Origin of the sequence: Halorubrum sp. LN27, from assembly GCF_016635065.1 — an archaeon.
Lineage (GTDB): Archaea > Halobacteriota > Halobacteria > Halobacteriales > Haloferacaceae > Halorubrum > Halorubrum salipaludis.
Genome location: NZ_JAEPET010000001.1, coordinates 2622056 through 2677685, shown reverse-complemented (window position 1 = coordinate 2677685; position 55630 = coordinate 2622056). Strand labels below are relative to the sequence as shown.

Annotated in this window: 53 protein-coding genes, 2 tRNA genes and 1 pseudogene (2 of these 56 cut by a window edge); 31 read left to right on the top strand and 25 right to left on the bottom strand. The window is 70.4% G+C overall.

The features are described 5' to 3' along the window. A protein-coding gene (gene pyrB, locus JIN95_RS13165; protein WP_095635827.1) for an aspartate carbamoyltransferase crosses the window boundary here: on the bottom strand, positions 1-505 show its 5' portion. 437 nt of this gene lie to the left of the window's left edge; 505 of the gene's 942 nt are visible here — the first part of the coding sequence; it begins with the start codon at positions 503-505; its stop codon lies beyond the left edge, outside the window. Positions 506-693: 188 nt separating this feature from the next. Between pyrB and JIN95_RS13160 the strand changes: the two genes are divergently transcribed. Next, positions 694-1011, top strand: coding sequence for an ASCH domain-containing protein (locus JIN95_RS13160; RefSeq protein ID WP_095635828.1), 318 nt, complete (start codon positions 694-696; stop codon positions 1009-1011). Between the two features lie 22 nt (positions 1012-1033). On the opposite strand, the gene JIN95_RS13155 is transcribed toward JIN95_RS13160, so the two are convergent. Beyond that, a complete protein-coding gene (locus tag JIN95_RS13155) occupies positions 1034-1786 on the bottom strand; it encodes a DUF2797 domain-containing protein (RefSeq protein WP_200531774.1) in 753 nt (250 codons plus the stop codon). Positions 1787-1900: 114 nt separating this feature from the next. Here JIN95_RS13155 and JIN95_RS13150 point away from each other — a divergent pair, with 114 nt between their 5' ends. Both JIN95_RS13150 and JIN95_RS13145 read left to right on the top strand, forming a co-directional pair. Next, entirely contained in the window at positions 1901-2323 is a 423-nt protein-coding gene (locus JIN95_RS13150) for a BsuPI-related putative proteinase inhibitor (RefSeq protein ID WP_095635830.1), read from the top strand. Then, positions 2320-2646, top strand: coding sequence for a hypothetical protein (locus JIN95_RS13145; protein ID WP_198951490.1), 327 nt, complete (start codon positions 2320-2322; stop codon positions 2644-2646). Before JIN95_RS13150 ends, JIN95_RS13145 begins: the two co-directional genes overlap by 4 nt. 22 nt (positions 2647-2668) lie before the next feature. On the opposite strand, the gene menD is transcribed toward JIN95_RS13145, so the two are convergent. The 4 genes from menD to JIN95_RS13125 form a co-directional block, all read right to left on the bottom strand. Further along, positions 2669-4579 (bottom strand): 2-succinyl-5-enolpyruvyl-6-hydroxy-3-cyclohexene-1-carboxylic-acid synthase, encoded by a 1911-nt coding sequence (gene menD / locus JIN95_RS13140; RefSeq protein WP_200531773.1) that lies wholly within the window; start codon positions 4577-4579, stop codon positions 2669-2671. 60 nt (positions 4580-4639) lie between these two features. Further along, complete coding sequence (locus tag JIN95_RS13135) at positions 4640-5596, bottom strand: DUF1028 domain-containing protein (protein WP_200531772.1); 957 nt, start codon at positions 5594-5596, stop codon at positions 4640-4642. A 150-nt stretch (positions 5597-5746) separates the two neighbouring features. Then, positions 5747-6862: a TrmB family transcriptional regulator sugar-binding domain-containing protein gene (locus tag JIN95_RS13130; protein ID WP_200531771.1), complete on the bottom strand. Its 1116-nt coding sequence runs from the start codon at positions 6860-6862 to the stop codon at positions 5747-5749. Between the two features lie 99 nt (positions 6863-6961). Next, entirely contained in the window at positions 6962-8317 is a 1356-nt protein-coding gene (locus tag JIN95_RS13125) for a sulfatase (protein ID WP_200531770.1), read from the bottom strand. A gap of 195 nt (positions 8318-8512) precedes the next feature. Here JIN95_RS13125 and JIN95_RS13120 point away from each other — a divergent pair, with 195 nt between their 5' ends. Together JIN95_RS13120 and JIN95_RS13115 are read left to right on the top strand one after the other, a co-directional pair. Then, positions 8513-9778 carry an ABC transporter substrate-binding protein gene (locus JIN95_RS13120; protein WP_095636240.1) on the top strand — a complete coding sequence of 422 codons (1266 nt, stop codon included), beginning with the start codon at positions 8513-8515 and terminating at the stop codon, positions 9776-9778. A 2-nt stretch (positions 9779-9780) separates the two neighbouring features. Next, positions 9781-10095 (top strand): hypothetical protein, encoded by a 315-nt coding sequence (locus JIN95_RS13115; protein WP_095635835.1) that lies wholly within the window; start codon positions 9781-9783, stop codon positions 10093-10095. Between the two features lie 334 nt (positions 10096-10429). Here JIN95_RS13115 and JIN95_RS13110 read toward each other — a convergent pair whose 3' ends face one another. Both JIN95_RS13110 and JIN95_RS13105 read right to left on the bottom strand, forming a co-directional pair. Further along, positions 10430-11476 carry a hypothetical protein gene (locus JIN95_RS13110; protein WP_200531769.1) on the bottom strand — a complete coding sequence of 349 codons (1047 nt, stop codon included), beginning with the start codon at positions 11474-11476 and terminating at the stop codon, positions 10430-10432. Between the two features lie 58 nt (positions 11477-11534). Next, positions 11535-12245, bottom strand: a complete 711-nt coding sequence (locus tag JIN95_RS13105; RefSeq protein WP_200531768.1) for a DUF1405 domain-containing protein — start codon at positions 12243-12245, stop codon at positions 11535-11537. Between the two features lie 134 nt (positions 12246-12379). On the opposite strand from JIN95_RS13105, the gene JIN95_RS13100 reads away from it, so the two are divergent. Together JIN95_RS13100 and JIN95_RS13095 are read left to right on the top strand one after the other, a co-directional pair. Next, complete coding sequence (locus JIN95_RS13100; RefSeq protein ID WP_200531767.1) at positions 12380-13039, top strand: FxsA family protein; 660 nt, start codon at positions 12380-12382, stop codon at positions 13037-13039. Positions 13040-13170: 131 nt separating this feature from the next. Then, positions 13171-13244 (top strand) — tRNA-Ile (locus JIN95_RS13095). 211 nt (positions 13245-13455) lie between these two features. On the opposite strand, the gene JIN95_RS13090 is transcribed toward JIN95_RS13095, so the two are convergent. Further along, the gene (locus JIN95_RS13090) at positions 13456-13851 is read right to left on the bottom strand and encodes a thioredoxin (protein WP_200531766.1); all 396 of its coding nucleotides are present in this window, start codon (positions 13849-13851) and stop codon (positions 13456-13458) included. Between the two features lie 123 nt (positions 13852-13974). On the opposite strand from JIN95_RS13090, the gene JIN95_RS13085 reads away from it, so the two are divergent. Beyond that, complete coding sequence (locus JIN95_RS13085) at positions 13975-14901, top strand: PLP-dependent cysteine synthase family protein (RefSeq protein ID WP_200531765.1); 927 nt, start codon at positions 13975-13977, stop codon at positions 14899-14901. Between the two features lie 727 nt (positions 14902-15628). Here JIN95_RS13085 and JIN95_RS13080 read toward each other — a convergent pair. Next, positions 15629-15961: a DUF5798 family protein gene (locus JIN95_RS13080; RefSeq protein WP_095635842.1), complete on the bottom strand. Its 333-nt coding sequence runs from the start codon at positions 15959-15961 to the stop codon at positions 15629-15631. A 212-nt stretch (positions 15962-16173) separates the two neighbouring features. Here JIN95_RS13080 and surE point away from each other — a divergent pair, with 212 nt between their 5' ends. Next, positions 16174-16992, top strand: coding sequence for a 5'/3'-nucleotidase SurE (gene surE / locus JIN95_RS13075; RefSeq protein WP_095635843.1), 819 nt, complete (start codon positions 16174-16176; stop codon positions 16990-16992). An 18-nt stretch (positions 16993-17010) separates the two neighbouring features. On the opposite strand, the gene JIN95_RS13070 is transcribed toward surE, so the two are convergent. Together JIN95_RS13070 and JIN95_RS13065 are read right to left on the bottom strand one after the other, a co-directional pair. Continuing rightward, a complete protein-coding gene (locus tag JIN95_RS13070; RefSeq protein ID WP_095635844.1) occupies positions 17011-17673 on the bottom strand; it encodes a nucleotide exchange factor GrpE in 663 nt (220 codons plus the stop codon). Positions 17674-17771: 98 nt separating this feature from the next. Next, complete coding sequence (locus JIN95_RS13065) at positions 17772-19295, bottom strand: trehalase family glycosidase (RefSeq protein ID WP_200531764.1); 1524 nt, start codon at positions 19293-19295, stop codon at positions 17772-17774. A 156-nt stretch (positions 19296-19451) separates the two neighbouring features. On the opposite strand from JIN95_RS13065, the gene JIN95_RS13060 reads away from it, so the two are divergent. From JIN95_RS13060 to JIN95_RS13050, 3 genes are read left to right on the top strand one after another with little or no spacing between them, the layout of a single operon-like run. Continuing rightward, positions 19452-20501, top strand: a complete 1050-nt coding sequence (locus tag JIN95_RS13060) for an ABC transporter ATP-binding protein (protein ID WP_200532156.1) — start codon at positions 19452-19454, stop codon at positions 20499-20501. A gap of 4 nt (positions 20502-20505) precedes the next feature. Continuing rightward, positions 20506-21444, top strand: coding sequence for a sugar ABC transporter permease (locus JIN95_RS13055; protein WP_200531763.1), 939 nt, complete (start codon positions 20506-20508; stop codon positions 21442-21444). A gap of 6 nt (positions 21445-21450) precedes the next feature. Beyond that, positions 21451-22446 (top strand): carbohydrate ABC transporter permease, encoded by a 996-nt coding sequence (locus JIN95_RS13050; RefSeq protein ID WP_095635848.1) that lies wholly within the window; start codon positions 21451-21453, stop codon positions 22444-22446. Between the two features lie 678 nt (positions 22447-23124). Here the strand turns inward: JIN95_RS13050 and JIN95_RS13045 are convergent. The 3 genes from JIN95_RS13045 to JIN95_RS13035 form a co-directional block, all read right to left on the bottom strand. Then, positions 23125-25041: a rhomboid family intramembrane serine protease gene (locus JIN95_RS13045; protein ID WP_200531762.1), complete on the bottom strand. Its 1917-nt coding sequence runs from the start codon at positions 25039-25041 to the stop codon at positions 23125-23127. Positions 25042-25121: 80 nt separating this feature from the next. Further along, positions 25122-25400: a UPF0058 family protein gene (locus JIN95_RS13040; protein WP_008849824.1), complete on the bottom strand. Its 279-nt coding sequence runs from the start codon at positions 25398-25400 to the stop codon at positions 25122-25124. 241 nt (positions 25401-25641) lie between these two features. Further along, on the bottom strand, positions 25642-25857 hold the full coding sequence (locus JIN95_RS13035) for a surface glycoprotein precursor (protein WP_004045951.1): 216 nt from the start codon (positions 25855-25857) through the stop codon (positions 25642-25644). Between the two features lie 234 nt (positions 25858-26091). Here JIN95_RS13035 and JIN95_RS13030 point away from each other — a divergent pair, with 234 nt between their 5' ends. Together JIN95_RS13030 and JIN95_RS13025 are read left to right on the top strand one after the other, a co-directional pair. Beyond that, on the top strand, positions 26092-26730 hold the full coding sequence (locus JIN95_RS13030) for a sulfite oxidase-like oxidoreductase (RefSeq protein WP_200531761.1): 639 nt from the start codon (positions 26092-26094) through the stop codon (positions 26728-26730). 74 nt (positions 26731-26804) lie between these two features. Continuing rightward, positions 26805-28157, top strand: coding sequence for an isochorismate synthase (locus JIN95_RS13025; protein ID WP_200531760.1), 1353 nt, complete (start codon positions 26805-26807; stop codon positions 28155-28157). Between the two features lie 33 nt (positions 28158-28190). On the opposite strand, the gene JIN95_RS13020 is transcribed toward JIN95_RS13025, so the two are convergent. Further along, positions 28191-28931: a PAC2 family protein gene (locus JIN95_RS13020; protein ID WP_200531759.1), complete on the bottom strand. Its 741-nt coding sequence runs from the start codon at positions 28929-28931 to the stop codon at positions 28191-28193. Between the two features lie 107 nt (positions 28932-29038). Between JIN95_RS13020 and JIN95_RS13015 the strand changes: the two genes are divergently transcribed. Then, the gene (locus tag JIN95_RS13015; RefSeq protein WP_200531758.1) at positions 29039-29980 is read left to right on the top strand and encodes an RsmB/NOP family class I SAM-dependent RNA methyltransferase; all 942 of its coding nucleotides are present in this window, start codon (positions 29039-29041) and stop codon (positions 29978-29980) included. Next, positions 29977-30537 (top strand): hypothetical protein, encoded by a 561-nt coding sequence (locus tag JIN95_RS13010; RefSeq protein ID WP_095635854.1) that lies wholly within the window; start codon positions 29977-29979, stop codon positions 30535-30537. The genes JIN95_RS13015 and JIN95_RS13010 overlap by 4 nt, the downstream gene beginning before the upstream one ends. 20 nt (positions 30538-30557) lie before the next feature. Here the strand turns inward: JIN95_RS13010 and JIN95_RS13005 are convergent, their stop codons facing one another. Further along, positions 30558-32075, bottom strand: a complete 1518-nt coding sequence (locus tag JIN95_RS13005) for a DUF790 family protein (protein ID WP_200531757.1) — start codon at positions 32073-32075, stop codon at positions 30558-30560. Positions 32076-32160: 85 nt separating this feature from the next. Further along, positions 32161-33603: a phosphomethylpyrimidine synthase ThiC gene (gene thiC, locus JIN95_RS13000; RefSeq protein WP_200531756.1), complete on the bottom strand. Its 1443-nt coding sequence runs from the start codon at positions 33601-33603 to the stop codon at positions 32161-32163. 117 nt (positions 33604-33720) lie between these two features. Here thiC and JIN95_RS12995 point away from each other — a divergent pair, with 117 nt between their 5' ends. From JIN95_RS12995 to JIN95_RS12960, 8 genes and pseudogenes are all read left to right on the top strand, one after another. Next, positions 33721-35460: a tRNA uridine(34) 5-carboxymethylaminomethyl modification radical SAM/GNAT enzyme Elp3 gene (locus JIN95_RS12995; protein WP_200531755.1), complete on the top strand. Its 1740-nt coding sequence runs from the start codon at positions 33721-33723 to the stop codon at positions 35458-35460. Positions 35461-35680: 220 nt separating this feature from the next. Then, positions 35681-37114 carry a S8 family serine peptidase gene (locus JIN95_RS12990; RefSeq protein ID WP_233138730.1) on the top strand — a complete coding sequence of 478 codons (1434 nt, stop codon included), beginning with the start codon at positions 35681-35683 and terminating at the stop codon, positions 37112-37114. A 95-nt stretch (positions 37115-37209) separates the two neighbouring features. After that, positions 37210-39396, top strand: a complete 2187-nt coding sequence (gene rqcH, locus JIN95_RS12985; RefSeq protein ID WP_200531754.1) for a ribosome rescue protein RqcH — start codon at positions 37210-37212, stop codon at positions 39394-39396. Between the two features lie 96 nt (positions 39397-39492). Then, positions 39493-39864 (top strand): helix-turn-helix domain-containing protein, encoded by a 372-nt coding sequence (locus tag JIN95_RS12980; protein WP_095635859.1) that lies wholly within the window; start codon positions 39493-39495, stop codon positions 39862-39864. Continuing rightward, positions 39861-40211: pseudogene (locus JIN95_RS12975) on the top strand (type II toxin-antitoxin system PemK/MazF family toxin); the annotation flags it as partial. The gene JIN95_RS12980 and the pseudogene JIN95_RS12975, both read left to right, overlap by 4 nt. A 56-nt stretch (positions 40212-40267) precedes the next feature. Then, positions 40268-40651: a DUF5820 family protein gene (locus JIN95_RS12970; RefSeq protein WP_200531752.1), complete on the top strand. Its 384-nt coding sequence runs from the start codon at positions 40268-40270 to the stop codon at positions 40649-40651. 181 nt (positions 40652-40832) lie between these two features. After that, entirely contained in the window at positions 40833-42332 is a 1500-nt protein-coding gene (gene purF, locus JIN95_RS12965; protein WP_095635862.1) for an amidophosphoribosyltransferase, read from the top strand. Between the two features lie 153 nt (positions 42333-42485). Next, a complete protein-coding gene (locus JIN95_RS12960; protein WP_200531751.1) occupies positions 42486-43559 on the top strand; it encodes a halocyanin domain-containing protein in 1074 nt (357 codons plus the stop codon). Positions 43560-43691: 132 nt separating this feature from the next. On the opposite strand, the gene JIN95_RS12955 is transcribed toward JIN95_RS12960, so the two are convergent. Further along, the gene (locus JIN95_RS12955; RefSeq protein WP_095635864.1) at positions 43692-44252 is read right to left on the bottom strand and encodes a DUF420 domain-containing protein; all 561 of its coding nucleotides are present in this window, start codon (positions 44250-44252) and stop codon (positions 43692-43694) included. A 174-nt stretch (positions 44253-44426) separates the two neighbouring features. Here JIN95_RS12955 and JIN95_RS12950 point away from each other — a divergent pair. Further along, positions 44427-44511: transfer RNA gene (locus JIN95_RS12950), tRNA-Leu, on the top strand. A gap of 472 nt (positions 44512-44983) precedes the next feature. Further along, positions 44984-46867: a Glu-tRNA(Gln) amidotransferase subunit GatE gene (gatE, locus tag JIN95_RS12945; RefSeq protein ID WP_200531750.1), complete on the top strand. Its 1884-nt coding sequence runs from the start codon at positions 44984-44986 to the stop codon at positions 46865-46867. A gap of 43 nt (positions 46868-46910) precedes the next feature. Here gatE and JIN95_RS12940 read toward each other — a convergent pair whose 3' ends face one another. Next, the gene (locus JIN95_RS12940) at positions 46911-47393 is read right to left on the bottom strand and encodes an Lrp/AsnC family transcriptional regulator (protein ID WP_200531749.1); all 483 of its coding nucleotides are present in this window, start codon (positions 47391-47393) and stop codon (positions 46911-46913) included. Between the two features lie 182 nt (positions 47394-47575). Here JIN95_RS12940 and JIN95_RS12935 point away from each other — a divergent pair, with 182 nt between their 5' ends. Continuing rightward, positions 47576-48523, top strand: a complete 948-nt coding sequence (locus JIN95_RS12935) for an EamA family transporter (RefSeq protein ID WP_095635868.1) — start codon at positions 47576-47578, stop codon at positions 48521-48523. Between the two features lie 28 nt (positions 48524-48551). On the opposite strand, the gene JIN95_RS12930 is transcribed toward JIN95_RS12935, so the two are convergent. Together JIN95_RS12930 and JIN95_RS12925 are read right to left on the bottom strand one after the other, a co-directional pair. Then, on the bottom strand, positions 48552-49136 hold the full coding sequence (locus JIN95_RS12930) for a hypothetical protein (protein ID WP_200531748.1): 585 nt from the start codon (positions 49134-49136) through the stop codon (positions 48552-48554). A 213-nt stretch (positions 49137-49349) separates the two neighbouring features. Next, positions 49350-49700, bottom strand: a complete 351-nt coding sequence (locus JIN95_RS12925; RefSeq protein WP_200531747.1) for a 2Fe-2S iron-sulfur cluster-binding protein — start codon at positions 49698-49700, stop codon at positions 49350-49352. 107 nt (positions 49701-49807) lie between these two features. Between JIN95_RS12925 and JIN95_RS12920 the strand changes: the two genes are divergently transcribed. Then, on the top strand, positions 49808-50824 hold the full coding sequence (locus JIN95_RS12920; protein WP_200531746.1) for a biotin--[acetyl-CoA-carboxylase] ligase: 1017 nt from the start codon (positions 49808-49810) through the stop codon (positions 50822-50824). A 72-nt stretch (positions 50825-50896) separates the two neighbouring features. Here JIN95_RS12920 and JIN95_RS12915 read toward each other — a convergent pair whose 3' ends face one another. Then, entirely contained in the window at positions 50897-51445 is a 549-nt protein-coding gene (locus tag JIN95_RS12915; protein WP_095635872.1) for a universal stress protein, read from the bottom strand. A 127-nt stretch (positions 51446-51572) separates the two neighbouring features. Here JIN95_RS12915 and JIN95_RS12910 point away from each other — a divergent pair, with 127 nt between their 5' ends. From JIN95_RS12910 to yqeC, 3 genes are all read left to right on the top strand, one after another. Next, positions 51573-51830 (top strand): hypothetical protein, encoded by a 258-nt coding sequence (locus tag JIN95_RS12910; RefSeq protein ID WP_095635873.1) that lies wholly within the window; start codon positions 51573-51575, stop codon positions 51828-51830. Positions 51831-51953: 123 nt separating this feature from the next. Beyond that, positions 51954-53156 carry a redox-regulated ATPase YchF gene (locus JIN95_RS12905; protein WP_200531745.1) on the top strand — a complete coding sequence of 401 codons (1203 nt, stop codon included), beginning with the start codon at positions 51954-51956 and terminating at the stop codon, positions 53154-53156. 93 nt (positions 53157-53249) lie between these two features. Next, positions 53250-54014, top strand: a complete 765-nt coding sequence (yqeC, locus tag JIN95_RS12900; protein ID WP_200531744.1) for a selenium cofactor biosynthesis protein YqeC — start codon at positions 53250-53252, stop codon at positions 54012-54014. A gap of 45 nt (positions 54015-54059) precedes the next feature. On the opposite strand, the gene JIN95_RS12895 is transcribed toward yqeC, so the two are convergent. After that, entirely contained in the window at positions 54060-54704 is a 645-nt protein-coding gene (locus JIN95_RS12895; protein WP_095635876.1) for a hypothetical protein, read from the bottom strand. A gap of 2 nt (positions 54705-54706) precedes the next feature. Then, positions 54707-55630, bottom strand: partial view of a glycosyl transferase family 2 gene (locus JIN95_RS12890; RefSeq protein WP_200531743.1) — the 3' portion only. The gene runs 270 nt beyond the window's last position; 924 of the gene's 1194 nt are visible here — the last part of the coding sequence; its start codon lies beyond the right edge, outside the window; its stop codon occupies positions 54707-54709.

The following is a 55630-nucleotide window of genomic DNA, read 5'->3' as shown; positions in this document are numbered from 1 at the left end:
CCAGCGAGTGGACGGTTCGACCGTACTTCAGATCGCCCATGATCCCGATTGTGAGGTCGTCGAGCCCGTGATTCTCGCGGATCGTGTGGAGGTCGAGGAGGGTCTGAGAGGGGTGCTGGCCGGCGCCGTCGCCCGCGTTGACGACGGGGACCGAGACGTGCTCCGCGGCCAGCGTCGCGGCGCCCTCGCTCGGGTGGCGGAGCACCAGCGCGTCCGCGTACCCCTCGATGACGCGGACGGTGTCGGTGAGCGACTCCCCCTTCGAGACCGACGAGGAGTCCACGTCCCCCATGTCGATGGTGTCGATCCCGAGGCGTTTGGCCGCGCTGTCGAAGCTCATCCGGGTGCGCGTGCTCGGCTCGAAAAAGCAGAGCGCGAGCACGCGTCCGGCGTGCCGGTCCGCGTAGGCGTCGGGGTCGTCGGCGACCTCGCGGGCCCGGTCGAGCACCGCCTCGATGTCATCCCGCGAGAGCTGGGTCGCGGTGATGAGGTGGTCCTGACGCATCGTCGGAGAAGGGGACCGGCAGTATCTTGAATCCCTCGCCTCGGCCGCCGACGAGGGTGTTCACGTCCGTGGTGATCGCCGCGCTCGGCCGTTTCGAGATTCGCAGAACGCGGGGCGCGTCATCACGGGTCGCGTCCCCTCGACCCACCGCCAGCGCTTATAAACCGATCCGCGCCCAACGATCGGACATGTCCGACACCGACCCGGCCGACTTGCTTCCGAACGACCGCGTGAAACAGAGCGCGCTCGACGGCGACGTGACCCAGCTCCACCGCGGGAACCGCTACGGCGAGGAAGGCGACACCTTCGAGATCGACGGCGTGACGTTCGAACTCACCGAGGTGACGGAGCGCACCCTCGGCGACATGACCGACGAGGACGCGAAACGGGAGGGGTCGCCGTCGCTTTCGGCGTACAAAGAGCGGATGGTCCGCGCGCACGGCGGGAGCTTCGACTGGGACGACGACGCCGACGTGGTGCGACACCGGTTCCGGCGGGTGGAGTGAGCCGTCCCGAAAGTTCCGGCTTTTACCCGCCGAACGCGCCCAGACTCGACTGCAGCTCGCGGTGGGGGACCTCCTCGGTGAGCTCGTAGCCGACCAGATCCCGGGCGTCGACCGCGTACGTCGACCCGTCGCGGTCGAGCACGAGCACGCGCCCCTTCCAGCCGCGCACCGTCCCCGCCGCCATCGTCTCCGCGACGGGCCGGTCGTCGAGGTCGAGGCCGTGATCGAACGCGAACCGCTCGATGGGGTCGAACCCCGCGAGGAGCGACTCCCACACCGCATCGTCCACGTCCCGGCCGAACCCGGCGAGCTTCGTCGGGACGCGCACGCGGTCGACGAGGTCGTCGCGCTCGGCCAGCTCGGCCTCGATCTCTCTCGCGATCCGCCCGTCCGGGTACGTCCGGATGTGCGCCCCCCGGTCGGCGCCCTGCTCGCGCAGCCGGGTCTCCAGCCGCCACAGCCGCGTGACGCCCACCTTCAACACGTCCGGCGCGAACGCGGCGAGGTACACCGCGTGCGCCTCGTGGCAGTCCATCTCGTCTTTCAGACAGGTGCCCGTACAGCGGGCGCAGACCCAGACGTGACGGTGGGCGTCGCAGTACGGGGCGTCGTCGGCGTCGCAGGCGACGTGCTCGCCGTCGTGGACCGTCCCGGCGCAGCGGCGGTCGCCGAGCCCGAAGGCGAGCTCCGTGCCGGGCGTCGCCTCGACGAACTCGACGGCGCCGCCGCTGGCGACCGAGAGCCCCTCGCCCGACTCGTAGCCGACGACCTGCACGCGCTCCCGTAGGGGGAGCCGCGACTTAGGCGCGTCGTCGCCGGAAGAGAGGGGTCAGAGACCCCCCGACGCCCGCCACGTGTATTTAAGCCGATCCCCGCGAGACACACCGGCATGCTCGACGCCGCGCTCGCGATCGACACCGGCGACGACGGCGACGCCAGTGACGACGGCAACGTCAGCGACGCCGGCGGGATCGACCTCGTCCTGACGGTCCGAAACGGAGGCGACGCGCCCGAGACCCTGCGGTTCCGGACCGGCCAGCGCGCCGACTTCGCGGCCTATCGGATCGAGGGGGCGGAAGGGGAAGACGGGGACCGCGAAGAGTCCTCCCTCGACGACGACCCGGTCTGGCGGTACGGCACCGGCCGGATGTTCACGCAGGTGCTCGGAAGCGAGACGCTCGAACCGGGCGAGACGGCCACCTACGAGGCGACGTGGGGAGATCCGCCGCCGGGCCGCTACCGGATCGTCGGCGAGGTGACCGCGGAGGAGTGCGATCTGAGCGCGAGCACCGTCGCTCGGGTGAGTCCGTGAGCGCGTCCCAGTCCGCGGACGCCGAGGGCTCGGTCCGCGTACTGCCCCTGCTGGCGATGCTCGTCGGCGCCGCGCTCGGCGCGCTGGGGCTCCTGCTGCTTCCGGGGTCGCTACTGGGCGGCGTTCACGTCGCCGCGATCGGCGCCTCGCTGTTCCTCTCCGGCGCGGTCTCGACCCGACGGGTCGCGGCCCGGTTCGGTCTGTCGCCGGCGGACCAGCGCCGGTGGTCGCTGGCGTTCGCGACGCTCGCGGGGCTCCTCGCGCTCCTGTTCGTCGTGCTCAACTGGGCCACGTTCGAGGCCGGCGAGCCGATCGCGGAGTGAGTGGGATCGAAACGGGGTGACCTTAGGCGCCGCCGTCGCCGACGGATCCTCCGTGAACCGCGCGCTCGACCGCCGCTTCGAGGCGTTCGCGGGTGCGGTGGCTGGACTCGGCGTCGGTCCGGACCTCGATCAGGTGCGAGCCGTCCGCGTCGCGAGCCCGGGCGTACGCGTCGGCGAGGTCGCCGAGGGCGTCCGCGGCGGACTCGGCGGCGTCCGGTCGCGCGTCTATCCGCGCGTATTCGAGCCCGTGGAGGTCGGCGAGCGGCTCGAACGCGAGGCCGTGCGGCGTCTTGAACGACTCCGTGAACTCCGGCTCGAACGACTCGATCGGGAGCGCGTGGAAGATCCCGCCGCCGTCGTTGTTGATCAGCACGACCGTCACGTCGGCGTCGCAGCGGTCGATAGCGAGCAGGCCGTTGCTGTCGTGGTACAGCGCCAGGTCGCCGACGACGAGGGTGAGGTCGTCGGTCGTCGCCGAGCCGGCGCCGAGCGCGCTGGAGACGATCCCGTCGATGCCGGAGACGCCGCGGTTGCCGAGCGCGGTGACGCTCGTCGTCGTCGGGCCGACGAAGCGGTCGAGGTCGCGGACGGGCATCGAGTTGGAGACGAACAGCGTCGCGGGGTCGGGGAGCGCGTCGGCCACCGCGCGGAGCGCGTCGCCCTCGTGGAAGGGGGCGGGCCCGTCGCCGTCGGAGGCGGTGAGAGCGTCGTCGCTCTCCCGACCGTGGATCTCCCTCGCCGCTCGGTCGGCGTCCTCCCACTGCGCGCGCCAGTCGGGGTCGCTCCCGCCCCCGGGAACGAGCCGGGAGAGGCGGGCGCAGAGGCGGCTCGGCTCGGCGACCACGAGGTCGGTCGCCGCGAACTCGGCCTCGCGCCAGCGCCCGGCGGGGTCGACCTGGTACTGCTCGGCGCCCGTCTCGGCCAGGTACTTGCGGAGGCGCTTGGAGGTGGGCGACGCCCCGAGCCGGACGACGAGTTCGGGGTCGGCCCAGTCGCCGCCGGGGTCCGCGTCGCCGTCGTCTGCCTCCCCGGCGGATCCCTCCCCGACGGATCCCTCGCCGGCGACGGCGGCCGAGAGGTACGCGTCGTAGGCGCCGATCACGGGCGCGACCCGCGTGTGGCCGCCGAACCGCACGCCCGAGAGCGGGTCGGCGAGGACCGGGAACCCCGTCGCGTGCGACAGCGCCGTGACCGCCTCGGCGTCGAGCCCCGGCGGGTCTGCAGGGCCGGCGACGATCAGCCCGCGGTCGGTCGTCGCGAGCTCGTTGGCGAGCCGCTGGAGCTCCTCGTCGCCCGGCTCGGGGGATCCGGGCGTCACGTCCACGTAGGGGCCGTCGCGGCCGCTCTCGGCGACCGGGTCGAGGTCGGCGGGCACGTCACCCGAGACCGGCGTCGGCTCCAGCGGCTTCTTGAAGGGGACGTTGAGGTGGACCGGTCCCGGGTCGGCGCCCTCGGCGGTCCCGACGGCGCGGGCGACGGTGGTCCGGAGCGACCGGAGCGCGCGGTCATTCGGGGCGGGCTCGGGGAGGTCCTTGTAGAACCGGACGGCGTCGCCGTACAGCTTCTCCTGGTCGGCGGTCTGGTTCGCGCCCGAGTCGCGCAGCTCCGGCGGGCGGTCGGCCGTGAGCGCGAGCAGGGGGACGCGGGCCTCGCTCGCCTCCATCACGGCGGGGTGGTAGTTGGCGGCGGCGGTGCCGGAGGTGCAGATCAGCGGCGTCACCGTCCCGGTCCGGCGCGCCCGGCCCAGCGCGAAGTAGGCGGCCGAGCGCTCGTCGAGCTGGGAGAAGACGCGCAGGTCGTCGTTTCGCGCGGCGGCCATCGTCAGCGGCGTCGAGCGACTTCCGGGCGAGGCCACGACGGCGTCGACGCCCGCGGCGACGAGCTCGTCGACGAGGGCGCGCGCCCACAGCGTGTTCCGGTTCGGCGCGGTCATTGCGATCGTTTGGAGGTCGCGATTTAAATACTCCCGCGGGTCGGCCGCGGCGGATTCCGGCTACACCCGATCGAGCCGCGAGAGGCCGTGCCACACCGCGTCGACGAGGCGGTCCTCCCCTTCGCCCTCGGCGTCGGCCCAGCCGCGAGCGAGGGCGTCCTCGAGCACGGGGACCGGGTGGTTCTCGAAGTTGTTCATCCCGCGGAACGTCTCCAAGGCCTCGCGCTCGGCCTCGCCGAACGACTCGGGGTCGTCGCGTGCGGCGGCCTCGCCGCCGGTCTCCGCCTCGTCGAGGAACCCGAGGTCCGCGAGCGCGGCCGCCACCGCCGCGGCGGTCTCGCCGGTCAGCTCCCGGGTGTCGTCGGGCGCCTCGCGCTCCAGGAGGGTCACGTCGTACAGCTTGAACACCCGCTCTAACTCGTCGATCGGGGCGTCGTGGTCGTCGACGCGCACGTCGACCCACCGGTCGTTGCGCCCGTCGTACCCGCCCTCGGGCTTGGCGACGTACAGGGCCGCCGACTGCTCGCCGCGCTTGTCGCCGCCGGCCTCGTTGCCGGCATGGAGCGCCGCGATCAGCCGTTCCGGGAGCCCGCCGGCCGTCTCCTCGAACGCCTCGGCCATCGCGGTCAGCGTCTCGGCGTTCTCCAGGATGTTCCCCTGGACGGTGTAGTTCTCGCCCTGCAGGTCGCCCGCGTGGTCGTGACACTCGTCGCCGGTGAACGCGGCCACCGAGCCGTCGGCGCCGACGACGCCCACCTGTCGCGAGGGCGCCTCGTCGTCGGCGTCGGTGAGCTCGTCGACGACCGCGGCGGCGTCGCGACCCTCCCGCAGGAGGCCGAGCCCGTCGGGGCCGTAGGCGACGTTCGCGTAGCTCTGCGTCGCGATCGCGCCCGCGTCGGCGCTGACGAACGGCACGACGGCGCCGACGCCGACGAACTTCGACTGGACGGCGACGCCGACGGCGTCGGTCTCCGGGTCGCGCGCGGCGATCGAGAAGGTCGAGGGACGCGGATGCATACGAGTCTCGCCTCGGTCGCGGCGAGGATAAATCCGCCCGTAGCGGCGCGTCGCGCCGATTCCCGGTCGGGGTCGGCGGTGCCGGCCGTCACTTCCCGGTCGGGGTCGGCGGCCCCGGCCGTCACTTCCCGGTCGTTGGTTCGCCGGCCGTCACTCCGCCGGTTCGGGGCCGTCCGCGGGCGCCGCGTCCAGCACGCCGATCCGGTGCGCCTCCACGTCCTCGTAGGTCGCGCCCCACCCGCCGACGGACCGTCGGGTGTCCCCGTCGTCGACGACGATGGAGGCGGTCCCGGTCAGCGACATCACGCTCGGCTCGCGGTCGGCGTCGGCGCGACCGTCGTCGACGCCGGTCTCGCCCTCGGCGTGCTCGGCGTCGACGACGGTGCCGGAGAAGGTCACGGTCCGGTTGCTGTCGGTCTCGCGGCCTTCGATCTCGACGGCGAGGGGGTCGTCCCCGCGGAGTCGGTCGCGGTTCTCCAAGAGGAACTGACGGATGTCGGCGTACTGCTTCGGCGACCCCGCGTCGCTCTCGTAGACGACGGGCGAGGAGAGCCACGTGAAAAGCAGGAAGTGCCAGAAGAAGACGTACGTGAACGACCGGTTGCGTAAGATTAGCCCGTAATCCTCGATCGCGGCGGGGTTCGGAGCGAACGCGGTGCGTCGCAAGTCGGAGGTGAGCACGAACGGCGCGGGCCGCGAGAGGCTGTGCGCGACGCTCACGGCGCCCCGGTAGTCGTCCTCGTCGAGGGGGTCGTCGCCGTCGCGACGGAGGACCGTGACGTTGACCGTGACGCCGCGGTCGCGGGCGTCGGCGAGGTCGCTCCGCAGGGCCTCGAACTGGTCGCGGGTGAGCGTCGCGTGGACCTGGATGTCGGCGTCGCGGACGAAGGTGCGGGCCGCCTCGAGCACCGTGTCGAAGCGCTTGACGATGCTGACCGTCTGGGTGTCCAGCGTCGGGCGCTCGTAGCGCTCCTCGATCTCCGCGGCCGCCGACTCGAACGCGCTCGCGCGCTCGGTGAGCCCGGTGACGATCGTCTCCGGGTCGGTCGCGCGCGCCTGGAACGTCTCCTGTTCGTACAGCTCCACGTAGCCGAGGTCGTCGAGGTCGCGCAACACGTCGTAGATCCGGGCGTCCGGCACGTCGCTGGCCTGCGCGACCTCCGTCGCGGACGCGGTCCCCAGTTCCAGCAGCGTGACGTACGCGTTCGCCTGATAGTAAGAGAGATCCGCCGCCTGGAGCGTCTCCAGGAGTTCCTCGGTGTCCATGTCGATCTTTTGACTACCCGCGTGTATAAAAGACACCGAGACGGACCGGTCCGGGTCGGGCGGGCGTGACCGGAGCCGCCGACCGGCTCCGAAACGGGCTCACTCCACGTCAGGGTACGGGACCGGCCCTTCCAACAGCGGGTCGTCGGTCGCCGCCATCCACGACTCCAGCTCCTCGCGGAGCCGGTCGAGGGCGTCGGCGTGGGCGGGGTCGGGGTCGCTCGCCGCCGCCGCCGGCTCGAACGGCTTCTTGTCGGAGGCGAGGTTCTCCGACTCGTCGGGATCGGCCTCGAGGTCGTACAGCTCCTCGGTCGGGCGCTGCGGGACGTGGAACCGCTCGTGGACCTCGCGGCCGGAGGCGGTCGGCGCGACGTCCATCGGGACGAACACCTTCGGGAGCACCGAGAAGTTCCGGACGTACTTGTACCGCTCCGTCCGGATCGCGCGGATCGGGTTGTACCGGTCGTGCCAGGTCATCTCGGCGAAGATCCGGTCGCGCCCCTCGTGCGGCTCGCCCCGGAGCAGCGGCGCGAACGACTCCCCCGACGCCTCCGCCGGCGGGTCGACGCCGAGGAGATCGAGCATCGTCGGCGTGAAGTCGACGTTGGTGACCAGAGCGTCGTGGATGTCGCCGCCCTCGACCGAGCCCGGTTGGTGAACCAGGAGCGCGGTCTCGATCCCGGCGTCGTAGCAGGTGCCCTTCGCGCGCGGCATCGCGAGCCCGTGGTCGGTCGTGAACACGAACACCGTCTCCTCCGCCAGCCCGGCGTCGGCGAGTGACTCGCGGTACCGGCCCACCGACGGGTCGAGGACCTCCGAGATGACCGCGTTCAGGTCGGCGGCGTCCTCGCGGACCCCGGGTTCGTCCGGGAGGTACGGGAAGTCGCCGAGGTCGACCGCGTCGGGGTCGGCGCCGTCGTACGTCTTGTCCGGCAGGTACTCGCGCCGGAACGGGCGGTGCGGCTCCTCGATGCCGATCGAGACGAAGAACGGCTCGTCGGCGTCGGCGCGCTCGGCGAAGAAGTCGTCCACCACGTCCACGAGGTCGAGCGCGCGCTTCGTCCCGCTGTCGACGTAGTCGTAGCCGAGCCGCTCGGGCTCGTCGGGGACCTCGTGCTGGAACCCCAGGAGGGCCGTCTCGTACCCCGCCTTCCGGAGGTGTTTCGGGAGGGTCTCCCAGTCGTCGCCGAGCGACCATCCCATGTGCGCGAGCCCCATGACGCCGTTCTCGTGGGGGTAGTACCCGGTCATCATGCTGGACCGGCTCGGCGAGCACTGCGGGGCCGTACAGAAGCTGTTCGCCATCCGGGCGCCGTCGGCGGCGATCCGGTCGATGTTGGGCGTGTCGACGTCGGCGCCGTAACAGCCGAGGTGCTGGCCGAGGTCGTGACAGTGAACCAAGACGAGGTTCAGGCGGTGCGACGGGTCGGAGGCGGAGTCGGCTCCGGCTGCCATGTCCTCGATACTCCGGGATGAGCCAATAAAAAACCGTGATCGCGTTTCGGGACGGGGTCGGTTGTAGTTAGTAACTATAGCAGTAATTAATAAGCAAATTTGAAGTGAGTGGGCCGACAGGGTAGGAACGACATGTCCGATGATCGATCCTGTACTACGCGGCGGGACGTACTGAAGACGACCGGCACCGCGTCGGTGCTCGGGAGCGTTGCGCTCGCCGGCTGTTCCGGCGACGGCGGCGACGGCAGTGACGGTTCGGACGGTTCGGACGGGTCCGACGGCAGCGACGGCTCGGACGGGTCCGACGGAGGCAGCGGCGGGAGCCTCGAGATCACCGGCGTCTGGTCCGGCGGCGAACAGGAGTCGTTCAGCAAGGTGATGGACCACGTGGAGGAGTCGACCGGCACGAGCCTCGAGTACTTCCCGCGCGACACCGACAGCCTGCTCACCGGCACGCTGATGGACTACGAGTCCGGCGTCGCCTCCGCCGACATCGTCGTGATGCCCTCGCCCGCGCGGATCATTTCGGACGCGCAGAACGGGCACCTCGCGCCGGTCGGCGACGCCTGGGACGCGGAGAACTTCGCGGTCGACCCGTCGCGGGTGACCGTCGACGGCGAGGTGTACGCCGCGCCGTTCAAGATGGACCTCAAGCCCGGCTTCTGGTACCGGAAGTCGTTCTTCGACGAGCACGGCCTCTCCGAGCCGGAGAGCTGGGACGAGTTCATGACGCTGCTCGACGAGCTCGCGGCGATCGAGGGGGTCGACGCCCCGATCGCCTCCGGGAACGGGACCGGGTGGCCGCTCAGCGACCTCACCGAGGGCTTCTTCATGCGGCAGGACGACGGCGCCGCACTCCAGCAGGGCCTCATCGACGGCGACGCCTCCTTCACCGACGACCGGATCGCGACCGCCTTCGACGAGATCAAGACCCTCCACGAGGAGGGGTACTTCAGCCAGACGCGCGACTTCGGCGTCCAGTACGAGTACTTCTGGGACAACAGCCTCCCGCTGTACTTCATGGGCTCGTTCACGCCGGCCCAGGACGCGGTCCAGGACCCGTCCGACCTCGGCGTGTTCCGGCTCCCGGGCGTCGACGGCATCTCCTCGTCGGTCAACTGGTTCACCGTGCCGGCGTACTCGGACAACGTCGACGCGGCCCGCGAGGCGCTGAGCTCGTTCGTCTCCGCAGAGGGCCAGCAGGTGTGGGTCGAGGACGGCGGGTTCATCGCCTCCAACACCGAGGTGCCGGACGAGGCCTACGAGATCGAGGTCATGGCGAACCTGCCGGACCTCGCCGCCGAGGTGACGGTCGTGCCCGACCTCGACGACGCGCTCGGGAACCCGTTCCAAGAGGAGTTCTGGTCGGTGCTCAAAGGGCTGTGGGCCTCCCCGGACACGGCGACCGAGGACATCGTCAGCCCGCTCGACACCGCCCACCAGGAGACGCTGGATAACTGACGATGGAGTCGACGTCGACCGCGGACGACCGGGGCGACCGGGGCGACCGCCGCGGGGAACTCGCCCGGATGTTCGACCCGGAGGAGATCCGGCGCCGGAACCTCGTCTCGCTCGGGATGGACGTGCTCATCCTCGCGACGACCGGCCTCCTCGTAATCCTGTTCACCAAGGGCCTGTGGCCGGCCGTCATCGGAGCGATCCCGATCGCGGCGCTCCTGTACTTCGGGTGGGCCTCCTCGAAGGCGTTCTTCGTCGCGCAGGTGCTCGCGATCGGCGTGACGCTGCTCGCCACCGCGACCGGCGTGCTGCCGTACTGACACGAGGGGATTCGGGAGGTCACGTTTTCGTCCCGCCGATCGGACTCGCGTTTTGCTTGAGTCAGGCGCAACGGGTTTGCTTGGGTCAGGCACAGCCGTGCGTGATCGCGCGAGTGAGTCTCACACGGTGGTAGAGTGGTTGCTTATAAGTCGGATCGTCGCGGAGCCGGCGGGTGTTTATGAGCGGTCGTCGCCGTCGCTCACCTCTCTTTTAAATACCCTCACGTGTCCACAGATCTGCACTACCGGCTCCCGCCATCACTCACCGCCGTTTCATGCACTGGGTGACGGGGCGTGGGACGCGATCTGTCGTGGAGATCGCCAAGGCCTCCGGCTAGAATTCGAGGCCGACGGCGTCGCGGTCGGGTCGGATCGGGCTCGTCGGGTACGGCGGCGACGCCTCGGGGTCGTTGAACGGCCGGGGGGCCACGTCGTTGGGCGCGCCGGGGTAGAAGAGCGCGGCGAGCGTCTGGATCGCGGTCCGACCGCTGGCGAGCTCGAACTGGCCGCCGCCGTACAGCTCGATCCCCCGTTCCTCGCAGTACGCGATCGTCTCGAACAGCGATTCGAGGGTGCCGAATCGGGAGGGCTTGATGTTGCACCACCCCGGCTCGACCGGGAGCGACTCGAGGCTCTCGACGCCGTCGATCGGGTAGTCGAAGGAGAGCCGGTCCGCCTGCGGCTCGACGAGCGGGCGCGTCTCGGGCGTGAACGCGGCGTCCTCGACGATCGCGGCCGGGAACGCGGCGAACACGTCGCGGTACAGCTCGGGGTCGGCCTCGACGTCGACGTCGGTGTCCTCGTACCAGCCCTTGAGGTCCAAAATGCGGACGGCGTCGGTCTCCCTGAGCGTCACGAACGCCTCCTCGGGCCAGTCGGGCGTCGGGTCGAGCTTGAACTCCAGGTCGTCGTCGAGCGCGAGCAGCTCCTCGACGCGGTCGGTCGTCGGCGGCTCTCCCAGCCGCGTCGAGACGACGAACCGGACCGGATCGGGGTCGATCCCGAGGTATTCGCCGAGCGACTCCCCGCGTTGCCGGAGCGCCAGGTCGAGCGCGGCGCTCTCGACTGCCCACCGGCGGTAGTTGCGGAAGTACTCTTGCTCTGGCGGCTTGTGCGCGAAGAGATCGATCTCGTCTAAACGGGCCGACAGCCCGTCGATCGTCCACTCCCCCTCGATGTCGATCGGGTCGGTCCCGACGAGCGCGGCGTGGTCCTCGGTCTCGTACGTCACGTCCTCGCCGCGGCCGATGACCCCGTCGCCGGTGAGACGGAACTCGGTGGTCGTCCGCTCGAACCCGCTGGTCGTTTTCCCGGTGTACCGGCGCCGGTCCACCGATTCGATCGTCACCGAGAGGTCCGCGATCCGCTCGTACGCGCTCATGGCGTCCCCGACGGTCCGCGGGGACTTAAACGGAGGACGCCGTCGACGGCGTCAGTGGTCAGGTCCGCTCCCCGGTTCGGAGCTGACACCGGAGCGTCGCGACCCGCGTCGCGAGCGCCCAGAACAGCGGGATCACGGTGAGCGCGACGGCGCCGGCGGCCGCGACCTGCAGCACGGTCGTCGTGAACCACGGCTCGGCGTCGGGGTAGGGGATCGACGTGTGGGTCACCCCGCCGATCACGGGCACGAAGTAGTCCATCAGCAGGTCGACCGTGTACCACGCGGTCGCGACTCCCACCGCCTTCAGCGGGAAGTCCGTGATCCGGTGGAGCACGAACGCCTGCACGACCATCCCGAGGTGGCTCACGAAGAGGAACGCGTACATCGCGGGCCCCGAGTTCGCGAGGAACGCGGGGTAGAAGACGACGAGCACGTACGGGGTCCAGAGCCCGAGCTTGACGTTCCCGAAGAAGGCGAGCGCCGCGAGCGTGTCGCTCGACCGCCCGAGCGCCCACGCCGCGAGCGCGACCGCGATGAGGAGCGTCGCGCCCGGGCTGTCGGGGATGAAGGGCCACATCTCGACCGGGAGCTCGCGGAACTGGAACCGGTAGTACCAGAAGCCGAACGCGGTGCCGAGGAGGTTGACGGCGACGATCACCCAGACGAGCCGGAAGGCGACGTCTTCCAGCGCCTTCGGAAGCGGGGCGAGCCACCGCGGCAGCGACTCGCGGTCCGGGGGATCGCGGCCGAGCGCGCCGACGATGTCCATACGGTCGGCTCGGACCGCCCGGTCAAAGCCGTGGCGGTCGCGGATCGGTAACGGCGGGGGACGGTGGGGCGAAGGAGAAACGGCGGGAGTCCGGGACGAAAAGGGCTATGGGTCCCCGGCGGGAAGGCGACGGTATGCGCCCGCGAACGCTGCTCGCGCTGCTCCTCGTCGTCCCCCTCGTGGACGCGCTGTTCCTGATCGTCGTCGCGACGCGTCTCGGGTGGGCGGTCACCGTCGCGCTCGTCGTGTTGACGGCCGTCCTCGGGATGCTCCTCCTCCGCGCCGAGGGGCGCGCGACGCTCGCGCGGGTCCAGCGCAAGCTGGCCCGCGGCGAGCCCCCGACCGACGAACTGCTCGACGGCGGCCTGTTGATCGCCGCCGGCGCGTTCCTGCTCACGCCGGGGCTCGTCACCGACGCGGTCGGGTTCCTGCTCGCGCTCCCGCTCTCGCGGGTCCCGATCCGCATGGCCCTCAAGAAGTACGTGGTGATCCCGTACCTCGACAGCGAGACCGGCGGGTTCACCACCGGAAACGTCTACATCGGCGGGTTCCCCGGCGGCGACGGTGACGGCGCCGGCGGCGGATTCACGATGGGCGGCGGCGCCGGGTTCGGCGGCGGGAACGGAAACTTCGGCGGCGGCGACTTCGATCAGGGCGATTTCGACGACGAGTTCGACGGTCGGAACGCCGGCGGTGACGCCGACGGCGACCGCTTCGACGACCCGGACCACGCGGACGACGTCGTCGACGTGGACTTCACGGTCGAGGACGACGAGTCGGAGCGGACCGACTGAGGCGCGTCTTCTGCGGGCGTTCTCCTCCCCGTGAGCCGTTTCCGGCGCGATCTGAAACCGACCGCCTGCGGGCGATTCGCGAAAGGAAACCCTTAAAATCCTACCAGCGCAACGAACGAATGCGCTCACCTGGGCCAATAGCTCAGTCAGGTTGAGCGCTCGGCTGATAACCGGGAGGTCCACGGTTCAAATCCGTGTTGGCCCACCTACTGCGCGTCCGGTCTTCGACCGGGCGGGATTGGTGGGCTGGGACTCCCCAGCCACCCAATTTCGGTATTCTACTCATCGAGAGCGACTGCGCTCGTGCTTATTCAGGAATCCTACGAGTCCGTGTTCGCGTTACCCAAGATTGACGAGCAGCACCACTCGCTCCGAAGTCGTCTCCACCAAAACCCTCTCCGCCGCCCAGTTCGCCTCTAGACGCTCACGCCCGCCAGCTCCCGCGCGAGGTACTCCGCGATCGACACGTCTTCCTCCTCGACGAACCGGGCGACCTCCTCGCCGTCGGGGGTCTCGACGACGACCGTGGGGATCAGCTCGATCCCGTACTCGTCGACGCCCTCGCCCTCTTTGCCGGTTGGGCCCTTCGTCACCGGGAAGTGTTCGATGCGGTCGTCGGGGACGCCGGCCGCGGCGAGCGCCGCGCCGAAGGTCGGGAGCTGTCGCTGACAGTCGCCACACCAGTCGCCGCCCCACACGTTGAACCGGTAGTCGTCGGCCGCGAGCGCGTCGAGGACGGCCTGGTCGAAGTCGTCGGCGTCGGGGGCGTTCGGGGCGCCCTCGAAGTCGGGATCGAGCGTTTCGAGCGTCATACCCGGTCATACGCCGGCGACGCTTGTAAACGCCGCGTCGGTGGCAACGGGTCGGTGGGGTCCTTCGGACGCGTTTTGCCGGTGTCCGCCGGGCCTTTGGGCGGCGCCCTCCTCGGGTTGCACATGGACGACGACGCGTTGGACACGCTCGGCTCGCCGCTCGTGCGGGTCGACTCACCGCCGGAGACGACGGTGGCGGCGAAGGTCGAGTCGCGCAATCCCGGCGGCTCCGCGAAGGACCGCCCGGCGCTGTACATGGTCGAGGCGGCCGAAGAGTCGGGCGAGCTGACGCCCGGCGACGGGATCGTCGAGCCCACCTCCGGCAACACGGGTATCGGGCTGGCGATGGTCGGCGCGGTGAAGGGGTACGACGTGACGCTCGTGATGCCGGAGGGCAAGTCGATCGAGCGCCGGCGGCTCATGCGCGCGTACGGCGCCGACGTGGAGCTCGTCGACGGCGACATCTCCGACGCCAAGGCGCGCGCCGACGAGCTCGAACGCGACGCGGGCATGGTCCAGCTCCGCCAGTTCGAGAACCCCGCGAACCCCCGGGCCCACTACGAGACGACCGGCCCGGAGGTCCTCGATCAGGTCGGCGACCGCACCGTCGACGCCCTCGTCGCGGGGGTCGGCACGGGCGGGACCATCACCGGGATCGGGCGGCGCCTTCGCGAGGCGTTCCCCGATGTGCGGATCGACGCGGTCGAGCCGAGCGACAACGCCGTGCTCTCGGGCGGCGAGCCCGGAAACGACGCGTTCCAGGGAATGGGGCCGGGGTTCGTCGCGCCGAACCTCGACACGAGCCTGATCGACGAGGTGCACACGGTCGACATCGACAGCGCCGAGGCCGAGTGCCGCCGGCTCGCGCGCGAGGAGGGGCTGCTCGTCGGGCAGTCCTCCGGCGCGTCCAACCTCGCGGCCAAGGATGTCGCCGAGGAGCTCCGTGAGTCGGGCGATTTCGCGGGCGACGAACCCCTCGTCGTCACCGTGTTCTGGGACAGCGGCGAGCGCTACCTCACCGCCGGCACCTTCGGTGCCTTCGACGCCTGAGGGTCCGCCGGCGTCACAGCGACTGGAGGGCGCGGTCGTGTGCGAAACCCGTCTTCTAGTGGCGGGTCAGTCCGACACGGCCGATCGGTACCGACTGATCTGATCGATAGCGGGAGCGTGTCCGTCGAGACGGCGATGTGGTTGTTTATAAACCGGATCGGGGTGTCGCTGTCGGTTGTTTATGAGTGATCGAGGTGCCCGTGCATGGGCGGTGAAGACCTCCAAGGACTCAGCCGCGAGGCTGTACGACGACGCGATCGCTTATAAACCGCTGAGCGACGCGGACGAGACCTCCAAAGCCCCAGCCGTGAAGCGGGCGCACGCTCGCTGCGCTCCTCGGTCGCTCACTTCGTTCGCTCCCTGCGGTGCTTGCGTTGCCTGCGCCCGCTTCACGGCTGCCCCTTTGAGTCCCACCCACCCGCAACCGCACAGCACCTCACGCCTCCCCAGCCTCGCCGCTCGCGCTTAAAAGCGCTCGCGGCGTCCCTCGCGCGTGCTCCTCGGCCGCGAAGCGGCCTCGGAGGCACGCGCCGGCTGCATTGTTCTTATAAGCGGTCGGCGGCGCCGCTCACGGGTGTTTACATCCTGTGTATCCACCACCGATCTGCAACACTCCCGCTATCGCTCATCGCTGTGAGCTTCCACCTCGGTTCGCTGTGACCTACCGGAACCGGACTCGGCCCGTCACACCGTCAGTTCGAGTTCGTCGAGGTCGGTCGTCTCGGAGTTACGTTTCGTCGCCGGACTCGTCGGCGGCGGTCGCGTCGTCGTCGGATTCCGCGTCGCCCGCGTCGTCGGCCGCAGCCGCCTCCTCGGCGTCGGTGATGTGCGCCTCGGTGCTCACGCTCTCCAGATCGACGCCGACCTCCTCGGCGACCGCGTCGAGGACGGCCCGCTGTTCGGCCATCTCGTTTTCGAGCCGCTGAACCCGTTCGGAAGTGTCGAGCACCGTCGACTGCGTCGTCTCGACCTCCTCGCGGAGCTCGTTGATCTTCTGGTACGTGCGCTCCGCCTTGTCGGCGAGCGTCTGGATCTTCTTCGCCGTGTCCCCGAATCCCATACCGGTCGATCGAATCCGAGGTACGTGGGCCTTTCCGTTCGCCGCGGCGGCACACCGCTCCGGCTCGCTTCCGCCGCGTCCGTGGTCACGCTCCGGCCTCGCCTCCGACGAGTCCGTGGCCACGCTCCGGCCTCGCCTCCGACGAGTCCGTGGCCACGCTCCGGCCTCGCCTCCGACGGTGGACTTTTGCCCGAACCGCCCGAAGTAACGGTATGAGCGTCGAACGCGTCCTGTTGACGAACGACGACGGGATCGACGCCGTCGGCCTCAGAGCGCTCTACGACGCGCTCGCGGCCGACTATGACGTGGTGGCGGTCGCGCCGACCGAGGATCAATCGTCTACCGGGCGCACCCTCTCCGACGGGGTCGACATCGCGGACCACGAGCTCGGCTACGCCGTCGACGGCACCCCGGTCGACTGCGTCGTCGCGGGGCTCGACGCGCTGGTCCCGGACGCGGACCTCGTGGTCGCGGGCTGTAACGAGGGGGCGAACCTCGGGGCGTACACCCTCGGGCGGTCGGGGACCGTCTCCGCCGCGGTCGAGGCCGCCTTCTTCGGCGTGCCCGCGGTGGCGACCTCGATGTACGTCCCGGGCGGCGACGACTGGTGGAAGCGGGAGCTGGAGCCGGCGGAGTTCGAGCACGCGACCACCGCGACCCGCTACCTCGTCGCCGAGGCGACCGCGACCGGGGCGTTCGACCGCGTCGACTACCTCAACGTCAACGCCCCGATCGCGGGCGCGGACGACGGGTCCGACCCCCCGGCGCCGATGCGCGTCACCGCGCCCTCGCCGTGGTACGGGATGGAGGCGGCCCACGACGGCAACGGCCGCGTCACCTTCTCCGACCCGATTTGGGGGAAGATGAACGCGGGCGACGTGCCCGACCCGGTCGGCACCGACCGCCGGGCCGTCATCGACGGGGAGGTCTCGGTCTCGCCGCTGTCGGTCCCCCACGCCGCGGAGCCGGACGCGGGGATCGACGAGCTGGCGGCCGCGTACGGGCGCGCGACCGAGAACGCTCAGAAATAGCTCCGCAGACCGCCGCGACTACTCCTCGTCGGCGCTGACGGTGACCTTCGCCTCGCTGACCACGCGGTCGCCCATCTCGTAGCCGGGCTCGTACACCTCGTGGACGGTCCCCTCCGGCTGGTCGCTCTCGACCCGCAACATCACCTGATGGCGGGCGGGGTCGACCGCCTCTCCGGGGTCGGGGTCGATGGGTTCGACGCCCTCGTCGGCGAGCACCTCGTCGAACTTCTCCAGCGTCGACTCGACGCCGGGGCGGAGGTCGCTCCCCTCCTCCTGGTCGAGCGCGCGCAGGAGGTCGTTGCGGACCGGGGTGATGCGCTCGACGAGCGCCTCCGAGGCGCGCTCGCGGATCTCGTCCTGCTTCCGCTTGGCGCGCTGCTTGTAGTTGCTGAAGTCGGCCTTCACGCGGGCGAGCTTGCTCGTCAGCTCCTCTACCTCCTCCTCGGCGTCGAGGAGGTCCTCGCGCGTCTCGGCGAGGTCCGCCTCCAGCGCGGCGACCTCCCGGGCGAGCGCCTCGTCGTGCTCGGCGACCGCGGCGGCCAGCGCCTCGCGGTCGCCGGGGGCGTCGGCGTCGCTCCCTTCCCCGGCGGTCGCCTCCGCCGTGCCGTTCGCGCTCGCCGCGTCGGCCGCGGCGTCGTCGGGGGACTCGACCTCGACGTCGACGGCGTCGTCGTCGCTCATGTCCGATCGAAGTCGGTCGGCGTGCATAAGCGTTGCAGAACGGAGCGGGGCGATGCGGGTCGAGCCGGGACGGCTCTGGGGGCGCGCGCTCGCGACGACTACCGCCCGGCCGACAGCGCCGTAACGACGCCGTTCGTCCAGCCGAAGCCGTACTGGAGGTCGTACTCGCCCGGATCGGCCGCCTCGCCGACCGAGCGAACGTCGTACTTCTCCGCCATGCGCCCGGTCTCCTCGAAGGAGCTTCGCACGAGGTCGAGCCACCGGCCCGCGATCTCGTCGGCCAGGGCGTCGTGGCCGTACCGCCGGAGCCCGGCGACGGCCATCCACTGGAGGGGCGCCCAGCCGTTCGGCGCGTCCCACTGTTCGCCCGTGTCCTTGAGGGTCGTCACCAGCCCGCCGGGCCGCAGGAAGTCGTCGCGGAGCCGGTCGGCGACCGCCGCCGCGCGGTCCGGCGTCGCGGCCCCGGTGAACAGGGGTACGACGCCGGCGAGGGTGAGCCGCTCTGAGGGGCGCCCGTCGACCCAGGCGTAGTCGACGTAGAACCCCGCGTCCGGGTCCCAGCAGTACCGGTTTATCGCCGTCCGGCGCCGCGCGGCCAGGTCGGCGTACCGCTCGCCGGCCTCGGGCGACCCGACGCGGGGGAGCCACTCGGCCAGCGCCGACTCCATCCCGAACAGCACCGCGTTGAGGTCGACCGGCACCAGCTCCGTCGTCCGGATCGAGGTGAGGTCGTCGCCCGCCAGCCACCGCGAGCTGAAGTCCCACCCGGACTCGCAGGCGGCCCGGAGGTTCCGGAACAGCGCCGGTCGGTCGTCGACCGGGACCCGATCGGCGACCCGCCGGTCCTCGAGGTGCGACTCCGGACGCGGGCGGGCGCGGTCGTCCCAGTAGCGGTTGAGGACCGCGCCCGCCGGGAGCCCGACGGTCCGCCGGTGGGCCGCGGCCCCCTCGGCGTCGGCGACGCGGTCGCGCCCGTCCATCCAGAAGCCGTGCTCCGTCCGGAGCGCGCCGACGTGGGGCTCGACGGCCTCGAACCCCTCCTCCCGCTCTAACACCCGGAGCATGCGGTAGAACAGCGGGACCTGCGACCGGCTGTCGTAGTACGCCCGGTTCCCGAGCGGGACGAACCCGAACCGGTCGACCAGCGACGCGATGTTCCCGGCCATCCCCGCAACGAGGTCGGTCCGGTCGGCCGCGGCCAGCCCCTCCGCCGTGAAGTAGCTGTCCCAGTAGTACATCTCTCGGAAGCGCCCGCCGGGGACGACGTGGGGGTTGGGGAGGCCGACGAGCGTCGACCCCGCCCCGCCGGCGTCCTCGAACGTCCGGGTCAGCGCCCCCCACAGCGACGAGACGTGTTCCGCCATCGACCGCGAGGCCGCGAGGTCCGGCGACGCTCCGACCGGCTCCGGCAGCTTGAACTGGTCGTCGACGAACGACGCCAGGTCGAAGTCGGGGTCGTCGCGGCGCGCCAGGTACCGCTCGAACACGAGGTCCGGCGACGCGCGGGGCTCGGCGTCGACGATCCGCTTGTCGTCGTCGAAGAGGTCTCGACGCTGTACGGCGCGGAAGAGCTCGCCGGAGATCTGCGGGAAATTGCTGTAGTCGAAGAGACCGGAACTCATCCTCGACACGTAGTGAAAGGATTGATAAGTAATTATTGAATCGACCGGAAACCGAGCGATCCGAACCCGTTGTCGGCCGTCTCTTCATCAATGGACGATGATTAATTATAAGTGCAGTAAATGAGTATCGGCGGGTAGTTGATGACTCGCATTAGCATGCGGTCCGTGAGCAAGTACTTCGACGGGGGTGACACGGTCGCGAACTACAAGCTGGACATGGAGATAGACGACGGGGAGTTCGTCGTGTTCCTCGGTCCGTCCGGCTGCGGGAAGACGACCGCGCTCCGGATGATCGCCGGGTTAGAGGACCCGTCCGACGGGGAGATCTACTTCGACGACGACCGCGTCGACGGCACGCCGCCGGCCGACCGGAACGTCGCGATGGTGTTCCAGAACTACGCGCTGTATCCCCACATGACCGTCCGGGAGAACATCGAGTACCCGCTGAAGGTCAGGGGCGTCCCGCCGGAGGAGCGCGACGAGCGCGTCGCGCAGGTCGCCGAGCTGTTGCACATCGAGGACCAGCTGTCGAGCGACCCCGGCGAGATCTCCGGCGGGCAGCGCCAGCGGACCTCGCTGGCGCGGGCGATCGTGCGAGAGCCCTCGGTGTTCCTGCTCGACGAGCCGCTCAGCAACCTCGACGCCAAGCTCCGTCTGGAGATGCGCTCCGAGCTCAAGCGGATCCAGAACGAGCTCGGGATCACGACCGTCTACGTCACGCACAACCAGGAGGAGGCGATGAGCATGGGCGACAAGATCGTCGTGTTGAACGACGGGACGATCCGCCAAGTCGCCGAGCCCCAGGAGCTGTACCGGCGGCCCCGGACCACCTGGGTCGCGAAGTTCATCGGCTCCCCGCCGATGAACCTCTTCGAGGGAGCGAACAATGACGGCACCGTCCAGCTCGACGGGGGGAACTCCCTGCCGACGACCGCGGAGACGTCGTCGCCGACCGTGTCGCTCGGGGTCCGCCCCGAGGACATCGCGCTCTCGACCGAGCCGCCGGACACGGACTGGACCGTGCCCGGCACGGTCAAGACGGTCGAACCGCTCGGGGAGTACGTCCTGGTCAACGTCGAGGTCGGCGGCTCCGTGGTGAACGTCAAGGTGCCCCACACCGACGCGGGGCGGGGTGACCCGGTCCACCTCACGTTCGACCCGGAGGACGCGTACCTCTACGACGAGAACGGGGAGCTGGTGGCCTGAGACGATGTCGGTCGAATCGTACCTCGAGGACAGGCTCGACCGCGACGTGGACGGGGAGAAGCTCACCGCGATCCTCGTGTTCATGCTCCCCGGGCTCACCCTGTTCGCCATCTTCTCCGTCGGGCCGATGGTGTACTCGGCGGTCGGGAGCTTCTTCACCTGGAACGGGTTCGACATCGGGCAGTTCGCCGGCTTCGAGACGTGGATCGCGACCTTCCAGGACGACGCGATCATCAACTGGAGCAACCTCCGGTCGCTGGAGTACCCGATGGGCGCGCTCCCGCAGAACCTCATCTGGATGCTGGTTCACGTCCCGCTGAGCACCCTGCTCGGGCTCGGTCTCGCGCTGCTCTTCGCCGACCTGCGCGGGCGGAGCATCCTCCGATCGATGGTGTTTCTGGCCTTCACGACGCCCACCGTCGTGATCGGGCTCGTGCTGCTGTTCGTCTACGACCCCCAGGCCGGCATCTTCAACGGGCTGCTCCGGGCGCTCGGCCTCGAAGGGCAGGTCCGCAACTGGGTCCAGGAGCCGCAGATCGCGATCTACGCGCTGATCGCCGGCGGCGTCTGGGTCCAGACCGGGTTCAGCATGCTGTTGTACAGCTCCGCGCTCGCCGGGATCGATCCGGCGCTCTTAGAGTCGGCCCGGGTCGACGGCGCCGGCCGGTTCCGGCGGTTCAAAGACATCATCTGGCCGCTCGTCAAGCCCGTGACGGCGGTCGTCGTGATCATGAGCATGATCTGGGTGATCCGGATCTTCGCCATCGTCTACGCGGCCGGCGGTCCGTCCGGGGGGCCGGGCGGCGTGTTCTCGGTGCTCGGCCTGGAGGTGTATCAGGCCGCGTTCTCGACGCCAATCGAGTACAGCAAGGCGATGGTCGTCGCGCTCATCGAACTCGCGATCGCGCTCCCGATGGCGTGGTACATCGCGTCAATGGACTGATCAGCAATGACCGACACACATCACTCAGACGATTCGACCGACGCCGAGCCCGATACCGACCGCGACAGCGACGCCGACACCGATCTCAGCACCGACGGCGGACGCGTCTACCACGAGCCGCCGGAGACCGCGCCGACCGCGGACCGGTCCCCGGTCGAGCGGGTCCGCGCCGCGGTCCCGAGCGGGCCGCGTGCCCTGCGCTACGCGGTCGCCATCGGCGTCGCGCTGCTGTGGCTCGTCCCGCTCATCGGGCTGTTCATGGCCTCCGTCCGCCCCCTCGATCAGGTGATCCAGGGCTGGTGGAGCTTCGAGGGGATGACGATCACCTTCGAGAACTACGCCCGCGCGTGGGAGTTCCAGTCCGGCCCGATGCGGCAGGCGATGTGGAACACCGCGATCGTCACGATCCCGTCCGTCCTCGCCGTGACGCTGCTCGGGACGATGGTCGCGTACCCGTTCGCCCGGTTCGACTTCCCGCTGAAGACCGCGCTGTTCTTCCTGCTCATCGTGGTCATGGCGGCGCCGCCGGAGCTGGTCGCGATGGGCAACTACAACACGCTGCGGACGACCGGGCTGTTCGACACGTACATGGGGCTCATCCTGGTCCACATCGGGTGGGGGATGGGGTGGGTCGTCATGTTCCTCCGGAACTTCCTGCTCGGGCTCCCCGAGGAGCTCGAGGAGGCCGCGCGGATCGACGGCGCGTCCCGGTACCAGATCTTCAAGTCGATCGTGCTGCCGTACTCGGCGCCGGCGCTGGTCTCCGTGGCCGTCATCCAGTTCACGTGGGTGTGGAACTCCTTCTTCTTCCCCCTCGTGTTCATGCGCTCGCGCGAGAACCAGCTCGCGCCGCAGGTGCTCCCGCTGATGAAGGGCCGCCTCCAGATCGACTGGGGGCTCGTCGCCGCCGGATCGGTCCTGACGATGATCGTCCCCATCGTCCTGTTCGTCACGCTCCAGCGGTACTACAAGCAGGGGATGGTGGCCGCGGTCGCGGACTGAGTCGGCCGCCGCGTTCGCCTTTTTAAGTCCGTCGACGCCCCGGGTTCAGAACGTGTGAACCAGTCGTCGCCGAGGTGGGCGCCTCGATCGACAGCGGGAGTGAGTCTCGCACGGTGGTGGAGGTGTTGTTTATAAGTCGGATTGTGGTGGTGCTGGCGGATGTTTATAAGTGATCGATGTGTCTGCGGTGAAGACCTCCAAAGCCCCAGTCGCTGCGGGCGGCTCACGCTCGCTGTCGTTCGAGACGCCTTCGGCGTCTCGTGATGTCGTCAGAACGCAAAGCGTTCTGACTGCTAGCCAGAAATCTGCGATTTCTGGCGATGACGAAACGGCTCCGCCGTTTCGAACCACGCGCCTCACTCGGTCGCTACCCCTCCCTCGTTGCGGTGCTTGTGTCGCCTGCGCCGCCCGCAGCGACTGCCCCTTTGAGTCCCACCCACACCGCAACCGCGCCTCACGCCTCCCCAGCCTCGTCGGCCGGCGGCGAAGCCGCCGGCGACGCCACCGCGCGGTTCTTTATAAGTTCCCATCGCCGTTGCTCACAGCCGTTTAAATACTGTCTCGCCGCTATCGATCTGCAAGACCCATTCCCGCTGTCGATCGAGAGGTGGTCTTCGGCCGCCAACGGTTTCCGAAGTACACATCCGCCGAACGGGAGGTCGACAGGGCGGTCTCGACCTATCGCCGGCCCTCGTACTCCTCCCGCGCCGCGATCCGCACCCGGGTCTCCCCGCGCTCCGCGAACACCGCGTCGTCCTCGCGGACGAACGTGACGCCCCGCAGGGTCACCGACTCGTTCGCCGCCGGGAGCGCGGCGCTCTCGGTCTCGCCCTCACCGTCGACGCGCAGCTCGAACCCGCCCTCGACGGCGGCCACGGTGACGTTCCGTCCGTCGATCCGCGGTTCGGCCCGGGCCGGCTCGCTCGTGAACAGCGTCGAGCGCGTCTCGTTTCGCACCGCGTCGACCCGGTAGGTCGCCCCGCCGTTCGCCGCCACCCAGCCGGTGCGCTGGACCCAGACGGTCTCGCGCCACCCCGTCCCGCCCACGTCGACCGCGCGGTACCCCCAGAAGGCGAGATTCCCCTTCGAGACCGCCGTGGTCCAGATCTCCCGGTCGGCGTTCGCCACGATCACCCCGGAGGTGTTGACGCTCGTCGACCGGCCGAACGCCTCCACGTCGACGACGCTCACCACCCGGTCCTCGACGTTCTCGGCGTACGTCACCTGATACCCCTCGACCTCGATCGGGTCGCCCGGGAGCTCGTCGTCGTCGACGGCGACGAGGTTCGGGCCGATCCCCGGTCCGGCCACGACCGCGAGCGCCGAGACGAGCAGCAGCAGGCCGACGGCCGCGGGCGTCGCGGACCGGATCGCCCCCCGGACGGTCTCCGGGTCCGGCACGGCCAGATCCGGACGGAGCGGCTCGTCGCGGCCGGCGACCGCGAGCGCGACGATCGCCGCGAGGACCGCCAGCAAGCCGACCCCGACGGCGCGGTACATCTCGTACCGCTCGTTCCCGAGGTACCAGTAGACGGCCCAGAGCCGGCGGGACGCCCCGAACAGCATTACCGCGCCGAACGCGACCAGCGCGGTCGTCCTCGCCCGCGGGTCGAGCCCCGCGGTCCGCGAATCCTCCGTGGTCCGCGTGCCCGCTGCTGACCGCGCACCCTCCGCGGTCCGCGAACCCTCCGCCCGCCGGCGTCGCCGTCGGACGAGCCACACCGCGGCGAGGATCCCGCCGATCAGCCCAATCGCGTGCCCCTGTATCGCGATGTTCGCCCAGCTCGGGGGGCCGTACGACCCACTCGCCTCGGAGACGACGACCGGATTCCGGAGCGCCTCGTACGCCACGTTCACTAGCGTCGCCCCCGTGAGCGCGGCGATCGTCGTGATCGGGTAGAACACGAGCGCGAACCCCCACAGCGCGAACACCACCCCCGAGAAGCCGATCACCGGCCCGAGCGCGAACAACGACGAGAGGACGGCGAACGACAGCATCGCACCCGGAACGACGACGAACGCGCGGACGAGGGGGTTCGAAGCGAGGGATTCGAATGTGAGTGACTTCCGGATCGACCGCCGGGACGGAAGCAATCGCCGGGGTGACACGGACGAGAGGACGGCGGGAAGCGACCCCACCGGCGGCAACGAGCGAATCGACGGCAGCGCCGACCGCAGCGTTCCGGCCCGGTCGTCGACCTCCCGACCGCCGGGGAAGTGGCCGTACGCGTACTCGGCGAGGGCGCCGGCGACGAGCGTCGACAGGAGGTTCCCGGTGATGTGTCCCCGGCCGGAGTGGGCGAGCCCGGACCAGAGCATCCCCTCCGGGTAGAAGTACGACCACGAGCGGAACGGGATCACCACGGGGCGGCCCGGGTTCTCCAGCCCGCTCTGCACGAACAGGTACACCGCGACGACCGCGGCGACCGCGACGAGCGTCCCCCACGGGACGCCGAGGAGGAACCGGGACCGCAGCGCTCGGGTCCACGCGCCGCTCGGCCTGTCGGTCCGATATACGACCGCGAGCGCGACGGCGACGAGGAGCCCGCCGGCGGCGAGGTGGGCGGTGTCCGACGAGAGCGCCTCCGCGACCATGTGGGTGAGGGGGCGGCCGGGCGCTTAAGGGTTCTCGCGGGGACGGCCCCCTCGCGGGGCGGCTTCGTCGGGGCGGCGGCTCAGATCTTGCTTTCGGCGTCGTCCGCGAGCTCCTCCATCCGCTTGCCGACGCGACCGGCGGGGGAGAACTCGTCTTCGCTCATCGCGTTCGCGAGGGCGTTGCCGAGCACGAACACGGCGTGTTTGTGCTCGCTCTTCGATTTGTGGACGTGGGAGGGGTCGACGTCGAGCTCGTCGTACGGGTCGAAAAGCGAACCGTCGACGGTCTCGTGGCTGCGGAAGTGCTCCATGATCGTCACCATCTGCTCGTGGAGTTCGAGGAGCTCGTCTTTGTGCATGTCCCTTGATACGGGCCGTACGCCCTTTAAGCGTTGTTGAGGGGTATACGCACGGTTCTGGAGCGTTTCGACTCGCGGCCCGCGCCGATCCGGGACGAACCGGGGACGGCGCGGGGTCGAACCTGGAACTGGGAGGGAAGGGAACCGAGACCCGCCCGAAGCGAGCCGGAACACGGGGAGAGAATCGGTGCCGGTCGAAGCGCTCGGACCCGGTCGAGGCGAAGCCGAGCGGATCGCGCTCTCAGAAGACGTACTCGTCCTCGTGGCCCATCATGCCCTCGTCTTCGAACCCGCTGGAGTCCTCGTCGTCTCGCGGACCGCTCGTCTTGAACGCCTTTATCCCCGTCGACAGGAGCTCTTCGACCGCCTCCTCGCGGTTGAGGAACTCCCCCTGCTCGACCATCTGAGCGATCTGCATCTCCAGATGCTCCGGCACGGTTATCTCTACTTGTGGCATTTCCTGCCCGGGAGTAATGGGAATGGGTATATAAATGTGGCGTCGATGCTACGGCTATTAGAAACCGATTTCGGGCGTTATCATAACTCTATTTTCTCCTTTCGAATCTACCTTTCCAAAATCGAAATTCGTGATTTATTTCCAATACTTATTCGGGGCGATCTCTCGACTGTCCTCGTCGCCCGCCGTCGCGAGAGCGACATTCATAGGTGACGCCGGCACCTACGGTCGATCATGACCGAAGCCGGCGCATCCGACGCCGACGCCGCGAACGCCGACGCGATCGAGGACCTCACCGACCTCTACCGCCAGTACGGGGACGAGCGGCTCCCGCCGGGACAGCGCGAGACCGACCGCTTCCCGGTACTCTCGAAGAGCGGGACGCCCTCGTGGGACCCCGAGACGTTCGAGTTCGAGGTCTGGGGCGCCGTCGAGGAGCCGCTCGCCTACTCGCTCGCCGAGTTCCGCGACCTCCCCGCGGTGACCCAGCGACAGGACTTCCACTGCGTCACCGGCTGGAGCAAATTCGACTGCGCGTTCACCGGCGTCGAGTTCGGCGAGATCGTCGACCGCGCGGGCGTGCGCGACGACGCCGACCACGTCATGTTCCACGCGCTCGACGGCTACACGACGAACCTCTCGCTGGCGGAGTGCACCCGCGAGGGCGTGCTGTTCGCGTACGGGTTCGACGGCGGCGACCTCCCCGCCGACCACGGCGGCCCGATCCGTGTTGTCACGCCGCACAAGTACGCGTACAAGGGGTCGAAATGGGTCACCGGCGTCGAGTTCCTCACGGAGAAGGAGCTCGGCTACTGGGAGAAGCGCGGGTACAGCGACACCGCGAACCCGTGGAACGAGGAGCGGTACAGCTGAGCCTCGCGGGAGCGTTCCGCTGCCGGTCCCCGGGATAGTCAGGATAAAGGGTCCGCGGACCCGATCCAACGTCAATGGAACGGGTGCGATCGTCCCCGGCGCCGCCCCTCGTTAGCCGCACGACCGGGATCGACGCGCCCGCCTTCGCGGCCGCGTTCGACGCCCTCCCGGCGCCGCGGATGACGTGGAACGCTCCCGACGACGCGCTCGTGCTCGCCAGCGGCGCGGCCGCGACGCTGACCGCGGAGGGGCCGGACCGCTTCGCCGAGATCCGGGCCGGCGCCGACGAGCTGTTCGACTCCGGCGACGTCCACGCCGGGACCGAGGCCGCCCGCCCGCGCCTGTTCGGCGGGTTCGCCTTCCACGAGGGGGGCTGCGACGGCGACCCGTGGGAGCCGTTCCCCGAGGCGCGGTTCGTGCTCCCGCGCGTGCAGGTCACGTTCGCGGACAACGGCGCGTGGCTCACGGTGAACGCGGTCGGCGCCGAGGCCGACCCCGACGCGGTCGAAGCCCGACTCGCCGCGGAGCGCGACCGGCTCGCGGGACTCGGGGAGGCGTCGGATGTCTCGGCGGCGGACCGCCCGCCGCGCCCCGGGATCGCGGCGACCCGCCGGACGACGAGCCGCGAGGCGTGGCGCGAGAGCGTCGAGGCCGCGGTCGACCGGATCCGGGGCGGCGACCTCCGGAAGGTGGTGCTCGCGCAGGCGCTGGAGGCCGACCTCGCCGCGGCGTTCCCGCGGGCGGCGACGCTCGACCGGCTCGCGGAGAAGTACCCGGACTGCCACCGCTACTACTTCGAGCCCGACGCCGGCGGGAGCGCCTTCTTCGGCGCGACGCCGGAGCGGCTGGTCGCGCTGCGCGGCCGGACCGTCGAGACCGACGCGCTCGCGGGGACGACCGGTCGGGGGGAGACGCCGGCCGAGGACGAGTGGCTCGCGCAAGAGCTGCTCGACGACGATAAGAACGTCCACGAACACGAGCTCGTCGCCGACACCGTCCGCGAGCAGCTGGAGCCGTTCGCGGCCTCTATCTCTCCGGGCGAACGTCGCGTCCGGCGGCTCGCCACGGTCCAGCACCTCCACACGCCGATTACGGCCGAGCTGAGCGCGGACCGCCACGTCCTCGAGCTCGTCGAGGCGCTCCACCCGACCCCCGCGGTCGGGGGGCTTCCGCCCGACCGCGCGCTCGAGACGATCCACGACACGGAGCCGTTCGACCGCGGCTGGTACGCCGCGCCGGTCGGCTGGATCGACGCCGCCGGCAACGGCGCGTTCGCGGTCGCGATCCGCTCCGCGGTGGCGACCCCTCGCCGCGCGACCCTCTTCGCCGGCGTGGGGCTCGTCGCCGACTCGGACCCCGATCTCGAGTGGGACGAGGTCCAGCTCAAGTACCGCCCGATCCTCGACGAGCTGGAAGACGAGGGCTGACGGGTCGCCTCCGGTCGAAGTCCGGGCCGGCCCTCACTGGAACATCTTCAGCGGTTCCGCCTGCGAGCTCTCTTCGGTCGCCTCCTGCATCCGCTTCGCGAACGCCCGCTTCGCGTCCCGGATCTCGGTCGCCTGATCGACGAGCCCCTCGGTGGGCGTCTCCGTCCCGGCGATCGGGTCGATGCCGTCGAGGATGAGGACCCGCGCCGCTTCCGGGTCGGGGAACTGCGGATCGGACTCGACGACGAGCCCCACCGCGTCGCGGCCGCGCTCCAGCGACTCCGCGAGCATGGCGCCGGTCGGCCCGGAGACGAGCCCCGACTCCGGCGGCTCGTCGACCTCGGCGCGGGAGAGCGCGTCGCCGCCGTTCCCGGTCGCGACGCCGTACAGGTCGGGCGGCGACTCGTCCTTCTCGCGGCCGAGCCCGGAGAGGAACACGGGGAACGCGTCGGTCTCCGCGAACCACGTGTCGAGACAGCCGGCGACCTCGGTCGCGGCGCCGGGGTTCACCGGCACGTCGCTCCGGAGCGCGACGAGGTCTCGTTCGGGGTCGGCGTACAGCCGCACCGGCGTCGTCAGCGAGGTCTCCGACTCCTGGTAGACGGCCACCCGCGGGAGCCCGTCGCAGTGGACGTTCGCGTAGTGGACCATGTCGTGGGCCTCGATCAGGTGGTCCGTCGCGATCTTGCCGACGAGCCCGATGCCCGGGAACCCCTCGACCAGGGTCGGCTCGTCCAGCGACACCTCGTCGTCGAGCACGGATATGCGCGCCATGCGCTCGCGTACTCCCGCCGCCGACCTAAAGGTGAGCCGCGAGGGCGGGAGTCTGGCGGCCGACCCCGTCCCGAAACCGACTAACCGTCCGGCGCGCAAGGGGTGCCATGAATCCGTTAGAGCGGTACGAGCCGCTCGTCGACGACGCGGCGGCGTTCCGCGCGGCCTGCGACCGGCCGCTGCCGTCGGTCGTCCGCGTGAACGAGATGGCGGCCTCGCCGGCCCGCGTCCGCGAGGCCTTCGACGACGAAGGCGTGTCCTACGAGCCCGTCGACTGGCACGACGGCCTCTTTCGACTCCCGGACGGGAACCCCGGCGGGAACTGGCCGTACGTCCACGGCTGGACGCACGGGCAGGAGGAGGTCTCCGTCTTGCCGGGGCTCGCGCTCGACCCGCAGCCCGGCGAGCGGGTGTGGGACGCCTGCGCTGCCCCCGGCAGCAAGACCACCCAGATCGCCGACGCGATGGACGACGAGGGGACCGTCGTCGCCAACGACAACAACCTCGGGCGGCTCTCCGCGCTCCGGCACAACGCCGAGCGGCTCGGGATCACGAACGCGATCGTCACGAACCAGGACGCGCGCAACTTCTCGACGAAGCCGCTCGCGTTCGACGAGTTCGACCGCGCCCTCGTCGACGCCCCCTGCTCGTGTGAGGGCACCTGCCGCAAGAACCCGGACGTGGTCGACCAGTGGACGCTCGACCACGTCCACGCGGTCGCCGGGATCCAGAAGGGGATCCTGGCGCGAGCCGTGCAGGCGACCCGCCCCGGCGGGACCGTCGTCTACTCCACCTGCACGTTCGCACCCGAGGAGAACGAGGCGGTGCTCGACCACGTCTTGGCGGCCGAGGACTGCGAGGTCGTCGAGTTCGAGCTCCCGCTCGACACGGTCCCCGGCGTCACGGAGTGGGAGGGCGAGACCTACGACGAGTCGGTGACGCGCGCGCACCGCGTCTACCCGCATCACAACGACACGGGCGGGTTCTTCTGCGCGAAGCTCCGCGTGGGGGGAGACGAGGCGGTCGACGCCGAGGGGGTGGCCGCGTGACCGACGGCGCCGACACCGCCGGCGACGCGGACGACCCGTCCGCGACCAACGACGGCCAGCGCTTCGACCGGCTCCCGGAGACGCCCGCCGACCGCGAGGTCGACGGGCGCGCGAGCCGGCGGGAGGTGCTCGACTGGTGGGAGGAGCGGTTCGGGGTCGAACCGAGCGTCTTCGAGGGGTACAGCTTCTGGGAGAAGGGCGCGGGGAAGGTCTGGATCTTCAACGGCGAGGCGACGGACCCGAGCCGGGTCGAGGCGATCGGGATGACGTTCCTCCGCACGCGACAGGAGCACTGGAAGCCGACGAGCCGGGCTGTCACCCGGTTCGGACACCACGCGACGGAGAACGTGATCGAGCTGGATCCGGAGCAGGCTGTCACCTTCATGGCCGGCGACGACCAGGACCTCCCCGAGTGGGACGGCGACTGGGGGTACCTGATCGCGACCCACGAGGTCGCCGGCGAGTCGGCGCCGATCGGGGTCGGGCTGTACCTCTACGACGAGCTCCGCTCGGTGGTGCCGAAGGGGAGCCGGGCGGACCTGCCGGTCGTGGAGTAGGCGCTCGGTCGGACCGCCGACTACTCTCCTTTCTCCCGCAGCGTCCCGCCGCCGAGCCCCTCCCACTCCACCCGGAACCCGAGCCGCGAGAGCGCGGCGCTCGCGTCGTCGATGCCGTGCTCGTCGAGGAGCGCCTCGGCCGCCGAGAGCGACATCCCCGCCTCCAGCTCCTCGCCTGCCGCCTCCAACACGGCGGGGCGGACGAGGGTCCGCCCGACCAGTTCGTGGTCCGGGAACGACTTCTCCCCGACCGCCTCGACGCTCACGCCGTGCGCGTCGGCGAGCGCGTCGAGCCCGATCGCGTCCGCGTCCGGCGAGAGCGAGTCGGGGAGGGCGGCGGCGGCGTCGGCGACGAACTCGGCCTCGTACTCGCGGAGCACGTCGACGATTTCTTTCACGCGGACGGTCCCGGAGTAGGTGACGACGCGGTGGTCTCGCGCCGCGATCTCCTCGCCGACGCCGAGGCTCTCGTCGACCGCCACGAGGAGGTCCACGTCCTCCACGTCGGCGAGCTGAGAGAGCTTCTTCTCGACGTATGCGGGGGTCCAAAAGCCCATCACCTCGAAGAACAGCCGGAAGTCGGCGTGGTCGTAGTCGAACGCGAAGTCGGGGATCATCACCCGCGTGCCGGTTTCGAGCGGCTCAGCCTCGCGCACGAGCGTCCAGTCGAGGTCGAGGCCGCGGAAGCGCGCCGCGAAGTCGGCCTCGACCCCGCTGTCGAAGTCGGGCTCCGCGACCGGCTCCACGTCGGGCACCGTCACGTCGCCGTCGGAGAGCCGCATGGTGCGCTCGCGCCCGCGGTCGTCGATCGTCGCCTCCAGGTTCCACTCCGCCGACTCCGCGACGGTCCGGAGCAGGCGCGCGAAGGCGGTCCCGTACCGACGGGTTCGCGAGAACAGCGCGTCCGGGCCGGTGACGACCAGCTCGCGTCCCTCAGGGGTCTTCTCCACCTCGTACATCAGTCGGAGCCGCTTCACGGCCGAGACGAGCCGCTTCGGGTCGTTCGACCGCACCCGGACCTCGGTGGCGTCGAAGAGCGCGGTCTGGGCCAAAGAGAGGTCGTACTGCTCCAAGAGCGAGTCGGGGTCCCACCGCACGTCGGCGTCGACGAGGACCTCGTTGACGTCGCGGTCGGCGTACAGCGAGTCCTCGACGTCCGCGGAGTCGATCCCGAGCGCGGCGGCGGCGCGGTCGACCGCCTCGTCGCGCTCCGCCTCGCTCGCGACGCCCACCGCCTCCCCGGCCTCGAACGCGGCCCGCCGGACGCGGCGCGGAGGGACCGGCGCCCGCGTCTCGAAGGCGCACTCGCGCTCGACGAGCGCCGCGAGCCCGCGGACGAGCTTGAAGTCGCCGCCGGCGTCGGCCGCGTCGGCCTCCAGCGCCGCCAGCGCGTCGTCGAGGTCGCCGCGCCGCTCCCCGACGTGGGACTCGAAGGCCCCGAGCACCCGCGCCGCGAGCGGGCGGTGCTCGCGGGTCGCGAAGCGCGGGCGGTAGCCGCCGCCGGCCCGCGAGACGCGCAGGAGGTCTTTTCGTAGCACGCTCTCGCGGTACGGTCCGGGCGACCTAAAACGGGCGGATCCGGTACAGCGCCTCCGGCGACCGGGGGCCGACACCCGGGCGGGATCAGTCGTCGGCGTGCGGCGTCTCCGGCGTGAACGTGACGCCGCCGATCTCGATCTCGTCCGGAACGCCGCTGGCGTCGTGCGTGCCGACCGGCGGCAGGTTTACCGCCGCGGCGTCGGACGCGTCGAGGTCCGTGTCGCCGTCGATGGAGGCCATCTCCCCGTCCGCGTCCCGCGCGTCCTGATCGATGCGCATCGAGCAGAACTCCGCGCCGCACATCGAGCAGAACCGGGCCTCCTTGTAGTTGTCTCCGGGCAGCGTCTGGTCGTGGTAGGCCCGCGCACGCTCCGGGTCGAGCGCGAGGTCGAACTGCCGTTCCCAGTCGAACTCGTAGCGCGCCTCCGAGAGGGCGTCGTCCCAGTCGCGCGCCCCCGGAAGCCCGTTTGCCACGTCGGCGGCGTGGGCCGCGATCCGGTACGCCGCGAGCCCGTCCCGCACGTCCTCCGCGTTGGGGAGTCCCAGGTGCTCCTTCGGCGTGACGTAGCAGAGCATCGCCGCGCCCGCCCGCGCCGCCTCGGTCGCGCCGATCGCGCTCGTGATGTGGTCGTATCCGGGAGCGACGTCGGTCACGAGGGGGCCGAGCACGTAGAACGGCGCGCCGTCGCACACCGCCTGCTGCCGCTCGACGTTGTCGCCGATCTCGTCCATCGGGACGTGGCCCGGCCCCTCGACCATCACCTGCACCCCGTGATCCCACGCGACGCGGGTGAGCTCGCCGAGGGTCTCCAGCTCGGCGAACTGCGCCTCGTCGCTCGCGTCGGCGAGACAACCGGGACGGAGGCCGTCCCCGAGCGACACCGTCACGTCGTGCTCCGCGAAGATCTCGCAGATCTCCTCGAACTCCGCGTACAGGGGGTTCTGCATCCCGTTCTCCTCGATCCACTGGGCGAGGATCGAGCCGCCGCGCGAGACGATCCCGGTCTTGCGACCGTCCGTCAGCGGCAGGTGTTCCATCAGCACCCCCGCGTGGATCGTCATGTAATCGACGCCCTGCTCGGCCTGCTTCTCGATCACGTCGAGCAGCAGCTCGTGAGTGATGTCGGCGGGATCGTCGGCCCGCTTCACCGCCTCGTATATCGGGACCGTCCCGACCGGAACCGGCGAGTACGCGACGTTCGCCGCGCGGGTCTCGTCTAAGCGCTCGCCCGTCGAGAGGTCCATGACGGTGTCGGCGCCGTAGTGGACGGCGGCGTGCAGCTTCCGCAGCTCCGCGTCGAGGTCGCTTGTCGTCTCGCTGTTGCCGATGTTGGCGTTGACCTTCGTCGAGAACTCCCTGCCGATGATCATCGGGTCGAGCGAGTCGTGAGCGTGATTGTTCGGGATCACCGCCTGTCCGCCGGCGACCTGCTCACGAACGAACTCCGGGTCGCGCTCCTCGCGCTCCGCCACGCGCTCCATCGCGGGCGTGATCTCCCCGTCTCGGGCACGCTGGATCTGGGTCATCGTTGTGATTACTTTGTTATACCACTAGTTAATATACCCTCGGATCGCCGGGTCGCCGTCTCCGATCGGGGCGCGGGTGCGACACGCTTAACCCCGAAACGCGTCGATCGACGGGTAATGAGTACAGACGCGGCAGGCGACGCGGCCGCCGGAGAGGAGTCCGGCGGCGAGGAGGGCTCCGGCGACGAGCCCGAGGCGTTCGTCCGGACCTGCGAGCACCTCGTCGACCGGATCCTCGCGGGCGAGATCGACCGCGACGATCTCGAGTCCGCCAAGCTCGACGCCTGCTCGGAGTTCGGCTCCCCGAAGGTCCCGAAGAACACCGAGATCTTAGATCACGCGCCCCCGGAGGCCCGCGACGACGTGATCGAGGTCGTCCGGCGGAAGCCGGTCCGGACCGCCTCCGGCGTCTCGCCGGTCGCGATCATGACCTCACCGAAGCTGTGCCCCCACGGGAAGTGCCTCTACTGTCCCGGCGGACCGGCCTCGGAGTTCTCCTCGGCGCAGTCGTACACGGGCCACGAGCCCGCCGCGGCCCGGGGCGAGCAGAACGACTACGACCCGTACGGACAGGTCACCCTCCGGCTCGAACAGCTCCGGAAGATCGGTCACCCGGTCGACAAGGTGGAGCTCATCCTGATGGGCGGGACGATGACCGCGCGCTCGCACGACTACCAGGAGTGGTTCGTGAAGCGCGCCTTGCAGGCGATGAACGACTACGACCTCGACAAGGAGCCCGAGCCCGCCGAGGAGGAGTCCTTTGCGCCGGCCCCCGAGGAGACCGAGTTCGAGTACTTAGCGGACGTGATCGCGGAGAACGAGACGAACGAGATCCGCAACATCGGCACGACCTTCGAGACGAAGCCGGACTGGTGTGACCCCGAGCAGATCGACCGCATGCTCGATCTGGGCGGGACGAAGGTCGAGGTCGGCGTCCAGACCACCTACGAGCGGATCAACCGCGAGATGCACCGGGGCCACGGCAACGAGGCCTCTCGCAACGCCAACCGTCGCCTGCGCGACGCCGCGTTCAAGGTCGGCTTCCACATGATGCCGGGCCAGCCGGGGATGACCCGCGAGATGTGTATCGAGGACTTCCGGCAGATCTTCGAGAACCCCGACTGGCGGCCGGACTACCTGAAGATCTACCCGACCCTCGTCGTCGAGGGGACCCGGATATACGACCGATGGCGCCGCGACGACTTCGAGCCCCTCTCGAACGAGGAGGCGGCCGACGTGGTCGCCGAGGCGATGGACCACATCCCGAAGTACACCCGGCTCCAGCGCGTCCAGCGCGACATCCCGGCCGACTTCATCGAGGGCGGCGTCTGGAAGTCGAACCTCCGGCAGCTCGCCGACCAGCGGGCCGAGGAGAAGGGGATCACCCAGCGCGACATCCGCGCCCGCGAGGTGGGCCACAACGACGCCGATCCGGACCCCGACGACGTGGAGCTCGACGTGATGACCTACGAGGCCGGGAGCGGGACGGAGCACTTCATCTCCTTCGAGGACCCCGTCCGCGACTTACTCGTCGGCTTTTGTCGCCTACGGTTCCCCTCCTTCGCGCCCGGCCAGCCCGGCGCGCCCGGCACCGAGGACGACGCGATCCGGCGCGAACTGGAGGACGCCGCGCTGATCCGCGAACTGCACGTGTACGGCAGCGAGGTCGCCATCGGCGGCGACGGCGACTGGCAGCATCAGGGGTACGGGACGAAGCTCCTCGAGCACGCGGAGGAGCTGGCCCGCGACGCCGGCTACCGCAAGCTGGCGATCATCTCGGGGATCGGCGCCCGCGAGTACTACCGCAACAAGCTCGGCTACCACCAGGACGGGCCGTACGTGTCGAAGCGGCTCTGATCGGAAGACTCAGACGGTGGAGACGAGGAAGCGCCACGAACGCTTTTTGCGGGTCTCGTGATCGGGCCGACCGAAATCGTTGGCTCGATCTGTCTCGCGATCGATCGGGCCCCCTCGGGTTATGCAGAGAAACACGACCTCGATTTTATCGGATTTAAGTAAGATTTTTTAACCAACTATTCGCGTTTATTGACACCATCTCACATAGTGGATGGCGATCATGAACTTCGACAGACGCTCCCTCTTAAAAGGTATCGGTGCGGCAGGCGTAGCTCCGGCGTTCTCGGGACTGGCGTCCGCCGAAGGCGACGGGGATCCGGCGGCGGATCGGTTCCTCATCGACTTACGGGAGGTGGACCGGGCCGACGTACCGGGCGAGGTCGAAATCGTCCACGACATCTCCGATATCGATCTGTTGGCGGCACGGGGCGATCCCGAGTCGGTTCCGGGTGTCGACTCGACGGCGCCGGACGTCGCCGTCTACCAGGACGACGCGGGATCCGTCCCGGAGAACGCGGGGCCGGCGGCGGAGGTCGATAAGGGGGCCGACAACAGTGGCAGTCCGGGATGGGACGACGGACTGTCTAACAACGAGCTTCAGTGGGACAAGCGCGCCCAGCGGGTTGGAGAGCTCTCCGATCGGCCTGGTAACCAGCGAACGGTCCACGACACGACCACGGGCGAGGGCGCTCGCGTCGCCGTGATCGACAGCGGCGTGTCGGACGCTCACCCCGATCTCGCAGACGTGGTGAACGAGGAGCTCTCCGAGAACTTCACGACCGACGAGTACGACTTCCGCCCGAACGGGGCGGGCGACCACGGCACCCACGTCGCGGGAACCGTCGCGGGGACGAACGCGAGCGGCGACGGGGTGCTCGGCACCGCGCCGGACGCGGAGATCGTCTCTCTCCGAGTGTTCTCGGGCGTGGAAGGGGCGAGCGGCGACGTCATCGCGGCGATCGTCGCGGCCGCGAACAGGGGCTGTGACGCCGCAAATCTGAGCCTCGGCTACCCGGTCCCCTTCGTCGATCCCGAGGAGTACCCGTTCCTGTTGGATATTAAGGAGGCCTACGAGCGAGCCGCCGCGTACGCCCGCGAGCAGGGCACCCTCGTGATCAACTCCGCAGGCAACGACGGCATCGACATGGACGCCGAGGGCGTTTTGAGCCTTCCGACGGAGGCGGAGGGGGTCTTCGGCGTCTCCGCGACCGGCCCCATCGGCTTCCTCTGGGACGACCGGCAGCAGCGCGAAGACCTCGCGCTGAAGCGGCTCGCGGACCCGACTTCCTCGCCCGCCTTCTACACGAACTACGGCAGCGCGGTCGACGTGAGCGCGGCCGGGGGAGATGTCGACCTCGAGGCGCTCAACGAGGGCGACAAACCGGCGTACTACGACCTCGTGCTCTCCACGGTCGTGTCCCCGGACGGCGAGGGCGGCGTCGAGCCCGGATACGGGTGGAAGGCCGGCACGTCAATGGCGGCACCGCAGGTGGCGGGCGCCGTCGCGCTCGTGCGGTCGCTTCGGCCGGACGCAAGCGCCGCGGAAGTCGAGTCGCTGATCCGCGAGACGGCGTCGGAGGGCGAGCCCGGCGGCGAGCCGTTCCACGGCGCCGGCCACCTCGACCTGCGACGGCTCGTGAAGGCGGCCCGGTAGGGGCCGACCGGCTCGCGATCGTATTTGCGGGGCTCGCGGCGCGGCTCGCCGCCGTAACGACACGCCTTTTTCCGGGCCGGCTGTCTCCTTGGAGTATGGACCAGAAGCGGGAGCTGTCGAGCATCGACCTCGGCGCGCTCGTCACCGAACTCAATCGGTACGCGGGCGCGAAGGTCGACAAGGCGTACCTCTACGACGACGACCTGCTCCGGCTGAAGCTCCGTGACTTCGACCGCGGCCGGGTCGAGCTCATGATCGAGGTGGGCGAGGTCAAGCGCGCCCACGTCGCGGACCCCGAGAACGTCGCGGACGCGCCCGGCCGGCCGCCGAACTTCGCGAAGATGCTCCGGAACCGGATGTCCGGCGCCGACTTCGCGGGCGTCGAGCAGTACGAGTTCGACCGGATCCTCACCTTCGAGTTCGAGCGCGAGGACGAGAACACGACCCTCGTCGCCGAGCTGTTCGGGCAGGGGAACGTCGCCGCGCTCGACGAGACCGGCGAGGTCGTGGGGGCGCTCCAGACCGTCCGGCTCAAGTCCCGGACGGTCGCGCCCGGGTCGCAGTACGAGTACCCCGCCTCGCGGCTCAACCCCCTCGACGTGAGCCTCGGCGGGTTCAAACGGAACATGCGCGAGTCCGACAGCGACGTGGTCCGGACCCTTGCCACGCAGCTGAACCTCGGCGGGCTCTACGCCGAGGAGGTGTGCACCCGCGCGGGCGTCGAGAAGGAGACGCCCATCGACGAGGTCACGGACGACCAGCTCCGCGCGCTCCACGACGCGCTCGAGCGCATCGGCGAGCGGCTCCGCTCCGGCGACGTCGACCCGCGGGTGTACGAGGAGGAACTCGACGGTGAATCCGACGAGGACCGCGACCCCCGCGTCGTCGACGTCACGCCGTTCCCGCTCTCGGAGCACGAGGGCCTCCCGAGCGTCGGCTTCGACTCCTTCAACGCCGCCGTCGACGAGTACTTCCACCGGCTCGAAGGCGAGGAGACCGACGCGGGCGAAGCCCCCGCGGACGCGAGCGCCTCGCGCCCGGACTTCGAGGAGGAGATCGCCAAACAGGAGCGGATCATCGAACAGCAGAAAGGGGCGATCGAGGGGTTCGAGGAGCAGGCGGAGGCGGAGCGCGAGCGCGCGGAGCTGCTGTACGCCCGGTACGACCTCGTCGACGAGGTGCTCTCGACGGTGCAGGAGGCCCGCGAGGACGAGGTCCCGTGGGACGAGATCGCGGAGACCCTCGACGCCGGCGCCGAGCGCGGGATCCCGGCGGCAGAGGCCGTCGTCGACGTCGACGGCGGCGAGGGGACGGTGACCGTCGAGCTCGACGCCGAGGGCGACGACGGGGGGACGACCCGAATCGAACTCGACGCGAGCGCGGGCGTGGAGGTCAACGCCGACCGGCTCTATCAGGAGGCCAAGCGGATCGAGGGGAAGAAGGAGGGCGCGATGGAGGCGATCGAGTCGACCCGGAAGGAGCTGGAGGCGGTCAAGGAGCGGAAGGCCGAGTGGGAGGCGAAGGAGGCAGCTGACGACGGCGACGGGAACGGAGCCGATGACGAGGACGGGGACGAGGACGAGGAGTACGAGACCGACTGGCTCTCGCGGTCGTCCATCCCGATCCGGAGCCCGGACGACTGGTTCGAGCGGTTCCGCTGGTTCCGCACGTCGACGGGGTACCTCGTCATCGGCGGCCGCAACGCCGACCAGAACGAGGAGCTGGTGAAAAAGTACATGGGCAAACACGACCGGTTCTTCCACACGCAGGCCCACGGCGGGCCGGTGACGCTGTTGAAGGCCGCGGGCCCCTCCGAGTCGGCCGACCCGGTCGACTTCTCCGAGGAGACCCTGCGGGAGGCCGCGCAGTTCGCCGTCTCCTACTCGTCGGACTGGAAGGACGGGCGCGGCGCGGGCGACGCGTACATGGTCGAGCCCGATCAGGTGTCGAAGACCCCCGAGAGCGGCGAGTACATCGAGAAGGGGAGCTTCGTGATCCGCGGCGACCGCACCTACTTCGAGGACGTTCCCTGCCGGGTCGCCGTCGGCGTCCAGTGTGAGCCCGTCACCCGCGCCATCGGTGGGCCCCCCTCGGCGATCGTCGACCGCGCCGCGACGAGCGTCACGCTGGAGCCGGGGATGTACGCCCAGAACGACGCCGCGATGATGGTGTACCGCGAGCTGAAGGAGCGCTTCGCCGACACGTCGTTCGTGCGGAAGGTGGCCAGCGCCGACCAGCTCCAGGAGTTCCTGCCGCCGGGCGGCTCGGACATCGTGGACTGATCGCGGTCCGACACCGCACACAACGTCGGGATTTCACGGCTTTCGTTTCTATCGCTCCGAACACTAATTACGCCACGCGCCGTACGTGCTCGCGAGATGTCGATCGATCGGGAGACGTTTGAGAACGCCAGCGAAGACGAGCTCGGCGAACTCTCCGCGCCCGAGCGGGTGCTCGGATTCCTCGTCGCTCACGACGACCGCGCGTTCGAGGCGCGTGAGATTGCGTCGCGGACCGATCTTGACGACGGGGCCGTCAGCACCGCCCTCTCGCGGCTGAAAGACCGTGGTCTCGTCGAACACAAGGCCACGTACTGGGCCGTGACCGACGACAAGGGGCGGCTCGACGAGGTCGGCGGGTACGAACGCGCAACGCGAGCGTTCAACGAGCGGCTCGGCACCGAGGACCGCGACGCCTGGCGCGAGCACGCTCCAGAGGAACCGCATCCGAACGCCGACGACGAACCGTGAGCGACGGCGAATCGACCCCGGTTTTCGAACGCGGAGATGTCGTCTATGGCGTGGACCCGTTCAAACGAGATGGAGTCGCCTGTCCGTGGCTGATCGTCTCCAATCACGAGGGGCGACCGTTCCACGGCGACCAGTACGTCGCACTCACGCTGACGACGAAGTCGTGGATGGACGGACTCATCGAGGTTCCGGCGGAGAGTTGGATCCGGGGCGGGACACCGGACGAAAGCCGGATCGTTCCTTGGGGCGTCCAGTCTCTCGGCCGAGCGGATATCGACTTCTGGCAGGGTCGTCTCCGGAGCGAACTCGTCGATGCGGCGGTCGACGCACTGGTCGACGAGATTCGACAGCGCTCGCACACCGGAGCGCGACCCTTTCAAGCCTCCGCCACCGACTCCGCCCCATGAGCTTCGAGGCGCTGCCGGACGGCTGGCGGGTGTGGAACGAGGAGCCGAGCGGCCGGGCGATCCTCGTGTACCGGCCCGACGTGTTCGGCGGCGACGACCTCCCGTCCGAGTGTCTCCCGACGATCTACCTGACGAACGGCGCGCGCAACGCTCGCCCCGGATCGGGCCAGTACGCGACCGACGAGTGGCACGTCGTTCTCTTCCTCGAGCCCGAGATCGAGGCGGTCTCCGAGACGTACGAGAGCCGCGAGGCCGGCGCGGCCGCCGCCGTCGACGTCGCGGAGCGGTTCGCCGCCGGCGACGTGGACTACCGGGCCGCCTATCAGGTGCCGCGGGAGGAGTACTTCGAGCGGTTGGACGAGCACGTCGGCGGGGAGTAGCCGTCGTCGCTGTCGTACCGTCACCGCTGTTGCGTCGCCCCCGCTGGCGCATCGCCACCGTTGTCGCATCGGGGAGGTCAGCCGCGTCTGATCCACGCATGTGGATACTTCGGTAGTTTAAACGGAGTATTGTGCCACGAACACGAGGGTTTTTATCGACTCACGCCCCACCGACGTGTATATGCAAGCCGGTGGGGACAACACCGCTGACGAGCCGCGAGAGAAGTGCGGCGTCGTCGGCGTCTCGCTCGCCGACCGCGAGGCCGCGCGACCGCTGTACTACGCGCTGTACGCGCTCCAACACCGGGGACAGGAGTCCGCGGGGATCGTCACGCACGACGGGTTCCAACAGCACAGCCACGTCGAGCGCGGGCTCGTCGGCGACGCGTTCGACGAGGGCGACCTGGAGTCGCTGTCGGGCGGCACCGGCATCGGCCACGTCCGGTACCCGACCGCCGGGAGCCTCGACAAGAGCTGCGCGCAGCCGTTCTCGGTTTCCTTCAAGTCCGGATCGCTCGGCCTCTCGCACAACGGGAACCTCGTCAACGCGGACGAGGTGCGCGAGGAGCTCGCGGCGGCGGGCCACGCGTTCACCTCCGACGGCGACACCGAGGTGATCGCCCACGACCTCGCGCGCAACCTCCTCGAAGAAGACCTCGTACGGGCGGTCAAACACACGATGAACCGCATCCACGGCTCCTACTCGCTGGCGATCACCCACGACGACACCGTGCTCGGCGTGCGCGACCCGCTCGGGAACCGCCCGCTGTGTCTCGGGAAGATCGACGGCGGCTACGTCCTCGCCAGCGAGTCGGCCGCGATCGACACCCTCGACGGGGAGCTGATCCGGGACGTGCGCCCCGGCGAACTCGTCGTCTTGGACCCCGACGGGACCGGCTACGACACGTATCAGCTCGTCGAGCGCGAGTCGACGGCCCACTGCTTCTTCGAACACGTCTACTTCGCCCGCCCCGACTCCGTCATCGACGAGAGCCTCGTGTACGAGGTGCGCCGGAAGCTCGGCCGGAAGCTCTGGGAGGAGTCCGGCGTCGAGTCGGACGTGGTGATGCCCGTTCCGGACTCCGGGCGCGCGTTCGCCTCCGGCTACGCCGACGCCGCCGGCGAGACGACCGCCGACGGCGACCCCCGTCCGGAGGGCGACGGCGGCATCGAGTTCGCCGAGGGGCTGATGAAGAACCGATACGTCGGGCGGACGTTCATCATGCCGACCCAAGACGAGCGCGAGCGCGCGGTCCGGCTGAAGCTCAACCCGATCCGATCGACCGTCGAGGGGAAGTCGGTTACCATCATCGACGACTCGATCGTGCGGGGGACCACGTCGACCCAGCTCGTCGAGCTGGTCCGCGAGGCGGGCGCCGAGGAGGTCCACCTCCGGATCGGCGCGCCGGCGATCGTCGCGCCCTGCTACTTCGGCATCGATATGGCGACCCGCGAGGAGCTGATCGCCGCCGACGCCTCGACGGAGGAGATCCGGGAAGAAGTGGGGGCGGACTCGCTGTCGTACCTCTCGATCGACGCCGTCGCCGACGCGCTCGGCGAGAGCCGCGCGGACCTCTGTCTGGGGTGTGTCACCGGGGAGTACCCGTTCGATGTGGCGGGCGAAGAGGCGGATCGGGACTTGGAGGGCACCGCGTCGGGCGTGACTCCCGCGGACGACTGAGCGGTCTCAATCCGTCGACGGCTGAGCGGGTCTCACCCCCGGCGCCCGGCCGCGTTCCGCTCACGCCCGCCCTCGCACTGCGCCGACGGCGCGTTCTCACGCCGCGGCGGCGGAATCGGGAATTTAAATACGCCCACGCCGGGAGGTACGCGTATGACATCCGACGCCGACGAGACGACGATGAGTCGCCGCGGGCTGTTCAGAGCCGGGGCCGCGGGGGCCGCCGCCGCGACGGGGCTCGCCGCCGGTTCCGGAGGGGCAGCCGCCCAGTACGACGGCTGGCTGGACGACGTCGACAACTACGACGGCACCCACGACTACCGGGGGGAAGACGAGGTCACGGTCGAAGTCGGCGCGGTCGACGGCCTCAAGTTCGGACCGGCGGCGATCCTGATCGACCCCGGGACGACGGTCGTCTGGGAGTGGACCGGGGAAGGAGGCGCACACAACGTCGTCGCCGACGATGGGACGTTCGACAGCGGCGAGACGGTCAGCGATGAGGGAACCACCTTCGAGTACACCTTCGACGGCGCCGAGGAGGGCGACACGTTCAACTACCTCTGTGTCCCCCACGAGGCGGTCGGGATGAAGGGCTCCGTGGCGGTCGGATCCGTGGACGACGACCTCGTCGATCCCGAGGGCGACGACGGGGGCGACGGCGGCGACGGGAGCGACGGCGGCGACGCCGCCGGCTACGGCGACTGGTTCGAGGACGTCGGCAACTACGACGGCACCCACGACTACCGGGGGGACGACGAGGTCACGGTCGAGGTCGGGGTCGGCGAAAACGGCCTCCTCTTCGGCCCGGCCGCGATCCTCGTCGACCCCGGCGCGACGGTGGTGTGGGAGTGGACCGGGGAGGGAGGCGCACACAACGTCGTCGAGGAGAACGACGCCTTCTCCAGCGGGTCGGCCGTCGACGGGGCGGGCGAGACCTTCGAGCACACCTTCGAGGACGCCTCCGAGGGCGACGTCTTCCGGTACGTCTGCGAGCCCCACGAGGCGGTCGGGATGAAGGGCGCGGTCGCGGTCGGTGCGGTCGACGACGACATCGTCGGTGAGGGGGGCGACGGCGGCGACGGCGGCGACGGCGGCGACGGCGGGGGCGGCTCGGGCCGCGATCTCACCGCGAGCGACGTCGGCGCGCTGGCGCTCGGCTTCGGCTTCGCCGGGGCGCTTCTCGTCCCGCTGTTCTACGCCGCCCACAAGAAGGCGAGCGAGGAGTAGCGGGCGAGGAGCGGCGAGACGGACGAGGGGCACCGGGATGAAACGAAGCGAGACGGCGAGCAGCGGGCGACTGTTTCGAGGCGAAGTGTTCGAGCGTTTGCGCCCGGATTTCGGTCGGGCTTCCGATCCGCGTCAGAAGACGTGGTACAGCATGAGGTAGACGCCGATCCCCATCGTGAAGGAGACCAGCCAGAGCGCCGCGGCGGCGGCCCCGACCTGCGCGTGCCGGGTGTGGTACAGCTCTTCGTACGGGCGCGTGGCGGCGAGCAGCAGCGCGTGGAAGACGAACGGGACGCAGACGATCGCGAGCAGCACGTGGATCGCCAGAAACGGGAGGTAGACGTAGGTGTAGACGACCTCGGGACCGGGGAACTCGGCGGTCCCGACCAGGATCAGCCGGTAGAGGTAGCTGCCGAGGAACGCGACGAACAGCCCGAACGACGAGAGCATGAGCGCCCTGTGACGGGCGACGTTCCCCCGGGAGATCGCCCGCCAGCCGAGCAGGATGGTGGCGATCGCCGTCGCGGAGATCGCGGCGTTGAGGTGCGGGAGCGCCGCGAGGACCGCGTCGTTCGCGCGCGGCAGCACGCCGCTCGGGATCGCGCCGCCGACGGCGCCGAACACCAGCGCGAGCGCGGCGACGGACAGGAGGGCGGTCAGTAACGGGACGTTCTCGCGGGCCCACTCGGACATGGGCGATCGGACGGACGCCACTCCCAAACCCGTGCCGGTTTCGACGGCGCGGTTCCGGTGGACCGGCTCGTCGCGCCGTCCTTCCCGACCGGTGGCAACCTCCGACACGGTCCGGCCGAATGGAAGGGCTTTTAATTAGGGGAAGGGTACGTGGAGATGCGAAAAAGACCGCGAGCGTGGGTAGCCAAGCCAGGCCAACGGCGCAGCGTTGAGGGCGCTGTCCTGTAGAGGTCCGCCGGTTCAAATCCGGTCCCACGCATCGCTCGGGGCACACCCCCACCGATGCACGGTGTTGTCTCTACGACAGCACCCACGCACAATTCCTTTCGAACGCTACTGACGGAGTGGTTACGCTGTCTCGTCTGACGAGACGGTGAACGCCTCCAAAGCCCCAGCCGCGACGACTCGGGAGCCTTGCTGTGCTCCTCGCTCGCGTCGCTCGCTGCGGTGCTTGCTGCGGCCGCCGTCGTCCTCGCGGCTGCCCCTTTGAGTCCCGCCCCCACACAGCGACCGCACCTCACGCCTCCCCAGCCTCGTCGCTGGCGCCTTATAAGGCGCCAGCGACTCCCTCGCGCGTGCTCCTCGCGCCCGGTGGGCGCTCGCAGGCACGCGCCACCGCCTCGTTTATTGTGTACTCGTCGCTGGCGTCGGCCCCCACCTCACTCCCACACTCGATCACCGCTCGCGCGAACTGCCACCCTTTTAGTCGCGCGCCGTCGGAGTGAGGCGTAATGAGTACGGACGCGACCCCCGAGTACGACTACGAGGAGCTGGGGCTCGTCGCCGGCCTGGAGATCCACCAGCAGCTCGACACCGAGACGAAGCTGTTCTGCGACTCTCCGACCGTCGAGCGCGACCCCGAGGAGTCCGACCGGTCGATCACCCGCCGGCTCCACCCGACGAAGAGCGAACTCGGCGAGCTCGACGACGCCGCCATGGAGGAGAGCCGCGTCGACCGCGAGTTCACCTACCTCGCGTACGACACCACCTGCCTCGTCGAGGAGGACGACGAGCCGCCCCGCCGCGTCGACGACGAGGCGCTCTCGGTCGCCCTCCAGATCGCCGACCTGCTCGACATTTCCGTCGTCGATCAGGCCCACGTCATGCGGAAGCTCGTCATCGACGGCTCGAACACCTCCGGGTTCCAGCGCTCGATCCTCCTCGGACAGGAGGGGGAGATCGAGACGAGCGAGGGGGCCGTGTCGATCGTCGATCTCATGCTCGAGGAGGAGTCGGCGAAGCGCGTCGAGGAGACCGAAGAGGGGGTCGTCTACTCGCTCGACCGGCTCGGCGTCCCCCTCGTCGAGATCGGGACGGGACCGGACATCCGGAGCCCCGAGGGCGCCCGCGAGGCCGCCGCGCGCATCGGGATGCTCCTCCGGTCGACGGGCGCCGTCAAGCGCGGGCTCGGCACGATCCGTCAGGACGTGAACGTCTCCATCGCCGACGGCGCCCGCGTCGAGGTGAAGGGTGTCCAGGACCTCCAGGGCATCGAGGACATCGTCCGCGGCGAGGTCGGCCGGCAGGCGGAGCTGCTCGCCATCCGCGACGAGCTCCGCGAGCGCGACGCGCGCGTCGGCGAGGTCACGGACGTGACCGACACCTTCGCCGACACCGAGTCGGGCGTGATCCGCGGCGCGCTCGATTCGGGCGGGAAGGTCACCGCGGTCCCGCTGTTCGGCTTCGACGGGCTCGTCGGCCGCGAGATCCAGCCGGACCGCCGGCTCGGCACCGAGCTCTCGGACCACGCGAAGCGCCACGGCGCCGGCGGTATCTTCCACACCGACGAGCTGCCGGCGTACGGCGTGACCGAGGAGGAGGTGTCGGCGCTCCGCGACGCGGTCGGCGCCGGCGAGGGGGACGCAGTCGCCATCGTCGCCGCCGACCCTGAGACCGCGGACCTCGCGATCGAGGCCGCCGCCGAGCGCGCCGAGACCGCGATCGAGGGCGTCCCCGAGGAGACCCGCGGCGCGAACGACGACGGGACCACCCGGTACCTCCGCCCGCTCCCCGGCGCCGCCCGGATGTACCCCGAGACGGACGTGCCGCCGGTCGAGCCGGACCCCTCCGACGTGGAGCGGCCCGAGCTGCTCGACGAGAAGGCCGAGCGGTACGCCGACGAGTTCGGGCTCGACGCCGGCCTCGCCGAGCAGGTCGCGTTCGGCCAGCGCTTCCCCCTCTTCGAGACCGCGGTCGACCGCGGCGTCGACCCCACCTTCGCCGCCTCGACGCTGGAGTCGACGACGACGGAGATCCGGCGCGACGGGGCGCCCGTCGAGAACCTCACCGACGAGCACTTCCTCGCGCTCTTCGACCTCGTCGAGGACGGCGACCTCGCGAAGGAGGGCGTTCCCGAGGTGCTGACGACGCTCGCGGAGGACCCGTCGCTGTCGGCGGCCGAGGCCGTCGAGGAGGCGGGGCTCTCGGGCGTGAGCGAGGACGAGGTGCGCGAGGCGGTGGTCGAGGTCGTCGAGCGCAACGCCGACCAGATCGAGGCGGAGGGCATGGGTGCGTTCTCCGGGTTGATGGGCGAGGCGATGGGCGCGCTCCGCGGGAAGGCCGACGGCGAGGTGGTCTCCGACGTGCTGCGCGAGGAGATCGGCAAGCGGTCGTAACTCGTCGAGGGGCGGTGCGCGCTTTATAAATGACCGCCTTCTCTCAGTCCGTCAGCTCCTCGATCAGCGTGTCGAGGTCGTAGGTAGCGGGCGCGCGCGGCTCGGAGCGCAGCGTGGCGATCGTGAACGTCGAGTTCGTGCGCTCGACCTCGGGGATCGCCTCGAAGTCGCTGATCAGTCGCTCGACGGTGTCCGACGAGGAGAGCCGCGCGAGGACGACGAAGTCGGTCTCGCCCATCGTGAAGAACGCCTCCGTGACGCCCTCGACCGCGAGCAGCTCGTCCGCGAACTCCTCGTAGGGCCCCTCGTAGTCCGCGAGCACCTCGACGATCACGGTGACGCCGAGCCCCAGAGCCTCGTGGTCGAGGTCGTACAGGTCGTTCTCGATCACGCCGTCCTCGCGGAGGTTGTTCAGCCGGTAGTGGATCGTCGACACCGGGATGTCCGTCTCCTCGTGGAGCCGCTCCGGGCTCCCCGTCCCGAGGTCCGATATCGCCTTCAACAGCCGCACGTCGCGCTCGTCCATACCCCCCGTTTGCGTGATGGTCTGTTATATATTACGACCGATATACTTGGATCGGAGTGCAAGATCCCCGACTGATCTGGAACGAAATTGCATCAAATTCGTATGCGTGATTGTTCATTCTGAATATCGGCCGATCCGAGAGAATAGTTTAACTATCTCTGCCGATTTCGAACAGACAGCCAATGAATCTGCGGAGCCTTATTTCCACTCCCGAATCGATCGTCGCCGCGTTCGTCCTCCTCGCGACGCTGTGGGGCACCTCCTTCGTCGCCATCGAGGCCGGGCTGCACTACTTCCCGCCCCTCCTGTTCGCCGGCGTGCGCTACGCCGTCGCCGGCGCCATCGTGCTGGGCGTCGCCGCGGTCATGTCCGGTCGGACGGTCCCCCGGGGTCGCGACGAGTGGCTCGGCGTCGGCGTCGCCGGCGCCTTCGTGATCGCCGCGTACCACGGCCTGCTGTACGTCGCCGAGCTCCACATCACGGGCGCGGTCGCCGCCGTGATCGTGAGCCTCGCGCCGGTGTTGACCGCCACGTTCGCGGCGCTCATGCTCCCGAACGAGCGCCTCGGGCCGCTCGAGATCGGCGGGTTCGCGCTCGGGATCCTCGGCGTGATCGTGATCGCCGACCCGATGGAGGCGGGGCTCGGTAGCTCCGCGCTGCTCGGTGTCGGGCTCGCGTTCGCCGGCGCGGTCGCCTTCTCGCTCGGCGCGGTGCTGCTCCGCCCGCTCCGCACCGACCTCCCGATCGCCGCGCTGCAGGGGTGGGCGATGGTCTCCGGCGCCGGGATGTTATTCGTCGGGGCCGCCCTGCTCGGCGAGTCGCCCGCGGCGATCGTCTGGAACGCGACCTCGCTCGCCTCGCTGTCGTACCTCACGCTGCTGTCGGGGGTCGTCGCGTTCCTGATCTACTTCGCGCTGCTCGACGAGGTCGGCCCGGCCCAGCTCCACCTCGTCGGCTACGCGGAGCCCGTCGTCGCCGCGGTCGGGAGCTGGGTCCTGCTCGGCAGCCTGATCGACGCGGAGGCGATGGTCGGCTTCGTCGCGATCCTCGCCGGCTTCCTCGTCTTAGAACGACACGAGATCGCCGCCTACGTCGGCTTCGACGTCGAGGACGCGCTCCGGACGCGCTGAGTCGACAGCCGCGGCCGTTTCCCGCTTTTCACCCGCCGATATCCTGCGTCAGCCCCGCCCGGAGGTCCCGACCGAAGTAGTGTCCGAGCAGCGCCAGCACCAGCCCCAGGCCGCCGCCGACGGCGAGCAGGGGGAGCCCCCACTGCTGGAGGTAGTCGATCCCGATCGGGAGGAAGCCGATCCCGAGGACGCTGGTCACGGCGGTCCCCGCGCCGGCCGCGGCGCCGGCGAGCCCGGTCTCCACGTACTTGCGCGCCGAGAAGACCAGCCCGACGAGGAACGAAGCGAGGAACACCCCGGCCGCGGAGCCGATCGTGCCGCCGATAATCGGGATCGCGCCGCCGGCGAACACCCCGACGCCGACGGCGACGAGCGCGAGGACGAAGGACTTGGCGGAGAACCAGCGCCCGTCCATTCCGACCCGACCGCTCCCGGACCCGCCCGCTCCCGACCCCGTTCCGGCGGCGGGGGCGGCGTCCGACCCAGCGCTCGCGGCGCTCCCGGAGTCGGCCTTGCCCCCGCCGTCGCCGTCCGCGAGGTCGTCGTCGAGGAGGTCGTCGAGGTCGTCCATCGGGTCGCCGTCGGACGCCTCCCGCTCCTTGGAGGGTTGCATACCCGAGCGTTCGCCCGTGAGACCTTGTGTCTTGCGCCGAGGGCGGGTCGCGCGCTTCGTGCCGGATCAGACGGCCTCCCGTGCGACTCGGTAACGCTCGCCGTTTCACCGGAAACCCGGTGTCCCCTGCTCGGACCGCAGGGATCCGATCCCCGCCGTCGACCGCGGGGCTTCGGGGCCGCGGCGGCTTCGGCCGCCGACCGCGGTCCGCGCTTACTCCTCGCCGTCCGGTTGCTCCCGCGATCCCCACACCAGCTTGTCGACCAGCTCGACGTTCATCGGTCCGTCGACGGTCACCTGACAGGAGAGCCGGGGGTAGCCGAACCGGTCCGCCAGCCGGTCGTGCCAGTGCTCGGGCGGGGGCCCCTCGCGGATCCGAACGCCGCAGGTCGCACAGAGCCCCCGCCCGTCGCAGTTGAGGCGGCGCGTCGCGGCGGCGTACGGCGAGAGGCCGGCGTCGAGCAGCGCGTCGCGGAGGGTCCGTCCGGGCTCGACCGCGAGCTCGATCCGGTCGTCGCCGTCGCGGACGGTCAGCGGGACGGTCTCGTCGTCGACTTCGGGCATTCGGTCTCGCTTTCGCCCTCCGAACGGATAGCTCTGTGCTCGGTTCCGCGAACCGGCGCGAACCGAGACCCGGAACGGCTTTGCGCGTCCGCGCCGACCCGACCGATATGGACACGCGCCGCGCGCTGCTCGACGCCCTCGGCGACGGCCCGGTCTCCGGGCCCGCGCTCGCGGACGACCTCGGGGTGTCGCGAGCGGCGGTCTGGAAGGCGGTCGAGTCGCTCCGCGAGGAGGGGTTCGCGGTCGAGTCAACGCCGGAGGGGTACGTCGCGCCCGCCGACCCCGGCTACTCCGCCGCTGGCATCGAGTTCGGGCTCGACGCGCCCTACGCGGTGGAGTACCACGATCGGATCTCGTCGACGAACCGCCGCGTTCGGGAGCTGGCGGCCGGGGGCGAGATCCCGGAGGAGGGGGTCGCGGTCGTCGCCGACGAGCAGACCGGCAGCCGGGGGCGGCTCGACCGCGAGTGGGTCGCGCCGAGCGGGGGGGTCTGGCTCTCGCTGGCGGTCCGGCCCGACGCCCCGCCGGCCCGGGCCCCGCTCTTCACGCTCGCCGCCGCGGTCGCGACCGCCGACGCCTGCCGAGAGGCGGGCGTCGACGCGCACATCAAGTGGCCGAACGACGTGCTCGTGGGCGGTCCTGGAGGCGAGGACGAGGACGAGTACGCGGACGCCGACGGCGACGCCGCGGGTGAGGGTAGTCGCGGCGGCCGCAAGCTCGCCGGGATCCTCACGGAGATGGAGGGGGAGGCCGACCGGATCTCGTGGCTGGTCGCGGGGATCGGCGTCAACGCCAACATCGACGCCGAGACGCTCCCGGCGGGGGCGACCTCACTGCAGGAGGAGCTGGGCGAGCCGGTCGACAGGCGCCGGTTCGCCGCGACCCTCCTCGAGCGCTTCGACGCGCTCGCCGGGACGCCGGACCGGATGGACCGGATCCTGCCGGCCTGGCGCGAACGCGCGAGCACGCTCGGCCGCCGGGTCCGCGTCGACACCCCGAACGGTCCGGTGACGGGCATCGCGGTCGACGTGGAGCCGCCCGGGGCGCTCGTGATCGAGACGGACGACGGCGTCAGGCGGGTCCACGCCGGCGACTGCGAGCACCTGCGCGACGCCGACGGCTGATCGTCGGTCGTCGCGAGGCGTCGGGGGACATTCGAGCCGCGATGGCGCGCAAAACGCGGCTCCGGACTCCCGCTAACTCTGTCCGGTCGCTTCCGGCTCCCCGTCGGCCGGGGCCTCCGTTTCGGCCGGCGTCTCCCCCTCGGCGGACACCTCGGCGCCGACGGCCCCGTCCCCCGGGATGTTTCCGTCCAACCGCACCGTCAGCACGGGGACGCTCGACCCGCGCACCACCTTCTCGGCGACGCTCCCGAGGAGGAGCCGGTCGATCCCGCCCCGGCCGTGGGTCCCCATCACGATCAGGTCGCAGCCGTTCCCCTCGGCGTACCGGATGATCTCCTTGCTCGGGGAGCCCTCCGCGACCGCCGTCTGGACGGCGAGGTCGGTCCCGGCCGCGAGCGATTCGACCTCCGCGACCGCCTCGTTCGCGTCGTCCCGCAGGAGGTCGCCGACCCCCTCCCACGAGCTCTCCATCGGCATCCCCGCGTAGCTCGCCGTGTCGACCACGTACAGCGCGTGGACGCCCGCGCCGTGGACCGACGCGAGGTCGAGGGCGTGCGCGACCGCCCGCTTCCCCTCGGCGGAGCCGTCGGTCGGAACGAGGATCCGATCGTATAGAGTCATACGTTCACACGTATCAGGGTACCGCCGCCACATAACTCTTTGCGCGTTTTGCCGGTTCTTTTCGGGCGGACGCGTTCGGATTCGGGCCGGGCGTGCGTTTAAGTCCTCACGCGCCGATATCCATCCCATGACATCCGAAGTACACCTCTCGCGCGTCGAAGACGAGTTCCGCGAGCACTCCTACCCGGCCGCCCGCGAGGACCTGGTCGACTCCTGTGCCGGCACCACCGTGCTGTTCGCCGACGGCGACGCCGACCTCGGCGACCTCGTGGCCGACATCGACCAGGAGCGGTTCGAGAGCGCCGAGGACGCCTTCGCCGCGCTCCAGAACGTGCTCCCGGTCGAGGCGGTCGGCGAACCCGGGCAGTCCGACGGCGACGCCTGACTCGGGTCGAGTCGCGGGCCGACCTGCGCCGTCGCCACCGCCCCTCGCGTCCGCCTCGTCACCCGTACCCACGCCACGACGCGTCTCGCATCGCTTTTTACCGCGGGTCGCGCACTGACGGTAATGAGTTACCGGATCGGTCTCGTCGGCAAGCCCTCCGTGGGGAAGTCGACGTTCTTCAACGCCGCGACCATGAACGACGTGCCCGAGGGCGCGTACCCGTTCACCACGATCGACCCGACCGTCGGCGAGGCGTACGTCCGCGTCGACTGCGCCGCCCCCGAGTTCGACGAGACGTGTACGCCGAGCGTCGGCGTCTGCCGCGAGGGCACCCGCTTCGTCCCGGTCAAGCTGGTCGACGTCGCCGGCCTCGTCCCCGGCGCCCACGAGGGGCGCGGGCTCGGCAACCAGTTCCTCACCGACCTCAACGAGACCGACGTGCTGATCCACGTCGTCGACTTCTCCGGAAAGACCGACATCGAGGGCGAGGCCACCGAGGGCCACGACCCGCGCGAGGACATCGACTTCTTAGAGGAGGAGCTCGACGCGTGGTACCTCGACGTGCTGGAGAAGGGCCTCGAGAAGTTCGAGACGCGGTACCACGGCGCGGACGCCGCCATCGAGGCGGAGCTCGCCGACCAGATGTCCGCCTTCGGCATCGACAAGGACCGGATGAAGCGGGTGATCCTCGCCGAGGGGCTCGAGCTCGACCCCGAGACGTGGGACGAGACGGACAAGGCCGACCTCGCCCGCGAGATCCGCAAGCGCACGAAGCCGATGGTCGTCGCCGCGAACAAGATGGACACGCCCGAGGCGCAGGCGAACTGGGAGGAGATCACGGCGGACCCCGACTACGACCACCTCTCCTTCGTCCCCGCGAGCGCCCACGCCGAGAAGGCCCTGAAGAACGCCGACGACGCGGGCGTCGTCGACTACACCCCCGGCGACAGCGACTTCGAGGTCGTCGGCGACGTTTCCGGCGAGCAGGCGGCGGGCTTAGAGCAGATCGGCGAGTTCGTCCACGAGTACGACGGGACCGGCGTGCAGGGCGCGCTCGAAGAGGCCGTCTTCGACGTGCTCGGCTGTATCGCCGTCTTCCCCGGCTCCGCGAACGGGAGCAAAGACGAGAAGGGCGTCTTCCGCGACTGCTTCGTCCTCCCCGAGGGGTCGACCACCGAGGACTTCGCGTTCCACATCCACTCGGACATCGGCGAGGGGCTCCTCCACGGCACCGACTGCCGGAGCGGTCGGCAGGTCGGCGCCGACCACGAGCTCTCCCACCGCGATGTGATCGAGCTGGTCTCGACGAAGCAGGCGGCCCCGTAGCTCGGTCGGCCGGGGCCTGACCGCCCCCTGACCGAGACGGTCGCCCCCTTCTGACCGACGGATTTTCGCCCCCGGCCGACCACCGGTTCGAACGTGAACGACATCGTCGACGCCCTCGGCGCGGCCGCGGGGACGACCTGTCTCGTCGGCGCCGGCGGGAAGAAGACCACGCTCTACGCGCTCGCCGACCGGCTCGACCGGGCGGTGCTCACCGCGACGGTCCGGATCCCGATCTTCGACCGCGAGGTCGCCGCGGTGCGCGTCACCGGGGACCCCGTGAGCGCGCTCGACGCGATCGAGGGGGCCGACGCAGCCGAGGTGGCCAACGGACCGGAGGACGCCTTCCCGCTCGGCCTGGTCCCGGAGCGCGAGCGCGACGACCGATACCGGGGGTACGACCCCGAGGTTGTCGACGAGATCGGGGCCGCCCACGACGGGCCGGTCCTCGTGAAGGCCGACGGCGCGCGGACGCGGCTCCTCAAGGCGCCGAACGACCGCGAGCCGCAGGTCCCGGCGGGCGCGGACCGCGTGATACCGGTGGCGAGCGTCGGCGCCGTCGGGGAGCCGCTGACGGCGGAGACGGTCCACCGCCCCGAGCGCGTCGCGGCGATCGCGGACGCCGCCGTCGGCGACGAGATCACGCCCGAACTGGTCGGCGGCGTCCTCGCGCACGAGCGGGGCGGCTTAAAAGGGATCCCGGACGGGGCGACCGCGGTCCCGCTCGTGAACGCCGTCGACGACGCCGACGACGAGGCGACGGCGCGCGAGATCGCTCGGGTCGTCCACGAGCGCGCGGACGTGCCGCGGGTCGTCCTCGCGCGGATGATCGAAGGGGAGATCGTCGACGTCGTGGAGTGACACCGGCGGCCTGACCGCCCCGTCACCGCTGTCCGACGGGGGCGCCTACCCGTCCAGCTCGGCCACGATCCGCTCGCGGATGTCCCCCGCGTCCACGGGCGCCCACGCCTCGATGTCGTAGGTCACGTCGGCGAGGACCTCCAGCCGCTCCGCGTCGCCGGACTCGATCGCGGCGACCGCGTCCCTCGACAGCCGTTCCAACACGGCCTCCGAGAGCGCCTCCCGGTCCACGTCGCGCTCCGGCACGTCGAGGATGTGCGGGAGGTCCTCGGCGTCCGCCGGCAGCGAGGGGAACGCCGCCGGACCGACCGCGAGCGCGACCGCGTCGGGTTCGTCCCCGCCGACGGAATCGTCTCCGCCCTCCGAGTCACCCCCGTCGTCGGAGCCGTCCCCGTCGTCGGATGTCGCGGGATCGGTCACCCCTTCCAGTGTGTTCCCCGCTCCCGCTTCCGAGAGCGCCGCGGGGGGCGCGGGGACGAGCGCGTACTCCGCGACGGCGACGTCGATGGCGGCGGCGATGGCCTCGTCGTCGACCTCGGCGCGCTGTTTGAAGGCGAGCTCCGAGAGCGCCTCCGACAGCTCCGCGCGGGTGAGCCACTCGAACAGGTCGACGACCCCGGCGAGGTCGTCGCGCGCGGCGACGCTCGGGGCGCCGCCGTCGGACCGACTGGGTCCGTCCGCGTCCCCCACGGTCAGTCCTCCCCCGGCGCGGCGTCGGCGCCCGGGTCCGCCGGTCGCGGGCGGTCGGCTTCCGGCAACGTCCGGTCGGTTCCCCCCGAACGGTCGTCTCGCGCGGCCTCGAGGTCGGCCCGCGCCGCGTCGGCGACCTCGGCGGGCGTGACGGGCGCGTCGCGCCACGCCGGCAGACGGGTGTCCGGGCCCGGCTCGCCGAGGGCGTCCGCGTACGTCTCGACCTGCTCGCGTTCGGCCGCGCGGTCGTAGTCGAGGCCGTTGAACGCGGCGTCCGTCTCGTAGCCGCGGATCAGCCCGTCGGCCGCCTCGCGGTAGCGGTCGGCGAGCGCGTCGTACTCGACGTCGACGCCCGCGCCTTCGACCGCGCGGAGGGTCGCCTCGCCGACCGCCCGGCTCATGTCGGCGAGCCCGGTCGGCCCGTCGACGGAGCGGTGGTCGTGCTCGTACCGCCCCAGGTCGACCTGCGCGCTCTCCGCGAAGCCGGCGTGCGCGAACGCCTCGCCGAGCGTCCCGACCTCCAAGCCCCAGCCGCGCTGGACCCGGAGCCGCGAGACGAGGTCTGTCGTCGCCGCGAACTCGCCCGCGAGCGCGTAGCGGAACGCGTCGAGGTACTCTAAGACGCCGGGCTCGCGCCGCTCCGTCGCGTCGGCGAGCGCGCGGACCAGCGGCCGGAAGAACAGCCGGAACAGCCGCCCGTACAGCGAGCCGTCCTCGACGCGGGCGTAGTACCCCTTCGAGAACTCGTGGCCGCGGGCGAGCGGGAACAGCAGGCGGTTCACGAACGCCTGCGAGTACGTCTTCGTGTCGGCGTCGTGGACCACGACGAACTCCTCCTCCAAGGCGCGACCGAGCCCGAGCCACACGTCCCGCCCCTTCCCGCGGTCGCCGTCGAGCCCGCGCTCCGCGAGCAGCTCCGTGAGCCG

Bases quoted from the DNA above. Each gene is read 5' to 3' on its own strand.
- JIN95_RS13160 (WP_095635828.1), top strand. From the start codon at position 694: ATGTCCGACACCGACCCGGCCGACTTGCTTCCGAACGACCGCGTGAAA.
- JIN95_RS13150 (WP_095635830.1), top strand. From the start codon at position 1,901: ATGCTCGACGCCGCGCTCGCGATCGACACCGGCGACGACGGCGACGCC.
- menD (WP_200531773.1), bottom strand. From the start codon at position 4,579: ATGACCGCGCCGAACCGGAACACGCTGTGGGCGCGCGCCCTCGTCGAC.
- JIN95_RS13135 (WP_200531772.1), bottom strand. From the start codon at position 5,596: ATGCATCCGCGTCCCTCGACCTTCTCGATCGCCGCGCGCGACCCGGAG.
- JIN95_RS13130 (WP_200531771.1), bottom strand. From the start codon at position 6,862: ATGGACACCGAGGAACTCCTGGAGACGCTCCAGGCGGCGGATCTCTCT.
- JIN95_RS13125 (WP_200531770.1), bottom strand. From the start codon at position 8,317: ATGGCAGCCGGAGCCGACTCCGCCTCCGACCCGTCGCACCGCCTGAAC.
- JIN95_RS13115 (WP_095635835.1), top strand. From the start codon at position 9,781: ATGGAGTCGACGTCGACCGCGGACGACCGGGGCGACCGGGGCGACCGC.
- JIN95_RS13110 (WP_200531769.1), bottom strand. From the start codon at position 11,476: ATGAGCGCGTACGAGCGGATCGCGGACCTCTCGGTGACGATCGAATCG.
- JIN95_RS13105 (WP_200531768.1), bottom strand. From the start codon at position 12,245: ATGGACATCGTCGGCGCGCTCGGCCGCGATCCCCCGGACCGCGAGTCG.
- JIN95_RS13100 (WP_200531767.1), top strand. From the start codon at position 12,380: ATGCGCCCGCGAACGCTGCTCGCGCTGCTCCTCGTCGTCCCCCTCGTG.
- JIN95_RS13090 (WP_200531766.1), bottom strand. From the start codon at position 13,851: ATGACGCTCGAAACGCTCGATCCCGACTTCGAGGGCGCCCCGAACGCC.
- JIN95_RS13085 (WP_200531765.1), top strand. From the start codon at position 13,975: ATGGACGACGACGCGTTGGACACGCTCGGCTCGCCGCTCGTGCGGGTC.
- JIN95_RS13080 (WP_095635842.1), bottom strand. From the start codon at position 15,961: ATGGGATTCGGGGACACGGCGAAGAAGATCCAGACGCTCGCCGACAAG.
- surE (WP_095635843.1), top strand. From the start codon at position 16,174: ATGAGCGTCGAACGCGTCCTGTTGACGAACGACGACGGGATCGACGCC.
- JIN95_RS13070 (WP_095635844.1), bottom strand. From the start codon at position 17,673: ATGAGCGACGACGACGCCGTCGACGTCGAGGTCGAGTCCCCCGACGAC.
- JIN95_RS13065 (WP_200531764.1), bottom strand. From the start codon at position 19,295: ATGAGTTCCGGTCTCTTCGACTACAGCAATTTCCCGCAGATCTCCGGC.
- JIN95_RS13060 (WP_200532156.1), top strand. From the start codon at position 19,452: ATGCGGTCCGTGAGCAAGTACTTCGACGGGGGTGACACGGTCGCGAAC.
- JIN95_RS13055 (WP_200531763.1), top strand. From the start codon at position 20,506: ATGTCGGTCGAATCGTACCTCGAGGACAGGCTCGACCGCGACGTGGAC.
- JIN95_RS13050 (WP_095635848.1), top strand. From the start codon at position 21,451: ATGACCGACACACATCACTCAGACGATTCGACCGACGCCGAGCCCGAT.
- JIN95_RS13045 (WP_200531762.1), bottom strand. From the start codon at position 25,041: ATGGTCGCGGAGGCGCTCTCGTCGGACACCGCCCACCTCGCCGCCGGC.
- JIN95_RS13040 (WP_008849824.1), bottom strand. From the start codon at position 25,400: ATGCACAAAGACGAGCTCCTCGAACTCCACGAGCAGATGGTGACGATC.
- JIN95_RS13035 (WP_004045951.1), bottom strand. From the start codon at position 25,857: ATGCCACAAGTAGAGATAACCGTGCCGGAGCATCTGGAGATGCAGATC.
- JIN95_RS13030 (WP_200531761.1), top strand. From the start codon at position 26,092: ATGACCGAAGCCGGCGCATCCGACGCCGACGCCGCGAACGCCGACGCG.
- JIN95_RS13025 (WP_200531760.1), top strand. From the start codon at position 26,805: ATGGAACGGGTGCGATCGTCCCCGGCGCCGCCCCTCGTTAGCCGCACG.
- JIN95_RS13020 (WP_200531759.1), bottom strand. From the start codon at position 28,931: ATGGCGCGCATATCCGTGCTCGACGACGAGGTGTCGCTGGACGAGCCG.
- JIN95_RS13015 (WP_200531758.1), top strand. From the start codon at position 29,039: ATGAATCCGTTAGAGCGGTACGAGCCGCTCGTCGACGACGCGGCGGCG.
- thiC (WP_200531756.1), bottom strand. From the start codon at position 33,603: ATGACCCAGATCCAGCGTGCCCGAGACGGGGAGATCACGCCCGCGATG.
- JIN95_RS12995 (WP_200531755.1), top strand. From the start codon at position 33,721: ATGAGTACAGACGCGGCAGGCGACGCGGCCGCCGGAGAGGAGTCCGGC.
- JIN95_RS12990 (WP_233138730.1), top strand. From the start codon at position 35,681: ATGAACTTCGACAGACGCTCCCTCTTAAAAGGTATCGGTGCGGCAGGC.
- rqcH (WP_200531754.1), top strand. From the start codon at position 37,210: ATGGACCAGAAGCGGGAGCTGTCGAGCATCGACCTCGGCGCGCTCGTC.
- JIN95_RS12980 (WP_095635859.1), top strand. From the start codon at position 39,493: ATGTCGATCGATCGGGAGACGTTTGAGAACGCCAGCGAAGACGAGCTC.
- JIN95_RS12970 (WP_200531752.1), top strand. From the start codon at position 40,268: ATGAGCTTCGAGGCGCTGCCGGACGGCTGGCGGGTGTGGAACGAGGAG.
- purF (WP_095635862.1), top strand. From the start codon at position 40,833: ATGCAAGCCGGTGGGGACAACACCGCTGACGAGCCGCGAGAGAAGTGC.
- JIN95_RS12960 (WP_200531751.1), top strand. From the start codon at position 42,486: ATGACATCCGACGCCGACGAGACGACGATGAGTCGCCGCGGGCTGTTC.
- JIN95_RS12955 (WP_095635864.1), bottom strand. From the start codon at position 44,252: ATGTCCGAGTGGGCCCGCGAGAACGTCCCGTTACTGACCGCCCTCCTG.
- gatE (WP_200531750.1), top strand. From the start codon at position 44,984: ATGAGTACGGACGCGACCCCCGAGTACGACTACGAGGAGCTGGGGCTC.
- JIN95_RS12940 (WP_200531749.1), bottom strand. From the start codon at position 47,393: ATGGACGAGCGCGACGTGCGGCTGTTGAAGGCGATATCGGACCTCGGG.
- JIN95_RS12935 (WP_095635868.1), top strand. From the start codon at position 47,576: ATGAATCTGCGGAGCCTTATTTCCACTCCCGAATCGATCGTCGCCGCG.
- JIN95_RS12930 (WP_200531748.1), bottom strand. From the start codon at position 49,136: ATGCAACCCTCCAAGGAGCGGGAGGCGTCCGACGGCGACCCGATGGAC.
- JIN95_RS12925 (WP_200531747.1), bottom strand. From the start codon at position 49,700: ATGCCCGAAGTCGACGACGAGACCGTCCCGCTGACCGTCCGCGACGGC.
- JIN95_RS12920 (WP_200531746.1), top strand. From the start codon at position 49,808: ATGGACACGCGCCGCGCGCTGCTCGACGCCCTCGGCGACGGCCCGGTC.
- JIN95_RS12915 (WP_095635872.1), bottom strand. From the start codon at position 51,445: ATGACTCTATACGATCGGATCCTCGTTCCGACCGACGGCTCCGCCGAG.
- JIN95_RS12910 (WP_095635873.1), top strand. From the start codon at position 51,573: ATGACATCCGAAGTACACCTCTCGCGCGTCGAAGACGAGTTCCGCGAG.
- JIN95_RS12905 (WP_200531745.1), top strand. From the start codon at position 51,954: ATGAGTTACCGGATCGGTCTCGTCGGCAAGCCCTCCGTGGGGAAGTCG.